39 protein-coding genes (1 of these 39 running past the window's edge) are annotated in these 57,671 nt (G+C 50.7%); 31 read left to right on the top strand and 8 right to left on the bottom strand.

The window, feature by feature from the left end:
• Together BLW29_RS25310 and BLW29_RS25305 are read left to right on the top strand one after the other, a co-directional pair.
• Positions 1-861, top strand: the 3' portion of a protein-coding gene (locus BLW29_RS25310; protein WP_256208894.1) for a FecCD family ABC transporter permease. 198 nt of this gene lie to the left of the window's left edge; only the last 861 of its 1,059 coding nucleotides appear in the window; its start codon lies beyond the left edge, outside the window; it ends in the stop codon at positions 859-861.
• A 2-nt stretch (positions 862-863) separates the two neighbouring features.
• Positions 864-1,898 (top strand): FecCD family ABC transporter permease, encoded by a 1,035-nt coding sequence (locus BLW29_RS25305; protein WP_090984874.1) that lies wholly within the window; start codon positions 864-866, stop codon positions 1,896-1,898.
• 15 nt (positions 1,899-1,913) lie between these two features.
• On the opposite strand, the gene BLW29_RS25300 is transcribed toward BLW29_RS25305, so the two are convergent.
• Genes BLW29_RS25300 through BLW29_RS25290 form a run of 3 tightly spaced genes read right to left on the bottom strand, consistent with a single transcriptional unit; the run spans position 1,914 to position 5,609 of the window.
• Positions 1,914-3,023: a GerAB/ArcD/ProY family transporter gene (locus BLW29_RS25300; RefSeq protein WP_090984872.1), complete on the bottom strand. Its 1,110-nt coding sequence runs from the start codon at positions 3,021-3,023 to the stop codon at positions 1,914-1,916.
• Positions 3,024-3,043: 20 nt separating this feature from the next.
• Positions 3,044-4,132: a Ger(x)C family spore germination protein gene (locus BLW29_RS25295; RefSeq protein WP_090984870.1), complete on the bottom strand. Its 1,089-nt coding sequence runs from the start codon at positions 4,130-4,132 to the stop codon at positions 3,044-3,046.
• Positions 4,125-5,609 (bottom strand): spore germination protein, encoded by a 1,485-nt coding sequence (locus BLW29_RS25290; protein ID WP_090984868.1) that lies wholly within the window; start codon positions 5,607-5,609, stop codon positions 4,125-4,127. The genes BLW29_RS25295 and BLW29_RS25290 overlap by 8 nt, the downstream gene beginning before the upstream one ends.
• Before the next feature lie 189 nt (positions 5,610-5,798).
• Here BLW29_RS25290 and BLW29_RS25285 point away from each other — a divergent pair, with 189 nt between their 5' ends.
• The 3 genes from BLW29_RS25285 (at position 5,799) to BLW29_RS25275 (ending at position 8,751) form a co-directional block, all read left to right on the top strand.
• Positions 5,799-6,233: a MarR family winged helix-turn-helix transcriptional regulator gene (locus tag BLW29_RS25285; RefSeq protein ID WP_177186820.1), complete on the top strand. Its 435-nt coding sequence runs from the start codon at positions 5,799-5,801 to the stop codon at positions 6,231-6,233.
• A gap of 175 nt (positions 6,234-6,408) precedes the next feature.
• The gene (locus tag BLW29_RS25280; RefSeq protein ID WP_090984865.1) at positions 6,409-7,587 is read left to right on the top strand and encodes an MFS transporter; all 1,179 of its coding nucleotides are present in this window, start codon (positions 6,409-6,411) and stop codon (positions 7,585-7,587) included.
• 111 nt (positions 7,588-7,698) lie between these two features.
• Positions 7,699-8,751, top strand: a complete 1,053-nt coding sequence (locus tag BLW29_RS25275) for an alpha/beta fold hydrolase (RefSeq protein ID WP_218147137.1) — start codon at positions 7,699-7,701, stop codon at positions 8,749-8,751.
• Positions 8,752-8,829: 78 nt separating this feature from the next.
• On the opposite strand, the gene BLW29_RS25270 is transcribed toward BLW29_RS25275, so the two are convergent.
• A complete protein-coding gene (locus tag BLW29_RS25270) occupies positions 8,830-9,444 on the bottom strand; it encodes a YjgB family protein (RefSeq protein WP_090984862.1) in 615 nt (204 codons plus the stop codon).
• Positions 9,445-9,631: 187 nt separating this feature from the next.
• Between BLW29_RS25270 and BLW29_RS25265 the strand changes: the two genes are divergently transcribed.
• The 3 genes from BLW29_RS25265 to BLW29_RS25255 all read left to right on the top strand — a co-directional run bounded on the left by BLW29_RS25265 (position 9,632) and on the right by BLW29_RS25255 (position 13,001).
• The gene (locus BLW29_RS25265; protein WP_218147136.1) at positions 9,632-10,258 is read left to right on the top strand and encodes a cysteine hydrolase family protein; all 627 of its coding nucleotides are present in this window, start codon (positions 9,632-9,634) and stop codon (positions 10,256-10,258) included.
• Positions 10,259-10,298: 40 nt separating this feature from the next.
• Positions 10,299-11,630 (top strand): MFS transporter, encoded by a 1,332-nt coding sequence (locus tag BLW29_RS25260; RefSeq protein ID WP_090984860.1) that lies wholly within the window; start codon positions 10,299-10,301, stop codon positions 11,628-11,630.
• An 84-nt stretch (positions 11,631-11,714) separates the two neighbouring features.
• The gene (locus BLW29_RS25255) at positions 11,715-13,001 is read left to right on the top strand and encodes a beta-propeller fold lactonase family protein (RefSeq protein ID WP_090984859.1); all 1,287 of its coding nucleotides are present in this window, start codon (positions 11,715-11,717) and stop codon (positions 12,999-13,001) included.
• 82 nt (positions 13,002-13,083) lie between these two features.
• On the opposite strand, the gene BLW29_RS25250 is transcribed toward BLW29_RS25255, so the two are convergent.
• Complete coding sequence (locus BLW29_RS25250; protein ID WP_090984857.1) at positions 13,084-13,683, bottom strand: TetR/AcrR family transcriptional regulator; 600 nt, start codon at positions 13,681-13,683, stop codon at positions 13,084-13,086.
• 226 nt (positions 13,684-13,909) lie between these two features.
• Between BLW29_RS25250 and BLW29_RS25245 the strand changes: the two genes are divergently transcribed.
• From BLW29_RS25245 to BLW29_RS25205, 9 genes are all read left to right on the top strand, one after another.
• Positions 13,910-15,406: a DHA2 family efflux MFS transporter permease subunit gene (locus tag BLW29_RS25245; protein WP_090984855.1), complete on the top strand. Its 1,497-nt coding sequence runs from the start codon at positions 13,910-13,912 to the stop codon at positions 15,404-15,406.
• Between the two features lie 18 nt (positions 15,407-15,424).
• The gene (locus BLW29_RS25240; protein ID WP_090984853.1) at positions 15,425-16,186 is read left to right on the top strand and encodes an SDR family oxidoreductase; all 762 of its coding nucleotides are present in this window, start codon (positions 15,425-15,427) and stop codon (positions 16,184-16,186) included.
• Between the two features lie 131 nt (positions 16,187-16,317).
• Positions 16,318-17,310: a 3'-5' exonuclease gene (locus BLW29_RS25235; RefSeq protein ID WP_090984851.1), complete on the top strand. Its 993-nt coding sequence runs from the start codon at positions 16,318-16,320 to the stop codon at positions 17,308-17,310.
• 261 nt (positions 17,311-17,571) lie between these two features.
• The gene (locus BLW29_RS25230) at positions 17,572-19,791 is read left to right on the top strand and encodes a hypothetical protein (protein ID WP_143044463.1); all 2,220 of its coding nucleotides are present in this window, start codon (positions 17,572-17,574) and stop codon (positions 19,789-19,791) included.
• Positions 19,792-20,491: 700 nt separating this feature from the next.
• Positions 20,492-21,619 (top strand): GntR family transcriptional regulator, encoded by a 1,128-nt coding sequence (locus tag BLW29_RS25225; RefSeq protein WP_256208891.1) that lies wholly within the window; start codon positions 20,492-20,494, stop codon positions 21,617-21,619.
• A 347-nt stretch (positions 21,620-21,966) separates the two neighbouring features.
• Positions 21,967-23,151, top strand: a complete 1,185-nt coding sequence (locus tag BLW29_RS25220; RefSeq protein ID WP_090984845.1) for an enolase C-terminal domain-like protein — start codon at positions 21,967-21,969, stop codon at positions 23,149-23,151.
• A 12-nt stretch (positions 23,152-23,163) separates the two neighbouring features.
• The gene (locus tag BLW29_RS25215; protein WP_090984843.1) at positions 23,164-23,958 is read left to right on the top strand and encodes an N-acyl homoserine lactonase family protein; all 795 of its coding nucleotides are present in this window, start codon (positions 23,164-23,166) and stop codon (positions 23,956-23,958) included.
• Positions 23,955-24,716 carry an SDR family NAD(P)-dependent oxidoreductase gene (locus tag BLW29_RS25210; protein ID WP_177186819.1) on the top strand — a complete coding sequence of 254 codons (762 nt, stop codon included), beginning with the start codon at positions 23,955-23,957 and terminating at the stop codon, positions 24,714-24,716. Before BLW29_RS25215 ends, BLW29_RS25210 begins: the two co-directional genes overlap by 4 nt.
• A 22-nt stretch (positions 24,717-24,738) precedes the next feature.
• A complete protein-coding gene (locus tag BLW29_RS25205) occupies positions 24,739-25,749 on the top strand; it encodes a zinc-dependent alcohol dehydrogenase (RefSeq protein WP_090984838.1) in 1,011 nt (336 codons plus the stop codon).
• Between the two features lie 32 nt (positions 25,750-25,781).
• Here the strand turns inward: BLW29_RS25205 and BLW29_RS25200 are convergent, their stop codons facing one another.
• Both BLW29_RS25200 and BLW29_RS25195 read right to left on the bottom strand, forming a co-directional pair.
• Positions 25,782-26,945, bottom strand: a complete 1,164-nt coding sequence (locus BLW29_RS25200; protein WP_090984836.1) for an ROK family transcriptional regulator — start codon at positions 26,943-26,945, stop codon at positions 25,782-25,784.
• A gap of 73 nt (positions 26,946-27,018) precedes the next feature.
• A complete protein-coding gene (locus tag BLW29_RS25195) occupies positions 27,019-32,535 on the bottom strand; it encodes a DUF7507 domain-containing protein (RefSeq protein WP_090984834.1) in 5,517 nt (1,838 codons plus the stop codon).
• A gap of 194 nt (positions 32,536-32,729) precedes the next feature.
• On the opposite strand from BLW29_RS25195, the gene xylA reads away from it, so the two are divergent.
• The 3 genes from xylA (at position 32,730) to BLW29_RS25180 (ending at position 37,494) form a co-directional block, all read left to right on the top strand.
• The gene (xylA, locus tag BLW29_RS25190; protein ID WP_090984832.1) at positions 32,730-34,043 is read left to right on the top strand and encodes a xylose isomerase; all 1,314 of its coding nucleotides are present in this window, start codon (positions 32,730-32,732) and stop codon (positions 34,041-34,043) included.
• 20 nt (positions 34,044-34,063) lie between these two features.
• Positions 34,064-35,563 (top strand): xylulokinase, encoded by a 1,500-nt coding sequence (gene xylB / locus BLW29_RS25185; RefSeq protein WP_090984830.1) that lies wholly within the window; start codon positions 34,064-34,066, stop codon positions 35,561-35,563.
• 200 nt (positions 35,564-35,763) lie between these two features.
• On the top strand, positions 35,764-37,494 hold the full coding sequence (locus BLW29_RS25180) for a methyl-accepting chemotaxis protein (protein WP_177186818.1): 1,731 nt from the start codon (positions 35,764-35,766) through the stop codon (positions 37,492-37,494).
• A gap of 105 nt (positions 37,495-37,599) precedes the next feature.
• Here BLW29_RS25180 and BLW29_RS25175 read toward each other — a convergent pair whose 3' ends face one another.
• Positions 37,600-38,562, bottom strand: coding sequence for a helix-turn-helix domain-containing protein (locus BLW29_RS25175; RefSeq protein ID WP_090984826.1), 963 nt, complete (start codon positions 38,560-38,562; stop codon positions 37,600-37,602).
• Between the two features lie 234 nt (positions 38,563-38,796).
• On the opposite strand from BLW29_RS25175, the gene BLW29_RS25170 reads away from it, so the two are divergent.
• From BLW29_RS25170 to BLW29_RS25120, 11 genes are all read left to right on the top strand, one after another.
• Positions 38,797-39,198: a hypothetical protein gene (locus tag BLW29_RS25170; protein WP_090984824.1), complete on the top strand. Its 402-nt coding sequence runs from the start codon at positions 38,797-38,799 to the stop codon at positions 39,196-39,198.
• A gap of 371 nt (positions 39,199-39,569) precedes the next feature.
• Positions 39,570-44,078 carry a beta-galactosidase gene (locus tag BLW29_RS25165; RefSeq protein WP_177186817.1) on the top strand — a complete coding sequence of 1,503 codons (4,509 nt, stop codon included), beginning with the start codon at positions 39,570-39,572 and terminating at the stop codon, positions 44,076-44,078.
• A 265-nt stretch (positions 44,079-44,343) separates the two neighbouring features.
• A complete protein-coding gene (locus BLW29_RS25160; RefSeq protein ID WP_090984820.1) occupies positions 44,344-45,588 on the top strand; it encodes an ROK family protein in 1,245 nt (414 codons plus the stop codon).
• A 155-nt stretch (positions 45,589-45,743) separates the two neighbouring features.
• Positions 45,744-46,376 (top strand): D-sedoheptulose-7-phosphate isomerase, encoded by a 633-nt coding sequence (locus BLW29_RS25155; RefSeq protein ID WP_090984818.1) that lies wholly within the window; start codon positions 45,744-45,746, stop codon positions 46,374-46,376.
• Positions 46,373-47,365 (top strand): ROK family protein, encoded by a 993-nt coding sequence (locus BLW29_RS25150; protein ID WP_090984816.1) that lies wholly within the window; start codon positions 46,373-46,375, stop codon positions 47,363-47,365. The genes BLW29_RS25155 and BLW29_RS25150 overlap by 4 nt, the downstream gene beginning before the upstream one ends.
• A gap of 4 nt (positions 47,366-47,369) precedes the next feature.
• Positions 47,370-49,871, top strand: a complete 2,502-nt coding sequence (locus BLW29_RS25145; protein WP_177186816.1) for an alpha-mannosidase — start codon at positions 47,370-47,372, stop codon at positions 49,869-49,871.
• A gap of 165 nt (positions 49,872-50,036) precedes the next feature.
• Entirely contained in the window at positions 50,037-51,893 is a 1,857-nt protein-coding gene (locus BLW29_RS25140; RefSeq protein WP_177186815.1) for a sensor histidine kinase, read from the top strand.
• The gene (locus BLW29_RS25135) at positions 51,871-53,499 is read left to right on the top strand and encodes a response regulator (protein ID WP_090984810.1); all 1,629 of its coding nucleotides are present in this window, start codon (positions 51,871-51,873) and stop codon (positions 53,497-53,499) included. The genes BLW29_RS25140 and BLW29_RS25135 overlap by 23 nt, the downstream gene beginning before the upstream one ends.
• Positions 53,500-53,613: 114 nt before the next feature.
• Positions 53,614-55,053 (top strand): extracellular solute-binding protein, encoded by a 1,440-nt coding sequence (locus tag BLW29_RS25130; RefSeq protein WP_090984807.1) that lies wholly within the window; start codon positions 53,614-53,616, stop codon positions 55,051-55,053.
• A 19-nt stretch (positions 55,054-55,072) separates the two neighbouring features.
• On the top strand, positions 55,073-55,939 hold the full coding sequence (locus BLW29_RS25125; protein ID WP_256208888.1) for a carbohydrate ABC transporter permease: 867 nt from the start codon (positions 55,073-55,075) through the stop codon (positions 55,937-55,939).
• 6 nt (positions 55,940-55,945) lie between these two features.
• Positions 55,946-57,265, top strand: coding sequence for a carbohydrate ABC transporter permease (locus tag BLW29_RS25120; RefSeq protein WP_090984803.1), 1,320 nt, complete (start codon positions 55,946-55,948; stop codon positions 57,263-57,265).
• The last annotated feature ends 406 nt before the right edge of the window (positions 57,266-57,671 follow it).

Below are 57,671 nucleotides of genomic sequence, written 5' to 3'. Positions count from 1 at the left end.
TCGGATCTTGTTTCGCATCAGATCATCCAAGAGCTTCGATTGCCGCGAGTACTCGGAGCCGCGCTTGTCGGCGCCAGCTTCGCCATCTCGGGGGCGATCATGCAAGGGATGACTCGCAATCCGCTTGCTGATTCAGGCCTTCTCGGGCTCAACTCCGGGTCGGGGTTCGCGCTGGCGGTATGCTTTGCGTTCTTCCCAGGCTTGCCGTATACCTACTTGATGCTGTACTCGTTCGCCGGTGCCGGACTCGGCGCGTTGATCGTATTTGGGCTTGGCGCCGCATCAAGGGGAGGACTGACGCCGGTTCGACTGGTGCTCGTCGGCGCTACATTGTCAGCGATGCTGACAGCGCTCAGCGAAGGGATCGCCATTCAATACCGGATTGGACAGGACCTAGCTTTCTTCTACGCGGGCGGCGTGGCCGGTGTGAGATGGTCGCAGCTTGAAATTATGTCTCCTTGGTTCGCGATTGCAGTGGCTGCTGCAATCGCATTATCCCCAGCCATTACGATGCTTAGCCTCGGGGATGACGTTGCCAAAGGATTAGGCCTTAGAACGGGGCTGATCAAGTTTCTGGCGATGATCGTCGTGCTCGTACTTGCCGGTGCGGCCGTATCTGTCGCCGGTGCGGTCGCGTTCATCGGACTGTTAGTACCGCATGTGACTCGCAAGCTGGTCGGCGTCGATTACCGCTGGATTATTCCTTGCTCGGCAATTCTGGGGGCATTGCTCGTTGTCCTGGCCGATCTTGCGGCCAGGACGGTTAATGCGCCGGAAGAGACGCCGATCGGCGCACTGATTGCCATCATTGGCGTACCTTTCTTTCTTTATTTGGCACGTAAAGAAAGGAGGGAGCTGTAAGGATGAGAGAAATCGTGTTATCTTCCGCAGAGAAACGCATGCATAAGCGTAATCTTATCGTAGCAGGTTCATTCGGCCTTGGGATCATCATCGTGTTTATCCTCAGCATGAACACGGGCTTTATCCGGCTTACCCCGATGGAATTGATTCACACCATCCTGGGGAATGGGACGGCACAGCAAGAATTGATATTATTTGATTTTCGATTACCTCGTATCGTCCTATCGATTCTCGTGGGCACTGGTTTGGCGATATCCGGTTCGATTATGCAAGCCATATCGCGCAACGGGCTGGCAGACCCCGGTATACTCGGCGTAAATTCAGGAGCAGGACTAGCGGTTCTCTTGTTTGTCGTGTACTTCCCGGTAGCCGCCAACGCTCCCGTCTATCTATTGCCGGTGCTGGCTTGGGTCGGGTCGGCATTAACCGCTGCGATAGTCTTCCTGCTAGCCTACCGCCGCAATACAGGGATATCGTCGACGCGGCTGCTTCTGTCGGGCATCGCGGTGACGGCGGGTATATCCTCGGTGACGATTGTGCTGTCGCTGCGGATTTCCAAAGAAAAGTTTATGTTTATCCAAACATGGCTGGCGGGAAGCATCTGGGGGAAAGACTGGCAGTTCGTGCTCGCTTTGCTGCCGTTCATTGCGATTCTCTTGCCGTACGTGTTCTATAAAGCCAGAACGTTAAACATACTCAACCTAGGTGATTCCATGGCAACCGGTCTGGGGGCATTCGTCTCCCGGGAGCAGATCCTCTTGCTGGCAGCGGCTGTCGGACTCGCAGGCTCATGTGTTGCGGTAAGCGGAAGCATCGGTTTCGTTGGGTTAATCGCTCCGCATCTTGCTCGCAGACTGGTCGGTTCCAGGCATCAAGCCATGCTTCCGGTGACCGCGCTTGTAGGCGGGCTGCTCATTATTACGGCAGATACGATCGCCAGGTGGGCATTCATGCCGTCGGAAATTCCCACGGGTATCGTCGTCGCTGTAATTGGTTCACCTTATTTTCTATTCCTGTTAGTACGATCGAAAGCCTAGCGAGTAAGGGCAGCCTCAAGATGAGGCTGCCCTTTTGATGTTTGAAAACCGATTTCTTAGACCAAGCCATATACATAGCAGCGGAATATAGCCATACATTAGAATCCACCCGGACAGGCATAATGCAGAATCCAGTTTATTGATCATTAAGGGACTTTTCATGGGAAGCATGATGACGAACACAATGCCGATGGTGATCCATAAGGCGGGTCTTGATTTCAAGGGAGTTGTTTTCTTCAGAATTCGAGTACATCCCCATAAGCCGACGCAGCACGGAGAAATAATCACGAAAAACCAAAAGAAAATATAGACGTAATCAAATCGTTCCAGAACCGGAAAACGAATGATTTTGGACAAAATCAGCGTAGGCCAGATGAGATGCTTCAGCTCTTGAAGATTTAAGAATGCGAAAGTAACCACGGCGATCAATAATGAAATAAGCGTAGAATGGGCAACCGCCAGATGAGCCCATTTCTTGGACTTTTCCTGATTCTTAATGAAAGGGTACAAGAGCAGCAGAAATTCGGCGCCCATAAATGTGCTTAACGAATGGTAGGCCGACTCCGCGTACTGATACGCGGTATGGTCGAACAGCGGGAGAAAGTTCGTCCACTGCGCATGCTTCAGCGGGAAATAAAGAGACGGAATCAGCAGAGACGGAATGAGGACACAGAGAAGGGTAATGCCTGTTATGACCCTCAGGCCCCCGGAGACGATGTAAGCGGAAATCAAGAGCAGCAAGATCGACAAGCTCCACTGCGGTGAATTTGGAAAAACCCACACATGGATGACTTCGATGTAGGATCTTAGCTCATTTACGATAAACAGAAGGATGTAACCATAGAACACGAAAGTTAGCAGTTTCCCAATCCACATACCGAATAACTGATTGTGCAGGGAGATGATATCGCCCTCTGCTGCATGCTTAAGCAAATAAAACATCATGACAAGAAGGAGATGAAAGCTTACGCCCACGATGGCAAAAGATAGCCAGGCATCCATTTCAGCCCCTTGAATGATACGGTGCTGGAAAAGCAACAAGGTGCTGCGCATTTGGGTACCGTGTATGAGAATCCACAGGAAATAAGGGGATAGGGTTAAGCTTTCCTTTACATGTGTTCCCACCCAGATACCCCCTCACGAATTTATTCTGCGATTCCTGCTTTGGTCAATCGGATATGAATGTGGACATCGAATTGAATGTGATCGTATTCGGCAGCATAGAATTTCGCTTCGGTCCAGCCTCTTTGACGAGACCTTGTCAAATCGCCGATTCCAAGCGGATCTACGCCTTCCTTCACAAACTTGTGCAGCAAGTCAAGAAGATGGGTTTGAAGCTGCTTCTCCAGCTGATCAGCCAGAGACTTCGTATTGTCTTCCTCGCCTAACGAAAACCAATCCGGATATTCAGTGACCATTCCTTCTAACACGAAGGAATAAGTGAATGTCGTCTTATTGTCACTAGTGGATATCTTCCTCTTCATCTTGCCGGAAGTCGTATTAAATACAGCCGGCGATTGCTTCGAGTCCTTCCTAATGACAAACGGGATTTCTCCACGAAGTGCTCGACCCTGCAGCAATTTATAATGCACCATTTCTTCATGGTTCAAGACCAACTTCAAACGATCGTCTTTAAAGATCCCATATCCGGCTATTTCTATTTCCTTATTGGCGTTTAATTTAAGATAAGGCACGGAGATGTCCCGCCCTAGTCCGTAATAATCGAATAACACGGTGGCTACCGTGGAGTGCGGGATCATTTCTTGTTTCATATTCTGCTCGAGTAAGTGATAAGGAAACTCCTGGCTATCTTTGCCTAACAAACTTTCGGATAAGGATGCCACGGAGTCGTCCACGACAGCCAAGATGGCATAGAAGCTGATGATCGGATCTCTGCAAAATGTTTTAATAAAGGTTTTGACTCCCTCAGCAGCTACTTCCTTGCTAAAGGCTAGCATTTTCAGTTTCTCTATTCGAATGGGCTGCGCGGATTGGAAAGCCATCTCTTTGATCATCGTCCGCGTTCGATTGGAATCTCCCCGAAGTACCTTTATTCTTCCTTTATCCGCATAATCAGCATACAGCGCCGAAGCCTTATATCCGGAATTGTGTTTATCGAAACCCAGTACGGTCAAGCTGCGGATATGGTCGACTACGACTGCATTGGCGCATCCGGCAAGAACAAGAACCAAGACGATAACGGGAATCCATAGCAGAACGATGAACCTACTCATTGCTGATATCCTCTTTGTCTTCCTTAGGATGATAACGTTGTATCGATTTCGGCTTTAGATGCTTGCTTCTGTCAGTCATATAGGAAAGCGGAGCGCGGATGAAGCTGTCTGAGAAGTTACCCGTACGAAACGGGAATATCGGCGCCAGATAAGGCACGCCTAATGATTTCAGCCGTAGTAAATGTCCTGCAAGCAGCAGGAAACCGACAGCAATTCCTAACCCTCCCCATAAACCTGCAAGCAGGATAAAGGGAAATCGTAATAGACGGATCGTATTCGCCATTCTGAAAATAGGCGTTGTAAACGAGGCAAGCGCCGTTAGCGCAACGATAATCAACAGAATATTGCTGGTCAGCGCCGCATGAACCGTTGCTTGCCCAATTACGATACCACCCACGATACCTAACGTTTGACCGATTTTTGCAGGCAGCCTCGCCCCCGCCTCACGCAGCAGCTCGATGGTGATCTCCAGAAAGATCGCTTCTACCACAGGTGGAAACGGTACATGGCTGCGGGAGATGATTAAGGGCTCAAGCAGCGTTTCCGGGAGCAGGGCAAAGTGATAGGTTAATACGGCAACATATAAAGGAGTGGCGAATATAGAGAAGACAACGCTCATGATGCGAATAATTCGAAAGAAAGATCCGACGATCCAGGGCACATAATAATCCTCAGGCGACATGAAAAAATCCAAGAAAGCAGATGGTCCCGTGATGACATAAGGCGATCCGTCCGCGAGAATGGCTACTTGACCGGAAACAAGCGCATAGGTCACACGATCCACTCTTTCTGTAGATAGAAACAATGGAAAAGGTGTATTCGTGTGATCCGAGATGACTTGGTCCAGTATGGAGCTATCGAATATAACATCTGCATCTGCTTCACTAAGCCGCTGCCGAGCCGTTTGGATATGTTGATCGTTCGTTACTCCTTCGATATAAACGATCATGACCTTCGTGTTGGACATGGACCCGACCGTGATTTCTTCAAACACGAGTTCCGGCACGGAAATTTGCTGCCGAAGAAGGTGAATATTCAGTTCGATATTTTCCACAAAACCGACTTTAGGCCCGACGACGCTGAATTCATTCTCGCTTTCATTGCTCATGCGATGGCCAACGACCGCTTGATTCACGTTGACTAAGATAAATGCATGCTGCGCATCGTTCAGCTGGATGACTACATAACCTTTTATCAGCTTGTTCTCGACATCGGCTGGATCATGGGTCACTTTCACATCTACGAAAGGGATGATATTCTTAAGATCTTCTAGGTTATGAATATGTTCGATGTTTTTCTGGATTTCGGATACGACGAATCGATTAATTTTCGTGCAATCCACGAGCGTTTCATAATAACTGATTTGAATGCGTACAGGAAAGTCGCCCTCAACCGGAGAGAATTGATGAAAATCACCGGATTTCAGTGCCAGCTCAAAAACCTCGGAGATCGTTTTCGGTGTATGCTGCGGCTTCATCGGAATGCTCCTTGCCTATGCCTGTAGGTTTGTAGGTTGAATTAACACCATTATGTTTCGTGATACCCATTTCTATACAAAATGACTAGTTTGGAACTGACCAAGTTCAACCACTTGCAATTAGGGGAATATGAGACTAAAATCAGTTTATGCGATTTGGCAATAACGGATTGGAGGTGTATGACTAGGATGACCAACATGGATCTCTGCAACTGCACGAAGTTGAGACGTGCAGCAAGGCATATTACACGGTTCTATGACACCTGCTTAGCAGAGTCAGGATCGGGGCTGCGAGCTACGCAATACGCGATCTTAGGTTACTTGAAGAACCGCGGGGCACAGACGATGAATGAGCTCGCCGAGCTTATGACGATGGATCGAGCTACAATCGGACATAATCTAAGGCCGCTGGAGCGAGACGGTTTGGTTCGAATTGAAGTAAGCGAGCGCGATCGGCGTGCAAGAATCGTGTCGATTACTGATGAAGGTTTGAATCGAATGGAGATCGGTAGAGTGGGCTGGGAACGAGCTCAGGCTGAATTCGAAGAGAAATATGGCGCTGAGCATGCTAGCTCCATGAGAAACATGATGGATGAAGTTGTTGGTATCAACCTTCATGCATGACAGATGGACTGCGGATATCGACGGTAATGGTAGCATTCGTTATTATCGTCGATTCGATGTATGGTTGTTTTTTAAATAGGGGCATATAAGACCAATTAGTTTGGGATGCTTGTAATAATCAAGTCAACCTGTAGCACACTAAAATGACTGAACCTGTGAGGAGAAGAGAAATTACATGAAGAAGATGCTTTGGGTTATTTTAATCATGTCCTGCGGGGCCACTTATATTTCTTCGTTATTCCCTTTGTATGGGGAGCACTATCAGCTCAGCAGTCTGGAAATCACGATTTTGTTTGCCGTATATGCGGCTGTCCTGCTGCCAACGTTACTTGTCGTAGGAGCGAGAGCGAATGCTTGGGGATTGAAACGAGTGCTTCGTTACAGTATTTGGATATCAATCGCGTCAACCGTGCTGTTCGGCATTAGTACGGACACTTGGATGCTGTATGCTGCAAGGATTTTGGAAGGCGTCGCGTATGGTGCTTTTACAGGTGCGGCCAGTGCGTTTCTAATCAAGCAAAGCGCCAAAGACAAAGTGGGCATAGCGCTCAAGTTATCGGGGGCAGTGGTGAACATCGGTTTTGGCTTAGGCCCGGCGACTTCGGGTTTAATCGTGCAATACTTGCATGTTCAGCCGCTTCGTTTGCCTTTCTGGATCTTGATCGTCATGTTGTTCAGTTCTCTGCTTGTGCTGGAGATGCTGCCTAAACACGAGGATTTGGAAGCGAAGAAGCAAGCCAAAGCTAAGATTTCGCTTGGTGTACCTGACAATATTAGTGCGCACTTCTGGTCATTTATCGGACTACCGATCTTTACCGTCTTTACGTTAGGCGGCGTTGTGCTCTCGCTAATCCCATCCTTCGTTAAGCATGTGATTCACACGAACAACCTGTCCATTTCGGGCTTGTTAATCTTCGCGCTTCTAGGCCTCGGAGCGCTGATGCAGTTCTTCCCTTGGCCGCGTAATCCCGTTACACGGATGCGGATTGCAATCCTGTCTCTGGCCATTGGGTCGTGGAGCATCGTTTTTTCGGGTCAAGCAGAGAGCTTATTCTTATTATGGGCAGGCATTTTAATTCAAGGAATAGGCGCCGGATGGACGTTTCAGGTTGCTTTGCGGTTTGCCGGGCAGCTTCCGAAGCCGGAAGAACGTCCTCGCGTCATATCCGCATTTTATCTATGTGCGTATTTCGGGTTTATCGTCCCTCCGGTTGCTGTCGGCGTACTGACACAATTCTTCAATCTGAACTTGTCGTTGGTTATTTTCAATCTGTTTGCTGCACTAATCGTCATCTATGTACTGATTTATTCCTTCACGTTTAATCGATATTTCACTAAATTAACATCGCAATAATAGGGAGCGTTGGAAAGCGAGCCCATGTAATAACCGCAGCGCATCTGTCCATAATAATGGCGTGAATATAATAATAGCCATCTACAGATGCGCGTATGCGGAGGAATTGTTATGGGCAGTAGAAAGGCAAAACTGTTCGGCTTGTTGGCGATATCGTTGGTAATGGGGCTGTTTCTATCTGCTTTCACGGGTTACGATAATCGGAGTGAAGCGGCTCTTGCGGTCATTCACCATCCTGCTGATCCCGATATGGACAGGAAGAAGTTCTCCGATCAGGAGCTCATTAAGAAGGTTCCCGGATTCAAGAACGGATACAAGAAAGTAAACGGAGTCACGCTTCACTATGTGGAAGGCGGCAAGGGGAAACCGCTGTTCCTGCTTCCCGGGTGGCCGCAGAACTGGTATGCGTATCACAAAATCATGCCGGAACTTGCGAAGAACTATCATGTGTACGTCGTTGAATATCGGGGAATGGGGAGCTCTGACAAACCACCGACCGGTTACGATAAGAAGACCCTGTCTTCTGATATTCATGCGTTGGTCAAAGAGCTTGGTTATGACAAGGTTCATATGGTAGGACACGATATCGGGGCACAGGTTGCTTATGCGTATGCAGCTCAATACCCGGAGGCTACGACAAAACTTGTGATGATGGATGTACCGCATCCGTTCGAAGGATTTCTGAACATTCCGCTCGTGGCTCCGCCAGGCGTGTACGACATGAGCCCTGGTGAACGGCCCATTTATCCATGGTGGTTTGCGCTCAATTCCGTACCGGAACTGCCCGAACAGCTGCTGCAAGGCAAACAAATGAGCATCTTTCAAGATTGGCTCTTTCATTACTTGGCTTATGGCAAACCGCCGATGACGCAAGAGACCAAAGATATCTACTATGCGGCATATGCCAGTGCGGATGCGATTCGCGCTAGTAATGGTTGGTACAGCACGTTTAGACAAGATATCGATGATCTGAAAAGCTATAAGAAGCTGTCCGTGCCTGCACTTGGTATTGCCGGCTGGGACTCCACGGGTCATACGCTGGAAGAGTTTCTGAAGCAAAATGCTGCTGACATGAAAATGGTCAAAATCAATAAAGCGGGACACTGGATCGCAGAGCAGAGTCCGCAGGAAACTGTGAAACTGCTAAAGGAATTTTTCGGCTGAACGAAACAATCGCCCCTGCTTGGCCGAGAAGGCCAGGTAGGGGCGATTGCTATTTCGTATTATTCGCGCTGCCGGTTATTACAGATTCGCTTTACCCGCGTAAACGTTGATGTGATCGATATGAGCAACTTTACCTTTAACGACCTTGCTCGGGCCGACGAATTTCAGTTCGTATTTCGTTGATGGATGATAGACGTAGATTTTGTCCGTACCATTGTAGCGAACTTCTTTGGGCATACCCAGCGTTTTGATAACGGATGCGAACGTCAATGACTTAACGCCAACCGTCCGATCCACGGACTGTCCGAAATTGCGTAGATCGTAGATGACGCCGGATTTGTTGATACCGAAACCGTAGGCGCCTTGACCCATGCCGAAATTGTACATTTCATAATGGTTGCCCTTTAAGTCGCCCCCAACTTCTGGTGCGCCCCATTTGTAATGGACGGCAGAGATTGGCGTTTTGCCTGCGATTGCGTTTAGTCCGGGAATTTTACCTTCTTTTGCAAGACTATAGATGTTCTTGATATATGTGCTGCCCTGCTGTGCGCTAAGGGTGTTAGCTGCTTTTACCGATGCTGCATTTACATTCGAATGCGTAATAACTGCCATCGAGCCTACTGCAATCAATCCGGCCAGGGCCAGTTTGGTTCCTAATTTCACCGATGATCTTGCTTCTGTATTCTTCAACATGCTATATACACCTCTTCTTATTATTGTGGACTAGGACGGTTGACGTTGACAACTTGTCTTGCCTTACAACTACATATTAACCAGTCTGGCCATCGAAGGAATGACAGAAAGGTAACGAAAAAGTAACAATAAAGTTACGATTCATATCGCCTTTTATGGGGAAACTGAACCAATGGAAGGGTGTGTGATGACAATGACCAAGACTTACGACAGTACGACGACAGGACTTCTTCTGGTGGATCCGTATAATGATTTCTTAGCACCGGAAGGCAAGATTTATCCGCGAACGAAGGAAATAAGCGATTCCGTAAACTTGCTCGACCATCTCAGAGCAATTGTCGCAGCGGCTCGGAAGGCCGGCATTCGTGTTTTTTTCGTGCCTCATCATAGAGCGGAACCCGATGATTACGAAACATGGAATCACCCGACTCCCTATCAGCTTGGGGCCAAAGAAAGACAATCGTTTGCCAAGGGCACATGGGGCGGGGAATTTCATGCGGATTTTCAACCGCAGCATGGCGATGTGATTATCAAGGAGCACTGGGGAAGCAGCGGGTTCGCGAACACGGATCTGGATCATCAACTGAAAATGCACGGTTTACAAAAGATCATTCTAATCGGTATGATAGCCAACACGTGCATTGAATCGACCGGACGTTTCGGCATGGAGCTAGGTTACCATGTGACTCTTGTGAAAGATGCCACAGCGGCTTTCACACAAGAGGCGATGCATGCGGCGCATGTCATTAACGGGCCGACTTTCGCGCATGCCATTGTAACAACGGAAGAACTGCTTGCTACACTCGAGTTGTAAGAAGCATGCACGGAAAGCTTAAGATTAGGAAGGTACCCCCATGAATGACAAAATCGTAATGCCGGTCTGGACGTTCGGCTTGTTTATCGTTGTGATGAATACGACGATGTTTAACGTATCCATTCCGAGTATCATTCAAGACATTGGCGTTTCGGCGGTGCTTGGATCGTGGATCGTTTCCAGCTACTCCATCGGATATGCCCTATCGACCGTTATTTACAGCAGACTCTCCGACGTGCTGCCGATCCGAAGGTTGGTGGCAGTCGGACTCCTGATACTGGGGCTTTCCTCTGTTATCGGGATTCTGGCGACCAATTTCCAAACGCTGCTGCTCGCGCGCATCGCACAGTCTGCGGGCTCCGGCGCGATGGCCGGACTTGGTCTGGTTCTCGCCAGCCGTTATATCCCTTATGAACGGCGCGGCAGAACGATATCGATGATATCGGCGGGCTCAGCTATGGCATTCGGACTTGGGCCGATTGTCGGCGGGCTGATCAGCGAGTACATCGGCTGGAACGGGTTGTTCGCCGTTACTTGCATTGTGCTTGTCCTGCTTCCGATTCTGCTGCGACTGCTGCCCAAGGAAGAACCAAAGCCGTTTCGGTTTGATCTAGTAGGTGCCGTCCTTACCGTGGTGAATGCCGCGGCACTTCTGATTGCCGTTACGCATCGGTCGGTCATCTGGCTCATTGCCGGGTTACTATCCATCATCCTTCATGCCTGGCATCTCAAACAGGCCAAAGAAACGTTTATTAACCCGCAGCTCTTGTCCAAACCAACGTACTTAAAGCTGCTTCTTGTCGGTTTCAGCATCTTGGTTATGAATCTCGGCAACCTGTTCCTGATGCCGCTCGCCCTTGCGAATCTATTCGACAAAACACCATTGGTCATTGGCTTCATGATTGCACCCGGAGCGGTGTTATCTGCCTTTCTGACACGATTCTTCGGACGCTGGATTGATCAGTACGGCAACTTGCGATTCCTCATTCTCGGTCACGGTCTTCTAGCATCCGTATTGATCCTCTTTAGGTTTGAGCTCGGCGCATCACCGCTTGTCATCTTGATCGGTTACTTGTTCTTCTCACCGGCTGCCTCCGCGACACTGGCATCGTTAAACAATGAAACGTCACGGATTCTACCAGCCGAGCTCATCGGTTCAGGTATGGGATTTATGCAGCTCATCCAGTTTTTCGGCGGTTCATTATCCGTTGCGGTGTGCGGCTTGCTGCTTGAATTCCATAAGAAATATTCGCTGATGCATGCGTACGAATATGTATACGGTGTATTGATTGCCGTGAGCATATGCTCATTGTGCATGCTGTTCTGGTACTCGTTATCCGGTAAACGGCAAGCGCAGGCTTCCCGCGGTTAGTGAGTCAGATATCCATAACCAAACTTGTCTCTCTACCATATAGTAGCTAGTAGAGTATTCATCCTATATGGAGGAGGACGAGTTATGCCAATCTATGATACAGGCCCGATTCAAAATACCCAGGCACCACGCATGGTCAGCATGTCTATCCACGTTGCGAATACAGGGCGGCTGCCGGTGAAAGTGGGCATAGAAGCGTATACCCTTAACCCGCCCGGAGGCGGGATCGGCAGTAGAACGATTTACGCGGTGCAGCTGGTTTCGCTTAACTCGATGAGCGAGTCCGGTTCGTCGTTCACGCTTAACGATGTGTTCGCCAATCTAGAAGTCTTTGGGGTTCGGGTCATTACAAGCGGATTAGGAGGAAGCACGGTGGCCGTTGCCATCTCGGTCACGAGAGAGAACGATGCCGTGGATCCCTATTTTCTGGTAGGTGAGCTCAGTCAGGTGAATGATCTATTGTTCGCCTATGTCGCGAATCTAGGTCCTTCCATATCGGTATTCGATACCGGTACCAATAACCTGGTGACGACCATTGATACACCGTTCGATGCCCTCTATCTTGCCGTTTCGCCGGATGGGACGAACGTATATGCCTCGGATGAAGTCAGGTCGGTCATGGTTATCGACACGAGAACGAACACGGTAACCAATGTCATCACACTGCCGATCACGAGTGTACCTGCCGGTATGGCCGTAACGCCTGACGGCACCCGTCTCTATGTGGCTTGCCGGAACGATTCATCCATCCGAATCATAGACACCGCAACAAGCGCGATTATTGGGTTTATCCCTTATTTAACTGCCGTCGATCCGCGCCGCATCGTCATGAATACGGACGGCTCTCGGGCTTACGTATGCAATCCGGGGGATGACACGCTTACGGTCATCGATACCTTGTCCAATACGATCATCACCAACATTATGCTGCCCGATTCCGATCAGCCGGCCAACCTTGCCATTAATCCGGCCGGAACCGTCGTATATACGGCGGATTTTACATCAGGAACCGTATCCGTCATCGACGTAATCACCTTCACGCCGATCAGCGCCATATTCTTGCCTCCCGGCAACTTCACCACCAGCGTCGCGATTACGCCTGATGGCACGAGACTTTATGTGGCCAGCGAACAGGATCAAATCTTTCTGTATAATCCCGTTTCATTAGCTCTGATTACTACGATTTTTCTTAACAGCGGGACCACCCCGACTACGATGGCGATCACGCCGGATGGTTCACGCTTATTCGTTACCTGTTTAAACGGTGCTTGCATCAAAGTGATTGCTACGGCAACGAACGAGATCATCGCCACATTGCCTGCCGGTGCATTCTCTGATGGAGTCGTGATTACGCCAATTCTATTATTCTAATTCGATAACTCCAGCGATGCCGCAAAGAAGCGTCGGACAAGGTTGCTAGAACCTTGTCCGACGCTTTTTCTATGGGAAGACATTATGTAGGGGAAGGAGTTTGATGTAGACGGAACAACAGAGAGAGCTGCTTAGCGAGATAAAGCGGCGTGTACGGCATGTCATTACGAAGCCAGCAGACGATCGTACCGATGAATGCGGAGGAGCCATACCAGATGGCAATGTCGTTTGGAACGTTCACAGCCGGAGTAGTTGAGGAAGCGATTCGGCTCTCTGCTCGCTTGGTAATAAGTTCAACCATTAGATTCATAAGGCGTTCGGTGAACACAGATACTCGTTTGGAAGCCAGAAGCACCGTGTAAAACTTCGAATTGTCCGCGATATGTTCGAGAATTCGTAGCAGGATGGTCCAATCTACCTCTGCTTGGGGCTGGTCCGGCACTTCTTTCAAGATCGAGTGAATTTCATTGATCATGTCATCCGCCATCCGCTCCATGAGATCCGGAATATCCCGGTAATGAAGATAGAAAGTGACGCGACTGATCGTGGAGCGTTCGGCAATGCGATTAACCGTAATTTTCTCGAGCTCATGTTCCTGAAGAAGATCGATGAAAGCATCTCGAATCAATTGACGGGTTCGAAGGACACGCGGATCCGTCCGTGGTGGTGATTTTACCGACATTAGAGCTAAGCCCCTTTCTTTACCGCTTTTGTCAGGACGACACTTCTAAAAGACTTCGTAAAAGATGTTTCGTTTAGACGACACAATGGGGCGGATACGTTAATTAATTTACATATCGCGAAAAGCTGTTGCTTGTGATCGGGTAGTGCGGTGGCTATAATCTTACATTAGGTACATTATACAACATAGTGTAAATTAGTTCATCGAAGAGGGGTTGAGCAATAATATGAGTACTTCAGGCCTTGAAATCAGCAGTATTAAGAAAGGTCCTCTGATGTTTGTTATGATTCTGGGGGCGTTCATCGCGGTTTTGAATCAGACGATTATGAGCGTTGCGCTTCCGGAGCTTATGATTGACTTTGACATTGCGGCATCTACGGCCCAATGGCTGACTACAGGCTATATGCTGGTCAACGGTGTATTAATTCCGATCACAGCTTATCTCATGCAGCGGTTTACGACACGTGAGCTGTTCCAGACCGCCATGGTTATTTTTCTCGGGGGTACGATCGTTTCGGCAATCGCACCTAACTTTGATGTTCTATTGGTCGGTCGACTGATCCAAGCCGCCGGAGCCGGTATCATCATGCCGCTGCTAATGACGGTCATTCTAACGGTATTCCCTCCTGACAAACGAGGAGCAGCAATGGGCATGGTCGGATTCGCGATTATTTTCGCACCTGCAATTGGACCAGCTCTAGCCGGATATGTTATGGAGCACTACTCTTGGCGGACGATGTTCTATGGCATGATTCCGATTGCCGTCATCGTAATTGGAGTCGCTATGGTCTTCCTCCGAAATGTAGCGGAACGACAATTCCCGAAAATTGACCTGTGGAGCGTACTCCTCTCAACGATCGGATTCGGTGCCGTGCTTTACGGTTTCAGCAGCGCCGGTAGTAAAGGCTGGTCAAGCGCGGAAGTCATCGTTTCCATCGTTGTTGGCGTGATCGCCTTGATCCTCTTCACATGGAAGCAATTGGTGTCCAAAGAGCCGCTTCTGGAGCTTAGAACGTTCAAATATAGTATGTTCTCGCTGACGACCATTATTAATATTGCGGTTACGATGGTGATGTATGCGGATATGATGCTGCTGCCTCTATACTTGCAAAATGCACGTGGCTACACGGCGCTGGAGTCCGGGTTGCTGATGTTGCCCGGGGCGCTTCTGATGGGCGTTATGATGCCGATCACGGGTAAACTGTTCGATAAGTTTGGCGCGAAGTGGTTGTCCATTATCGGGATGGCCATTACGATTGCAACTACAATCGGCTTCGTGAATCTGACCGATTCCACCAGTTATACCTATCTGGTCTTAATGTCCACAGGAAGACGTTTCGGGATGGCGATGTTCCTGATGCCAATTACGACAGCGGGTTTGAACCAATTGCCTGCGAAACTCAATGCGCATGGTACAGCCATCTCCAACACGATTAAGCAAGTGGCCGGTGCTATTGGCACCTCCTTGCTGGTAACGGTTATGACGACCCGCACGAAGAGTCATCTTCAGGATATGATGGTATCCGGCGGTAATGCTTCACAGGAGCATATGATCATGGAGTCGACGATTCAAGGGATTAATGATGCCTATCTAGTCATTATTGGCATTGGCGTTGTCGGTCTGTTGCTTTCTTTCTTCATTAAACGCACGGGGCAGGTCGAGGAGAAAGCAGCAGCGGGAATCAAATTAGAACCCCAACCGGTTAGTCTGACAAACAGATAACGAAGGAGACGATCATCAATGAAACTACACAATCAAGTTGCAGTTGTTACCGGGGCAGCATCGGGTATGGGGAAAGCAATCGCCGAATTGTACGCAAAGGAAGGCGCTAAAGTGATTGTCGCCGACCTTAATTTCGAAGGTGCGGATCAAGTTGCACAAGAGATCGTCAATAATGGCGGCACAGCCAAAGCGATTCAAGTTAACGTCGCGTTATTGGAAGACATTGAAGGTATGATCGATACAGCCGTTAGCGAGTTTGGCACCTTGGATATTCTGGTTAACAATGCGGGCATTATGGATGGATTTGAGCCTGTAGCGGATATACTAGATGAGAAATGGGATCGCGTATTCGATATCAACACGAAGAGCGTCATGAGAGCCATGCGCAGAGCGATTCCGATCTTCCTTGAGAAAGGCAAAGGCGTCATCGTCAATACTGCTTCTACGGGCGGCTATAATGGCGGACATGCCGGCGCAATCTATACCGCTTCTAAGCATGCGGTTGTTGGCTTGACCAAGAATACGGGCTTTATGTATGCCAAACAAGGGATTCGCTGTAACGCGATCGCTCCCGGAGCAGTGATTACGAACATCGCGTCTTCGATGAAGAACATCAATGAGTTCGGCCTCAGCCGTTCGCAGGTGGTACAAGGCCTGATTCCGCGTGCAGGATCGGCAGAAGAGATCGCAAAGGTTGCCTTGTTCTTGGCTTCCGATGATTCCAGCTTCTTGAACGGAACGGTTGTTACAGCCGATGCCGGATGGACTTCCGCATTCTAAGAGAATCGTTGCGAGCGATAGAGTTAGTCTACTGATAAGAAGCAGTTTCCTCAAAAAAAGGAGGAGGCTGCTTCTTTTTTGCCTTATAATAAGGGCAGCGGAACCAATATAGGAATCGGCAGGTGATTGTGATGAACAGGACCATTATTCTGGCTGCGAAGCTCTATGAACATCATTCCGAAACAAGATTGATGTTTTATTGCTGCATTCCTGAGGTAAAAGAGGGCTATATGGCGCTCAACGTAGGGCAAGGCAGGGCCGATTATGGATTCTGGAGCGGGCTGCGCAAGGTCGTCGGTTTGCTGCATCGCACCTACCGAAGCTACGGGATTCAGCTTGCCGTTTCCAAGTCTGCTCTATCGCTGCATGGCTTAGCGGATAAAGATCAGGTCTCTGGTCTGCTGAACGAGTTTGTTTCGTATGCGCAAACAACTTGCGATCCCTATACGGAGCGGCTTGATCTGCTCAATGATATCAGCATAGTCGATCAAATACAGCCAGGCGTGCTCAAGGGTTATTCACTTGAAGCGGTCACTGCGGCACAGTTGAATCCTCCTGTCGTTGTGAAGGAGAAAGCCAAGAAGTATGACTACTACAGTGAGCTTACGATGCCGGATGAAGGTGTTGTACTGGACTTTGAGACCACATCCCCGATCGTGGAGTACGCTAAGATTATTGAAATCAGCGCATTGAAATTTAGAAACGGCCAAATCATTGATCAATTCCAAACGCTGGTTAATCCAAAACTGAAGATTTCCAAACAAATCAGAGAGCTAACGGGCATTACGGATGAAGATGTAGCTGGTATGCCGACATCGTTTCAAGCCGTGAAACAATTAAACAAATTTCTTGCGGGCACGCCGGTGCTCGTCGGTCATAACGTGCAATATGACTATCGCGTGTTGAAGGCGATCTGTGACAGAGCGAATATTCGAGTCTGGACAGGCAAGCTGCTCTGTACGATCAAGCAGGCAAGGGAATTAAAGCTGCCCATTTCGAGTTATGATTTATCCACGCTTTGCGAACAATTTGACATCATAAATGAACGGCCGCATCGCGCATGGGCCGATACGAAAGCGACATTCGAGCTCATGAAGTGCATTTATCAATCTCACCTCGTTTAGTGAGGAGTATAGTTCTTGAAAACCTCGATGCCGAGATGAAGGCACTGAGGTTTTTTTGCGTTTGATAATTAAAGTATATTTATTGTTAGAAATCAACGTGTTAAAGTATTGATAGTCGGTTTATAAAGAATAATTAGTATACTTAAATAACCGACTGAAGAAAGGAGGTTATTCATACACGCTTGTTGTGATTCTGATTCTGTTTTGGAAAGGTTTACTCCACGGATGTGAGGCGACTATTCGAAAAGGGAAGAGGGAGAAATGATGGATCTGTCGATAAGGATGACTTTCGGATCGAAATGGCTGAAGGCGATGCTGTTTGCACTGGTTGTGGGCTGCTGCTTCTTTGTATGGAATGCGAAGGCCAGTGCAGCGGACTATTACGTGGATTGCTCTGCCGGAAGCAATGGATCAGGCACGCAGGTATCGCCATATAACAGCTTTAACTCGATTAACAGCATCGGTACGATGAGCGCAGGGGATCGTATTCTGCTCAAGAGCGGCGTCACTTGCAATCAGCAAATGACGGTGACCGGGCAAGGGACCTCGACAAACTATATTACGATTGATTCGTACGGTGGCACCGCCAAGGCGAAAATCATCCGTAACGGCAATCAAGCAGATCGCGGGATTAAGCTGACGAACCCGAGCTATTGGAAAATCAACAATTTGGAGGTAGGCAGCGCAGGAACGGGCATTCTGGTCACGTTCTCGACAGCAGGGCATAATGATTTGTCCTTCACGAATTTATATTTCCATGATATCTACGGCATTCATCAAGGCTCAGGCAGCGGCAATGATTCAACCGGGGATGCCATCTGGAACTCGGCAGGGATTGAGTTCACCTCCAAAACCTTCAACGCTTCTAACCCCGCCAGCACCTACATTGTGGATAACGTCACCTTCGATACGATAGAAGGCACACGAAACCTCGATACGATTTCGATTGATTGGTATAATTCCGGCTACATGAATGCAACGGGCCATAAGGCGGCGGAGCATGTATTGATGAACAATCTCAACATGCACGGCGATAATGCGGGCGGCGGCACCGGCTGCGATGACGGGATGCGGCTGACATCGGTTCGGTACTTGACCATGATTAACTCGAAGCTCGACGGTGAAGGAGGCTGTCACTCGGATACGGGGACGGCGGCAATCTATATTGCTTTTGTAAGCGACTCGTATATTCTGAACAGCATGTTCACGAACGTGCCGAACACATCCTCGCCGGATATGGTCGCGTTCGACTATGAGTGCTGCACGGATAACCTGCAAATCAACAATAACTACATTGCTGGTAACGCAGGCGCCGGTATTTCGTATTTGGCAATCCATCCGGGACTCGGTTTGGAGACCAACAGCGTGGCAGGCGGCAATGTCTTCATTAACAACGGAAGCGGCTCGTTCCGCCGTGCAGGCAATTCGGATACGCCGAGCGGAACGATCCGCGACAATCTGTATTCGGAGCCGAACAATTTCTTGTACCAGGACGGCGCCAATTACAGCGGATTTACGCTCACCAACAATCTTCAAATTACGAACAGCAGCAATATCTATCACGCGGCGAAGCAGTTTAGTTCCACGCAAGGAAGCAGTAACTGGACGTATAAGGCTTATAACGGCTCCTCGTGGAGTAACCTCGGCTACTATGATACAGCAGGTAATATTTGGCAGGCATCTTCGGTGTCGAATGTGCCGCAGGTTTCGCAATTTGAAATGCACCCCGACACCGGAGTTGGCAAAATCGTTGCCCGCGCATGGACGGCGCCGACAAGCGGAACGGTTAGTATTCGCGGCCGCGTGCTGAAATCCGTCATTGCCGGCGGGGACGGCGTAGTTGCTCGCATCACGAAGAACGGGACGCGGATTTGGCCGGCTGGTGGCGATCAAGCGGTAGCCTACAATGACCGGTTTGGTTATGAAAGCAACCTTGATGGCGTAACGGTCGCTGCGGGAGATGAGATTCGCTTCGAAATTACGAGCGGCGCAGCGGGCAGTAACCAGTACGATAACGTAAGCTGGTCGCCGGCAGTCGCTTACACGGCTTCGAGTATTGCAGCGCAGTGGGATTTTGCAACGGCAGGCAGCACGGAAGGCTGGAACAATACGAATCAAATCAGCAGCAGCGTGTCCGGCGGGATTTGGACGATTACTTCAAGCGGCGGAGACCCGTATTCCGTTGGTCCGACTAACCTCGGCATCGCGTCATCCTATCGGTACCTCAAGATCCGATTGAAGAACAACACGAGCGATACCGGCGCGAAGTTCTTCTTCATCACGAATGCGGATTCGACCTGGAACGAAGCCAAGTCCAAGACGTTCACAACAGCAGCGAATATGGGCAGCTACACCGAATACACCATCGATATGGGAACCGTCGCCGGCTGGAGCGGGACGATTAAGTCCTTGCGCTTCGACCCCTTCTCGACCACAGGCACGATGAACGTCGATTATATATGGCTGACGAACACACCGTAGAGGGCGTGAGGCGGGTAGCTTGTCGGCGAAGCGAAGTGGCGGAGAGAGAGGCAAGACGATAGTTGGTTAGAAGTGGCAGGGTTAGCAATGGCAGTAGTAGAAGTGGTACGGCTGGAAGCAGCTAAGCTAGCCAAGGTGGCCGGGCAGGAGAAGTTGATCCTGCTCGGTCACTTTTTTGTGGCTTTGGTGGACAAGTAGCGGGTCCAGGAGTCTACATTAGCCGAAATTCGGTGGAATGGCGGAATGTAGCGGATCCAGGAGTCTACATTAGCCGAAATTCGGTGGGATGGCGGAATGTAGCGGATCCAGGAGTCTACATTAGCTGAAATTCGGTGGAATGGCGGAATGTAGCGGATCCAGGAGTCTACATTAGCCGAAATTCAAAGTAACGATTTTCCGACGCTGCGGCTCGATATACAAGTAGCTTGTCTGGAGATCTACATTAGTGGTATGCCGGAGCAAGAGAGGTACAGGTTACCGCACATTCGCTGACATAAGCGGATTTGAGAGCAAGAGAGATACAGGTTACCGCACATGAGCCGGTCATAAGTGGAGACGTGGCAAAGAAGAGAAAAACTGTCGACTACTAACTTTTGGTTGGTTTTTTGATAAAGTATACTATATAATCAAGTTATAGATTTATAAGTATAATGTAACTGTCCGCGCATCGGGTAGGAACCGGCAGAAGGGGTGTATGGTGATGAGAGAGACAATGCCGCTTTACAAGTTTATTGTGGAAGACATTAAAGCGAAGATCGGCAGCGGTCAACTGAAGGACGGAGATTCGATACCGACGCAGATCGAGCTGGCCAAGTTGTACGAGACGAGCGAGATTACGTCGCGCCGCGCGCTCAGCGAGCTAGTGAATGAAGGGCTCGTTGTCCGCATCCGCGGCAAAGGGACATTCATTCAGCTGCGCGACCTGCAACATGCCGAGTCACCGGAAAGCGGCAAAATCGCGCTCGAACAGATTGTGCTGATCCATCCATCCGCCTCGCCGCATCTGTTCAACCATCCGTTTTATGCCAATTTTATAAGCGGCATTCATGCGGCGTGCGAGGAGCATGGCATTCGTTTCCAGCTGCTCGACGTCAGCGAAAGCGATGGAATCGAGTCGAATCCGCTGGTCGGAGCGATCGTGCTGCCGGGTGCGCCGGGCGCGCAAAATATACTCATTCCCCAACTGAAGGCGTGGAAAGAAGCTAATCTGCGCATGGTGCTGGCCCACTTTTATTTTCCGCAGCTTCAAATTCCGTATGTCATCGTCGATAATCTGACGGGCGGATATCTAGCCACGGAGCATCTGATCTCTCTTGGTCATAAGAGGATCGGCATCATTGTCACGGGACACTCGTTAATGGACATTAACCAAGAATTTTCCCTTCGTCTGCAAGGCTACAAGTTGGCGCTCTCCCAGCACGGAATCGCATTCGATGAATCTCTTGTATCGGTGATGGAGGCCAACGAAGAGCTGGAAGAGATGGGTTACGAAGGGGCCAAGCAGCTGCTGGCACTGGAAAATAAGCCTTCGGCTATCTTCGCAACAAGCGATTACAAAGCCTTCGGCGCAATTCGAGCCGGCAAGGAGCTTGGGCTGCGCATTCCGGATGAGCTCAGCATCGTCGGCTATGATGATGTCATTCAAAGTCGCTACACGTCGCCGGCACTCACAACGGTCAATCAGAATACGGAGCGCATGGGCAAGCGTGCAGTGGAACTGCTGCTGAAGCCATGGAGCGAGAAGGCGATTGAAGAGTCTTTCGTCAAAGAAGAGATCGTACCGAAGCTGCTGGTTCGCAGCAGTACCACGCATTACTCCGCACACTAGTATAAGTATACCTATACACAGTAAAAAACAATTATTGAAACGAAATTACTTACATTGTATACTTAATTCGAAAGCGGCGCTGGGCTGCCACCTACATAGGAGACCAGCGCTGCCCCTACTCTCCTACCTCAAGTCACCTCACAGATCACCGACATCATCAACCAACCGACAGCAAATCAGACTCTTGCCTTTTCTTCAAACAAACACCGTACCTAAAGGAATCACTCAAGCAGAGAACCATAGGCTGCTTGATGTTTTTGGCATGCCATGCTTTTGTAAGCGCTTATATGTACGCAACTGCCAGGTGCTAGAATCCCCAATTAACAGATCAAGAGGAGGCTGCTTGTATGAAAATCGAGCATGTACGCGTCTTTATTGTGAATGGTGAGAAAGCTCATGCCCAGCAAGTGAGGCAGGGGAGCGTCAATACGGAAGGTTCTTGGTTGTCGGAAACGGTAATCGCGAATCCGATGTCCAATTACCCGGAATATTTCGACCGCAGGTCCAGCTGGCTTGGCATGGGAGGCCGCGTGATCGTGCAGATCATCGCCGATAATGGACTCGAGGGGTATGGCGAGAGCACGGGGGGGATGGCGACGGCATCGATCATTAACGAGCATATCAGCCGCATCTTGCTCGGGAAGGATCCTTTTCAAATCGAGAAGCTGTGGGACATGATGTTCAAAATCACGCTTCCTTACGGTCGCAAAGGCATTCCGATCATGGCCGTTTCCGCGGTGGATTTGGCGCTGTGGGATCTCATTGCGAAGGCCAGACAGGAGCCGCTTTATGTCAGCTTAGGCGGCGCGACGAAGGATAAAGTGCAAGCTTATGTCACTGGCAATGAATCGACGAAGATCAAAGACCGCGGCTTCATGGGACAGAAGCTCGCGATGCCATACGGTCCGTCCTCGGGCTGGGAAGGCATGAAGCGCAATGTGGCGCTGGTTGCGGAAACAAGGGATATTTTGGGACCTGATATGGAGATCATGCTCGATTGTTATATGGCTTGGAACGTGGAGTATACGATTCGGATGGCGGAGCTGGTCGCGCCATACCGCGTCAAGTGGATTGAAGAGACGCTGCCGCCGGACGATATCGACGGATACGCGGAGCTCAACCGCAAAGTCATCACTTCCGCGATCGCGACAGGCGAGCATGAATATACGCGATACGGCTACCAACAGCTCATCCAAGCGCGCGGGGCTCAAATTCTGCAGCCGGACATTTGCTGGGTCGGCGGGGTATCGGAAGCGCGCAAAATATGCACGATGGCATCCGCATGCAATCTCGAGGTCATTCCGCATGCAGGCGGGCTGCAGCCATGGGCGCTGCACCTGATTTTCGCGCAGGTGAACATTCCGTATGCGGAGTTTGCCTACTATCACGGAGCTGATAAAACCAACTATGATGTCGTGTTTGAAGGCGTACAGCTGCCGCAAGACGGTTGGTTTACGCTGCCGGAATGCATTGGAACCGGACTTTCACTGCGCGAAGGGGCACTAGAAGTGTTGGATGAGCTAACTAGATAGGAGGCAACTCAGATGAGCGTCTTTACGATTAAATGCTTGCGAACCGCGACGCACAGCGCGCCGAAGCCGGTATTTCTATTCATGGAAGGGTTCGGGGAGCTCGTACATGTGAATTGCTATTTTTGGCTGATTCAAGGGGCCGGGCATAACATCCTGGTGGATACGGGGATGGGCGGAACGCATCAACGCAGCTACGGTGACGAGTATGGCGAAGAATTTCATCGACTTGATCAGAACAGTCATGTCGGGTTCCCGGTCGCCGAGGGCGAAGATACGGTGTCATTACTCGCTGCGAATGGATTACAGCCGCTAGATATCGATACGGTCATACTGACGCATCTGCACTATGATCATATCGCCAACATTCCGCTCTTCGCAGGCGCCAAGATTTACGTGAATCGCAGAGGCTGGGATTTTGCGGTCGAACGCGGCGTACCGATCTTCGATACGTTCCCGCATGCACTCCTTCGATACATGGACAAGGAAATGAAAGAGCAGCTTACACTCGTACCGGACGAGGCCGAGATCGTCCCGGGTATTCGGGTTATTCACGTAGGCGGACATACTCGCTGCTCGCAAGCGGTATTGATTCAGATGGAAGACGGCATAGCTGCTATCACCGGCGATGTCGCATTCTTGTACGAAAATTTGGAGCGCGAGCATCCGATCGGATTCGGCTTCAGCGCGGAGGACAGTGTGTATGCGATTCGTCGATTGAAACGGGAAGCGGATATTCTGCTGCCCGGTCATGACGCGGCGATCTTGGATCGTTATCCGGATGGATGGGTAAGGGGGAAACGAGCTTGAGCGGTAAGTTGCAGGGGCAAGTTGCCATTGTAACCGGCGGAAGCCGTGGAATAGGCAGGGGAATCTGTGGCGAGCTAGCCAGCGCGGGAGCCACTGTAATCGTAAACTACACCAGTCACGAAGAAGCTGCACTTGAGGTAGTTGCCGAGATCAAACAGCGCGGCGGGCAAGCAGAAGCAATTGGCGCGGACATTGGGGTAAAGGCCGAAATCGATCGTATGGTTAGCGATGTGAAATCGCGGTATGGCCGCATTGATATTCTTGTGAACAACGCAGGCATTTGTCCATTTCGTGATTTCTTCGCTATCGAGGAAGAGACGTGGAACCGGACGATCGCCGTCAATTTGGCAGGCGCTTTCTTCTGTTCGCAGGCAGCTGGAGCCGTCATGCGCGAGCAAGGAAGCGGGGCAATCGTTCATATCAGCACCGTAACGACGATGAGGGGCGGACCCGAGCAAGTTCACTATGCGGCGAGCAAGGGCGGCATGAACGCGCTGACCTCGTCGATGGCAAATGCACTTGGCAAATATGGCATCCGAGTCAATGCAATTCTATGCGGCGGCGTGGCGACTGACATCAATCTCGAGCAGCGCAAGCAAGCGGGAGCTGTGGTCGATGAATGGGCGTCGAATTTGCCGGCCAGACGCGGGGGAAGACCAAGCGATCTAGGCAAGGCGATTGTCTACCTGACATCGCCGGATGCGGAATGGGTAACCGGTGCTTTGCTCGCTGTCGATGGCGGCGCACTGATCATGTAATCGGGGAAAGAGGAGATCGCGGATGAAAGCAGTGATGTGGACAGGACCGGAGCAAATGTCATTCATAGATTTGGCATTACCGGAGCCGAAGGAACAGGAAGTGGTCATCAAAGTCAGCCATGCCGGTATCTGCGGCTCTGACCTGGAAGGGTATCTCGGCCATAACAGCCTGCGGCATCCGCCGCTGCTGATGGGCCATGAGTTCGCCGGTGAAATTATCGGCGCTGCCGCAAGCTTCGCGGTTGGCGAGCGAGTCGTCGTGAATCCGCTGATCCACTGCGGAACATGTCCGCGCTGCGTTCGCGCGCAATATAACCTCTGCGATCGCAGGCAGATTATCGGCATTCACCGGCCGGGCGCTTATGCCGAGCAAATTACGGTGCCTGCTGCTCAAGTGGTGCGCATTCAAGATGCGCTCTCTTATCGCCGAGCAGCGCTCACCGAGCCGTTAGCATGTTCCTTGCGCGCAACGAGGCGTGCGATGGCGACCGTTCCTTTCGGCAATGTAGCCATTATCGGAGGCGGCGCCATCGGATTGCTGTGCGCATTTACGGCACGTTTGCTCGGTGCGGGCAAAGTGTTCGTGCTTGATAATAATCCGCTGCGATTGGAGCTTGTCTCCCGGATGGGATTTGATGGCGCGGTAGACAGCACTAGCGATGCATCACTTGCTGCGATGAAGCAGGCGACGAATGGCAAAGGCATCGACATCGTCATTGATGCGGCAGGGTTCAGCGTGACGCGAAGTCTCGCCAAAGCAATCGTCAACGCCGGCGGTACGATCATGAACATCGGGCTTGGCAGCTCAGAATCGCCGCTTCCGATCAACGATATGATTCGCTGCGAGACGAATGTGCTTGGCTCGTTCTGCTATACGCCGCAAGATTTCGCCGATGCACTGGAGCTGCTGACCGACGGGAAAGTGACCGAGGAAGGCTGGACGACAGAAAAACCGCTGGAGGAAGGCCCGAGAAGCTTCCAGCGGCTTGTGAAAGGTGAAATTGGGTACGGCAAAATCATTCTCGCAGTCTAGGCGAATCGCATTTAGCGACGTTTAGCAGCGTGCTAGCTGTCCTTCATCTTGGTCAGGAACGCGGAAATCGCGTAATGAGCGGCCCCGCGCACAGCGGACTTGTCACCTTGCTCCGCATAGAGCAGGCGGAATTGTTCCCGGTGATAAGCGAGTGCGCGACTGCCGACCGTAGCGGCGACCGCTTCGCGAATCCACGGTTCCGCGCGGCGCATCCGGTTGCCGATAATCACAACATTCGGATTGAATACATTCACGATGTTTGCAATCCCCGTTCCGATCCATTCCCCAATCCGGTGAAATAAGGCGATGACTTGCTCATCGCCTTGTTCGGCTGCGCCGATTAAGGCGTCCAAATCCGTATACCCCAAGGGCTCTGCCTGTTCGAGCAATGCGTTCTCGGAAGCATACAACTCCCAACAGCCGCGATTGCCGCAACGGCAAGGCGTACCATCCGCCATCACGGACAGATGGCCAAGCTCTCCGGAGAACCCGGCCGCCCCTTTGTACAGCTCCTTGTTCAGGATAATCCCCGTTCCGATTCCGATCCCGATGCTGACATAAATTTGATTGGCAATGCCGCGTCCGGCGCCGTATTTCTGCTCGCCCTGCGCCCCGGCATTGGCTTCGTTGTCGATGGTAGCCGGCACGCCGAAGCGTTCCTCAACCATGGCCCGAAGCGAAACTTTCGGCCAAGATAAATTTGGCGCGAACAGAATCGAACCGTCGCCATTGACGATACCCGGCACGCCAATCCCAATGCCAACCAGGCCATAAGGGCTCGCAGGCATGGAGGTCCTCAGCTCTTCGATGCAATCCATCAGCTTGGGAAGCACGATATCAGCCTCATGATTATCGATCGGCAGTTCACGTTCCAATACGACGGCGCCTTCCAGATCCGTTAAGATGCCGCGTATATAATTCACCCCAAGATCGATGCCGATCGCATAACCTGCACGGGCATGGAACAGGAGGAGAAACGGCTTGCGTCCGCCGCTCGATTCACCCGGGCCGATGTCGAGCACAAGATGACGGTCGATTAAATCCTGCACAAGGCTTGACACCGTCGCCTTGTTAAGTCCGGTCCGCTCTGATATTTGAGCACGTGAAAGAGGCGCGTGACGAAGCACCGCCTCCAGCACGATTGCCGTATTCATTTTTTTGACTAAGGTCAAATCTCCGGTCTTCTTAATGGCCATAACGTCCCCCGAATCCGCCTCGCGGATGATTTGGGTACGATTTTACCACGCGGAAGGTGAAGTTGCACTTTATTTATTCCTCGTCGTCGTATACCTCAACGATCCATACGTTCGACTCCGCAGTGCCGCTGACCGTATATCCGCCTTCTGTAAACGTAAAGCTGGCGTGCGCCTGATTCTCTAATCTGTGACCCGGCGGCTCTAGTTTTACTCTAGCCTTGAACGACACCGTCGCGAATGTGCCGGCAGGGATGGTGCCAATCGGTATACCCGGGAAGCCCGGAGTCGCATCAGGCAGCCGCTCGCCGTTGACCGATACACTGCCCGGAATAAAGGCGGCCTCCATAGGAAGCGGATCCCTCAGTACAACATTGTGTGCAGCATAGGAAGTCGGATTCCGAACAACCAGGGAATACGTGATGCGATCGCCGACAACGACGGAAATGGCGCTTGATGTTTTCTCAATAATCAAGCCAACGATATTCACGATCGCACGTGCTTCTACAGGAGCAGTTTCATTCGAACTGATGACAGCCGTGTTCACGACCTGTGATCCGATCTGCGCATCTTGTGGCAGGATGAACCACAATGAACCTCGTTGGTTAGCTCCTGGCGTCAGCTCCTCCAGGAAGAAGTCATACCTCGCAGCCGCATCGACCAAATGAATATTATGCAGCGTGACGTTACCGCTGTTGATGAAGAACAGTGCCATTCTTTGCTTGCCGCCTGGAACCCCGATGACCGGCAGCTTCTTCGTCAATTCAAGCCGCGGATCCGGAAGAACGAGCACCGAGCTGTCCGCAACGGCTGGCGGTGTCTCGCTTGTCGTTACCGTTACAACGTTGGTGATAATGGTGTTAGCCAGAGTACCGAGTGGTACGACGTAGTCGGAGTGAAGCGTGAACGAATCGCCGATATCCAGAGAGTTGATCGTTTCGTCAACTGCAACAAGCGGGTCATGCAGCACGAGATTCGTCAGGATCGCGTTGGACGTATTCGTTACGGTCGTTTCGAACGCAATCGTTCCTCCCGGGAGTACCTCGGTCTGTGCGGACGTCTTCCGAACATCAATCGAGTAGACCGGCAGAATATCCAGATTCGTCATGGCTTCCTGCGGGGTGGTCTGATCTGAGACGGCCACAACGGTATTGAAAATCTTCGTCCCAGCCTGGAGGCCGAGAGGGACTTGATACGGAACATTAAGCTGAATCGAGTGCTGCGGTTCGATCAATGAAATGACTTCGTTCAGATTCAGCAAGATATCCGTTAACCGAATGCCTGTTAAGGCTACATTGCCAGTATTGGTGACCGTGATCATATAAGTGACGATATCTCCCGGATTGGCCGATCTCGCGCTTTCACGCTTCTCTAGACTGAGGGATGGCGCAGCAGCCACGGTAACGGCAGCGGCGGCGGAAGTGGGCAGCGTCTGATCTGAGGAGACGGTTACGACATTGTTAATGATTGTCCCGGCAGGCGTTTGCGGCGGAATCGAATATTCGACGATAATGGTTCGAGTAACACCTGCAGAAATAAACGGCGCAACAATAGATAGGCCAAGCAGCTCATCAATAATCATTGCATTCGTTATAGCTGACCCAGAGGTATTAATGATCTGAATTGTAAACGTCACGGTCTCACCAGGCGCCGCAGAAGTAGGGCTCACCGTCTTCGTAACTGAAATGCTGGCCGGCGTATCTACACTGATCGATGCGGATGCAGTTACAGGCGTCGGAATCTGATCGGAGGTGACGGATGCCGTATTCGTAATAATCGTGCCGGCAGGAACCGCCGGAACCACGAATGGTACAATGAATGGCACACTTTGACCGATGGCGAGTAATGGGATCACATCCGCGAAGCCAAGTGTCGGATCGGTAACCGCCACATTCGTGAGCGGCACGTTCCCGGTATTCGTGACCGTTATGGTGTAGTTCACAATGTCGCCTGGCAGGGCAGTCGGCTGACTTGCCGTCTTCGTTAACGTTACCGCAGGAACTCCATTCACAGTGACGGTTGCCGTGGCTGTTTGAGTTTCACCGAGCGCATCGACGAAGACGGTATTGACGATTACCGTACCTCCTGGTGTGCCAAGCGGAACTGTATAAGGCACACTAATCGTATAGGTGCTCTGCGCCGGCAGTTCGGCCACGGTCTCGCTAATGCCAAGGAGAGGATCCGTAATTTGTACATTGGTGACGAGTCCGGTGGAGTCGTTAAACACAATAATCGTGTAAAAGATCGTTTCGCCCGGATCCGCAGTTAAGGTGCTCACGAGCTTCTGCACCTTAATATCCCCGGAAGGAATCGGCAATACTTCGACGCTGGCGCTTGCCGTGCGATCGCCGGTTTGTAGGCTGGTCGCTGTAGCTGTGTTCACAATAATGGTGCCAGGAGCGGCATCCTCCGGAATGGTGAACGGAATCATATACGTCTGAACAGCGTTAGGATCCAGCTCCGTAATCACCGTTTGCAGACCCGGAATCGGATCCGATACCGCCACATTGAAGAGGGATACATTGCCTGTATTTTCGACCGCAATCGTATACGTTATCGTTTGGCCCGGCAGCGCCGTGGCGAAGTTGACCGTCTTCGTTATGGCCATATCCGGCGCATTCTCGGTAGTGACGGAAGCAGATGCAGAGATAGGCGGCGTCTGGTCGGAAGAGACCGTTACGGTATTCACGTAAACAGTTCCTCCCAGTGAATCGAGCGGTATCATGAAATCGGCGTTAATAATTCGGGACTCGCCCGGTGCGAGGCTGTTGAACGTATAGTTCAGATTGAAAAATTCATCGACGAGCAGCACGTTCGTTAACACAACCAAAGACGTATTTGTAAGAGTAATCGTGAAGGTCACCGTTTCACCCGGAAGAGCGGAAGGTTCGCTTACCGTCTTAGTCAGCGTAATGGTAGGTGGAGTTCCCACGGTTACAAAAGCATCCGCGAAGACCGGAGTCGGCGTCTCGATTGAGGTTGCGTTCGCGATATTATGAATAATCGTTCCCGGCGGCAAGGCAGGTATTACCGATGGGACGTTAAATACGGACTGCCCGCCTTGCGCGATAAGCGGAATGGTGGTGTCCACGCCAAGCAGCGGATCTTGAACGCGTACCTGCGTCAAGTCGGTGTTGCCGGTATTGGTCACCGTAAACGTATAGGTGAGAGGAGTTCCTGCCGGACCGCTGGTTGGCACAACGGTTTTAGTCAAACTAAGCGACGGCACGGCAGAGATAACGACCACCGTCGTAGCCGTTACGGGCTCTGTCTGATCAGAATCCGCTGTCGCGATGTTCGTCAGGTTCGTCCCTGCAGGTGTACCGGCAGGAACCGTGTATTGAACGTCAAACATAATCGTGGCGCCGGCAGGAAGCGTGGCGATCGTCTCTGTAAAGGACAGCAGATTATCCGTAATGACGACGTTTGTGAGATTGGCATTGGAAGTATTCGTGACGGTGATCGTGTAGGTAACGATTTGTCCCGGTACGGCCGTACTCACATTCGCTTTCTTATCCAGCGACAAGCTGTACACGGCTGCGACGACGACTTCGGCCGATGCCGAAACAGCCGGTGTTTGATCGGTTATTACCGTTGCAGTATTGATGATCTTCGTCCCAGCCGGCGTTCCCAGTGGTACCAAGTAAGAGGCATTTGCGACATATTGCCCGCCTATCGGGAGAATAGGCACCGTAACGGAGAAGGACAATACCGGGTCGGTAATAAAAACATCGGTAAGCGGGATATTGCCCGTATTGGTGACTGTAATGTCGTAGAAGATCGTTTCGCCCGGCACGACAAGCGTCACACTTGGTGTTTTGGCTATCGTGATGCTTGGGGCTGCGAGGATGGTAACGTCTGTACTCGCTGTTTGCGTGCCAAGTGAGGATACGAGAGTAGCGGTATTATGAATAATTGTGCCTGCGGGCGTTCCAGCGGGAACGGTATACATGCCATGAAAGACGACCGACGTTTGCGGATCGAGCTTCGCGATCGTTTGATTGACATGCAGCAGCGGATCGGTCAGCAGAAGGTTAAACAGCGTCGTGGCTTTGGATTCATTGCTGACGGTAAGGGTGTAGATAATGGTTTGGCCAGGGATCGCGGTGGCGGTATCTGCTGACTTGGTTAAGATGACAGACGGTGTTTCCGTAATCAGGACGGTTGCCGAATCGGTTAAGGGCTGAGGCAAATTGCTCGCGGTTAACGTTGCGGTATTGACGAAATCGCTGCCAATCGGCGTGTTCGCAGGAATGACGAAGGGAACAGAAGCCAGCTCACCGCTGGTTGCTGATGGGAACGACAAGTTCAGACCAAGCACGGGATCGACCAGATTCACATTTAAGAGCGTGGCACCATTCTGAACCACAAGTGTAAATGTGTAAGTAACGGTATCGCCGGGTTCTGCAGTGGTAGGTTGAACGGTTTTGATCAGCTCCGCTACGATCGGGCCGACGATATTGATGGTGACGGCAGCGGATTGCAAAGGTGTCTGATTGCTCTTCGCCGTGACGATATTCTGATAGCTGCTATTAGGCGGGCCGGATTTGATGGAGGAATTGATCGTGAATTGGATGGACTGTCCGGCTGGCAGCGACGGGACCGTTTGGTTAAAGTTCAGTTCCGGGTCATCGACGACAATATTCGTTAATGTCCCCGCTCCGGTATTCTTGACCGTGATGACATAGGTCAGCGGTGTTCCAGGAGGGCCGCTTACGGAGCTTCCGCCATTGACGGTCTTCGTCAGCTGCAGCCTCGGCGTACAGAATACTTCCGGCAAACAGCCCGTAAAAGGAACGTGATGCTCTTCGATGGAACCGGTCGTATTGGTAAGCGATCCGACCGCAATCGTGCCGTCAATGTTCCCGAAGCCGGATGCGCTCCATGCTGCGAATGGGGCAAGCACGGAGCCTTTGATCGACAAATTGAGGTTGAAGGCAGTTGTCGCTTGATAGAAATTCCATAGAATGACGGCCCCGTTCGCCGGGGTGGATTGACCGCCGTTGATGAAGATCGCATAGCTGCCGAATCCGACATTGGTCCCGGAAATATTCACAAGCACAGTGGAACCGGGCGGTGTGATAATGTTAATGCCGTTTGCGGTGGCAAGCGAAACACCGGAACCCGCGACGTTATTGCCATTGATGTTGAAAATATTAAGGGTAGGGCTGTTGCCGCTCAAAACGATTTGGCCGAAGTTAACAAAGGCGGTTCCGGTTGGACCAAGTGAGCCCCACGAGCTGGAGGCACAGGTCAAATATTGCTCTGCTGCCGGAAAATCGATCGGTGTGGCTCGGAAAGGCTGACCGGCAACGCCGTTATTGTTCGTCATCGTGTAATTAATAATGGTTCCGGTAGGGCTGATGACGCTGTTCCCGCTGAAATTGGTGCCGCCGATAATGTTCATATTGCCGCCGACGATTAAGTCCGCACGCGTTGTTGATGAAGGGAGTGCATTGCCAATCCCATAGCTGTTGTAGGTTGCGTTACCACCAACGGCAACACGTCCGCCGGAATCTACGAAGGACTGGGTGTGGTTCCCAAGCACGAACACGTTGAAATCATTTGCTACGCCTAAATTGCCGCAGGCCATCCACGTTCGCCTCCTGTACGTTGAAAGAAAATAAACTATGTACAATGTATGCGAGCAGGCGGGGATGAATACCTGTATTTGGATCGGTGATTTTATAAAAAAAACATACTTTGTTTAGTAGACAAACTAAGTTTGATGATGCTAGAATAGCTGTAAGAGCGTTTTCAATACATCCATTCTAGGAGGAATCATTCATGGCTTATTTTCAAAATATCGGTAAAATCGCTTACGAAGGCAAAGGCTCGGACAATCCGCTAGCATTCAAACATTACAACCCTAAAGAAGTCGTACTCGGCAAAACAATGGAAGAGCATCTGCGCTTTGCAGTAGCTTACTGGCATACATTCACGGGTGCCGGCTCCGATCCGTTCGGCGTAGGCACAGCGGTTCGCGGCTGGGATTCCGCTAATGAAATGGATCAGGCGAAAGCTCGCGTTGAAGCGAACTTTGAATTCCTGAACAAAATCGGCATTCCTTACTTCTGTTTCCATGACCGCGACATTGCTCCGGAAGGCGCAACACTGGCTGAAACGAACAAGAACCTCGATATTATCGTGGACTTGATGGAAGAGAACATGAAAGCTTCCGGCGCGAAATTGCTCTGGAACACGGCGAATATGTTCACGAACCCGCGTTTCGTTCATGGTGCAGCTACTACGTCCAATGCGGATGTATTCGCTTATGCCGGTGCACAATTGAAGAAGAGCCTTGAAGTGGGCAAACGTCTCGGCGCAGAGAACTATGTATTCTGGGGCGGCCGCGAAGGCTACGAAACGCTTCTTAACACGGATATGGCGCTTGAGCTCGACAACCTGGCACGTTTGCTTCACATGGCGGTTGCCTACTCCAAAGAAATCGGATTCGGCGCTCAGTTCTTGATCGAGCCTAAGCCGAAAGAGCCGACTAAACATCAATACGACTTCGATGCGGCAACGACAATTGCGTTCCTGCAGAAATATGATCTCAAAGAATACTTCAAGCTCAACCTTGAAGCGAACCATGCTACACTTGCCGGCCACACGTTCGAGCACGAAATCCGCGTTGCTGCCATCAACGGCATGCTTGGATCGCTCGATGCGAACCAAGGCGACTTGCTGCTTGGCTGGGATACAGATGAGTTCCCTACGGATCTGTACTCCACGACACTTACTTTGTATGAAGTGCTTAAAGCCGGCGGTATCGGCAAAGGCGGCGTAAACTTCGATGCGAAAGTACGCCGTGGCTCTTTCGAGGACGAGGATTTGTTCCTTGCTCACATCGCAGGTATGGATACGTATGCTTGGGGTCTGAAGGCAGCTGCGAAGCTGATCGACGAGAAAATCATCGACAACATCGTAGACAACCGTTACCGCAGCTTCAAAGACGGCATCGGTGCCGAAATCGTTGCCGGCCGCGCTACGCTGCAATCGCTTGAGCAATACGCGCTGCAAAACAACACGATCAAGAACGAGTCCGGCCGTCTTGAGCGGATCAAATTGGTACTGAACGAAGTTATCTACAGCGTTTAAGTCGAGGAGGCCAGTCAAGCATGTCCTATGTTATCGGAATTGACCTGGGTACAAGCGCCGTCAAAGCGCTTCTCCTTGATCGGAGCGGAACTGTAGCTGCTGAAGCTTCCCGTGACTATCCGCTGTATCATGAACACTCCGGCTGGAGCGAGCAAACGCCGGATGACTGGGTGGAAGGTACAATTGGCGCGCTTCGCGAGCTGGTGGAGCAATCCGGCGTACCGGCTGATGCGATTGAAGGCATCAGCTTCTCCGGCCAAATGCATGGCTTGGTGCTGCTCAATGCGGCTGGAGATCCGGTCCGTAAAGCCATTCTATGGAACGATACGCGCACGACGGCGGAATGCCGTGAGATCGAAGCGTTAGTGGGCCAAGAGCTGCTGCTTACGGTAACCCGTAATCCAGCGCTTGAAGGATTCACGCTGCCGAAGATTCTATGGGTGCGCAAGCACGAACCGGAAGTCTTCGCGCAGGCGGTTTCGTTCCTGCTGCCGAAGGACTATGTGCGCTATCGCCTTACAGGCGCGCTGCACATGGACTATTCGGATGCTGCAGGCACGTTGCTGCTTGATGTAGCGAACAAATGCTGGAGCAGCGAAGTGCTCGAAGCCGTCGGTCTTCCGGCTTCCTTCGCGCCGCCGCTCGTGGAATCCCACGCGCTGACAGGCACTTTGCTGCCTGATCAAGCGGCAGCTTCCGGACTAACCGAGAGCACGAAAGTGTTCGCAGGTGGTGCGGATAATGCTTGCGGAGCTATTGGCTCCGGCATTCTGCAAGAGGGACTCACGATGTGCAGTATCGGCACCTCCGGCGTTATTCTTTCGTTCGAGCAGGGCAGCGGCAATGATTTCCGCGGTAAAGTGCATTTCTTCAACCATGGCAAAGAGAATGCGTTCTACGCAATGGGCGTTACGCTCGCGGCAGGCTACAGTCTCAGCTGGTTTAAGAATACGTTTGCTAAGGGTGAGTCGTTCGACGAGCTGCTTGCCGGTATAGGCGATGTGAAGCCGGGCGCTAATGGACTTCTGTTCACGCCTTATCTGGTTGGCGAGCGTACGCCGCATGCCGATTCGGTTATTCGCGGCAGTTTTATCGGGATTGATGGTTCGCATGAGCGGATTCATTTTGCCCGTGCGGTTATGGAAGGCATTACGTTCTCGCTGAATGAATCGGTGGACCTGTTCAGACAAGCCGGCAAAACAGTCGATACCATCATTTCGATCGGTGGCGGTGCTCAGAATCCGGTATGGCTTCAAATGCAGGCTGATATCTTCGGAGCAGATGTCGTATCCTTGGAGAATGAGCAAGGTCCGGGGCTTGGTGCGGCGATGCTTGCTGCATATGGCTGCGGATGGTTTGAAAGCTTGGAGGCGTGCGCGGAATTGTTCGTGAAACGCGCCGCGGTTTATCATCCAGACCCAGCTGCAGTCAGCGCTTATGCAGGACTGTTCCGCGTTTACCAGGACGTCTACGCGCAGACGAAAGCATTGAATGCAGGCTTGCAGCCGTATCGCAATTAGATGTAGTTATATAGAAGCCGCTTCTTTCGAACGTTGAGAGAAGTGGCTTTTTTGTGTCTGTACGATTAATTTTTGTTTAAATATTTAACTTTCAGCAAAAATATGGTAGATTAGCAAAATAGACATATGGCGCTAAAATGGAGGTTTTATTGCCTGTAATTAATGACATTAACTTATCTGGGGCAGAGGCGGAGATCCACATGGGGAAGAAGAATGGAAAGGTTAGATTTACGGTTGGAGCCAAGCTGATGATTTCCTTTATCAGCGTTCTGCTTTTGCTGCTTGTGAATGGGATTGTGAACTCCCTCATGATGACCAAAATTAATGACAACACGAAGATGATCGCGGACAAATGGCTTGTAGGCGTTGAGACGATCAACAACATCAACTACATGGCCGATCATGTGCTCACCTTGCAGTACAAGATTCTTCTTGAAACCAATGCAAGCTTGAAGAAACAATATGTATCCGATACCGATGCTACGGTTAAGAAAGTTGATGAAAGCCTCGCAGCGTATAAAGCCATTATGACAGCGGGAGATCAGACCGATCTGGATCTGTTCACGAAGCTGGAGGAAGCGTGGAAAGGTTATCAGGACGTTACGAAGAATGTGTCAGCGAATAATAAGCAAGCGCTGAGCACAGAGGAAATCGTTACGCTGATGAAGGATTCGGAGCACGCCTATGCGGCGATTCAAAGCAGCATTGATTATTTGGTCCGTAACAACCATTCCGGCGCGGAAGAGGCGAAGGCGCAAAACGCAACGATCAATTCGCAATCGCAGCGGACAAGCCAAATCGCACTGGTTGTCGGTACGATTCTGGTTATTTTCCTGACCTGGTATGTGCGCAGAACGATATCGAAGCCCATTAAGCAGGCGGCTGTCGTTGTGAATGAAGTCGCAAGCGGCAATTTGGTTACGGACGTGCCGAAGATTCGCAATAAGGACGAGATCGGCGCCTTGTATAACTCGCTCTCCGGCATGATCTTGCAGTTGCGCGCTGCTATGCAAGGCGTACAAGAAGCTTCGGCAGGTATTGCTTCTTCTTCTCAGCAAATGCTGGCGATCTCGGAGCAGAACGCAGGGTCGTCACAGCAAGCCGCTGAATCGGTTGCGGATATGGCTGCCGGAACTGAGATTGCGCTGCAGCGTTTCGAGGAAGTAAGCAAGACAACGCAGGACCTTGGCGAAGGGATCAACCGTATTGCGGAGTCGACCTCGCTTGTTGCCAGCTTATCGGCAGATGCGAGCCGTCAGGCAGCAATCGGGCATGAAGCCGTATCGCAGGCGATGGAACGGATGTCGGCCATTCACGAAACGGTGCAGCAAGCAACGGAGCAGGTAAATCGACTTGAAATGCATACCCGCAACATCGGCGGCATTTCGAAGCTGATCGGTGAAGTGTCGAAGCACACGAACTTGCTCGCGCTGAATGCGGCGATAGAAGCAGCGCGCGCCGGCGAGCACGGCCGCGGGTTTGCGGTAGTCGCGGACGAGGTTCGGAAGCTGGCGCTTCAAACTTCGGAAGCCATCGAAGAGATTGAACAAGTGATTGAGCATGTCACGAGTGACACGCTCACCGTCGTGGAAACGATGCGTTCGAGCTCCGTTGAAGTGGAAGCTGGTCTGCGCAGTGTACGTGAAGCAAGTGCATCCTTCGCTGGCATTGCAGCAGCGTCGGAGCGTGTATCCGGTCAAGTGCAAGAGGTGGCAGCAGCATCGGAGCAAATGGCAGCAGGCTCGGAGCAGGTCATCAGCTCGATGCAGCGTTTGCAGGAGATTGCAAGGAACAGCTCCGAAACGGCGATGACTGTGGCAGCTACAACAGAGGAACAGACCGCTTCCGCAGAGCAAATCGCCAATTCATCCCGTTCGCTGAGCGATATTGCGCTTGAGATGAACGAATTGACAGCGAAGTTTAAACTGTAACAAACAACAGAAGAACCGCCTCAGAAGTGTACGATACGACTTGTGAGAGCGGTTCTTTGCTATCTGTTAGGAATGTAGTTGTAGCTCACGGCGACGGCGACTCACTCAGTCGCCCCAAATTTCACATGGCTCTACGCCAAGCTCTGCCGCAATCAAATGGGCCGTTAGGCGCTGCGGCTTCTTGATTTTGCCGTTTCGGATATTGGAAATGGTCGTTAATGAGATTTGGGTGTTCTCGGCAAGCTGGGTGACAGAGAGCTTCTTCTCGACCATAAGCAAACGGAGCTTATAGGCCGGATCGATATCCGTATCACGCATGTCGCTCTTGAAAGATTGGGTTTGTTTACGGATGGCTTGTCCAAACTTGGATAGGTGAATGGCATTCATGGCAAGTGTAAGGATGGCATAACATTTAAAGCTGTCATCCGCATTGTAGAAGGGATGAATGAGAGAAGTTGTGAGGTATCTTTCTTCAAAAAGCCGTAGTGTGTACGTGATTTGACCGGACTGACGGCTTTCACGAAGGGAATGAAAGAAGCTGTGGACACGAGCTTGATCTTCTTCTACAACAAACTCTTTGTTTTGTTTCAGGGAAAGCTTGTACCTGTCGTAGGGAATCGAGCTGCGATAGCTGCGAAGCGACGTCATTAATCCACCGCTCGTATAGATGACCGAAGACACAACATTCTGTTTCATCACCATTTCTTCAATCCACTTGTGCTCAGAGCGGTCTACAAGCTTAACGGTGTAATAGACGGCATTGATAATTTCGAGCTGCTGAACGAACACTTCGGCGAAAATATGTTTATCTGACTGCATAGTAAGATTGCATTCCGCGTATGCGCTGCTCTTCTCATTCGAGAAGGTAGCGCAAAGCCGGTCAATAAGGCCCCATAGCGTGCTGGCAGTATCAGGCTGTATAGTTGCAATATCCTGCCCGACCAACTGCTCAGAGGAAAAGCCTGTGATAGTTAAGAAGGCATTATTAATCGTGTGTATTGTACGTACACCTTGATTCTCATGAATGATCATGATTGCATCTGTATAATACGTAAACAAATCATCCATTATTATGCCCCCCTGCTCATGTTGTTCGTTTATTATAACATATAATTAATGGAAGGGAATGGATAATGATGCTTCATCTCACAAATGGCGATCATGCTGCCGCCGATTGAGTGGGGCAAGCGGCAAGTTCGTCTTGCAGACAGCGGAATTGGATAAGGGCAGGAATGACTTCTTGCGAAGTGGGCATTCTAAACGGGAATGGACTATTTTGCCGGAAAAGGGTGTGCCTGAAAGATGCAGAATGATACTGCGTTATTTTTTCAATTCGGTGATAGCAATACCGCCGCGCTCGCGTGCAGCACGCTTCAAGAGCTAGGTTATGAACCTGTCATTCAGCAGGATGTGGGCGTGCATATTCATTTGCATGGCAGCGATCTTACGTCCGCACTTGAAATTGCACAAGCGCATGGCGGCCAGCTTGCGGTTCAGTCCTCCATACCGGATATTGAGCTCACGAACGATGCTTACAATATGGCCAATATTACGATACCGGCGCACGTGGTCAACGAAGACTTGATCGCTCAAGAAGAATCCCAAGCCGGCTTAACCAATTGGGACGACGACGCCCCCCAGCAGGATGAGTTCTTCCCGGACGACGGTTCGTACGGGTACTTCTCCGGCGATGTACATACGTAAGGAATAGCGCGCATTGGATGCGAGCTCATTAGATTAGCTGACCGGCTGCTGCTGGTTGGCTTTTTTGCTGTTTAGGACTTTGAAATTTGGCTCTGGCCATGAAATTCGGATCGTGCGGTTTGGTGCAGATGTCAAAATAACAACAGAGACAAGTAAAGATATTCTATTAATGCGTTCTGCGAATCGCAGTACAATAGCTGTGAAAACTTGAAAGCGCTTCAATCGAGCGAAATTACATACATGCTTTTCATTTAAGGAGCCGCAGAAATCAATAAAGGAGGCGTTGCAGAGAGGACAAGGGTGTCCCGAAACGCATAGTGTTTCAAGGATAAACAGATTAATGGAGCAAACAAACGGGAGGTTATATGAGCATGTTCAGACGAATAATTTCCATTATTCTTACAGGCGCATTGCTGCTTGGCTTAGTAGGTTTCGGTGCCGCACCTGCCAGCCGGGCTTACGCTGCTGATGATTTAATTAGCTCGGCAGGATCGGATCTACAAGAAGTAGTTATTAACGGTTTCGAGAACGTCGCGGACTGGAAGTCTAATGACGGTGCTATGTCAGTTGCAGCAGATACAGGGAATAAGACGGAAGGTGCACAATCAGTCAATGTCACCTATCCGGTACCGAATCCGCTAGGCGACAATGCTTGGCGCGAAATTCTATGGAACATTAAAGAAGATCCACTCGACTTATCCACTGCATCGCAGTTGAAGGTAGATATTCGTCCCGTAGGCAGTCAAACGGCAGGCGATTACGAGCCGCTCCGATTCAAGCTGTATAACGAAACGACGAATAAGGTTTTGTTTGAAGACGCATTGCCCAAGCAAACGGCGGATCAATGGAATACGTTTACGCTGGATTTAAGCAATATGACAGCGGCGGATAAGTCTTCGATCAGCCATATTGTCTTCTATATTTGGAATAAGGATTCTAGTATTGGCGGCAGGACAACGTTGCAATATGAGTTTGATAACTTAAGAGTGACAAAACCTGCGGATATGTTGATGGAGAGTGTCATTAACGGATATGAGAACATGAACGATTGGCAGGGTACAACGGCTACTGCAAATACAGCAGTTAGAACCGAGGGAACACAAGCAGCTGATGTTACGTTTTCTGTCCCGAGTCCGGATAACGGAAATGCATGGGTCGAGTATCACTGGGATATTAATGCAAATCCACTCGACTTATCCCCGGCTACGAAGCTGAAGTTCGACATTCGTCCCGTAGGTAGCCAAACAGCAGGTGACTACGAGCCAATCCGTTTCAAGCTGATGGATTCTGTAGGCAGTGTAATTTATGAAGAGCCGCTTCCGGTTCAGACAGCGGATCAGTGGAATACGTTTACATTAGATCTAAACACTATCCCGACAGCGAATCGATCTCATATTACGAACATCATTTTTTATATTTGGAATGGCGATTCCTCTATTGCGGGCAGAAGCACGCTGCACTATCTGCTCGACAATATGAGAATTCTTACGAGTCAGGTTCAACGTGTAACGGCAACTCCGAATTCTTCGTCCGTAACACCTGGTACAACGGTGACCCTTTCTACACCATCTGTTGGAGCAAATATTTTCTACACTCTCGATGGATCGGATCCAAAGTCATCTGCTACTGCAATTCTGTATACAGCTCCAATTACAATCTCGGATGTCACATCAGTTAAAGCCTATGCCGAGATTACGGGTAAGCCAAAGAGTGCGATTTCCGTCTTCGACTACACAATTGGAACCGGAGTGCCCGGAGAAGATATCTACGGGATTAAGAACAATGTAGCGGATATCGGAAGTGGGATGCTTGCAGGGATTCACCGTACGAGTAATTTCGGTGCAGATGGCTTTGTAAACGATTGGAGCGGTCATGCTTCCTTCGTTTTGCCTTCCAATGCTAGCAAACAAGTGAAAATCTCAGGCTGGGGCGGCGTTAACGATTCGTCTGCAAATGCGGCTATTGCCTACGATGACAACAATCTCTACATGCATGTCGATGTGAAGGATGCAGACCAGTTCGACTTTTCAGGCGGTGATATTTGGATGGGCGATAGTGTTCAGGTTGCTTTCTCCAAGGACGGCGCTGTTTACGGACCGGAATACGGCTTCTCTTACGGCGGCGGAACAGCAAGCAAGTTCAGCTGGAATAGTGGTAGTGCTAAGCTTGGCGTGGATTCGATAAAGCTGAAAGTCAGCCGTGACAATACGAATAAGGTAACCGCCTATGATCTGGTTGTTCCGTGGCTGGCGGCATTGCCTGCAGCACCAGGGGAAAAGGTTTCATTTACCCTGCTGATCAATGATAATGACGGTTCCGGCAGAAGAGGCTACATTGAATGGACGCCGGGGATCGGTAACGGAAAGGATGCAACTAGCCTAGGTTCCTTAATGCTGCTGGATCAAGACGAAACATGGAGTACATGGATGCATGGGCCACAGGATGTTCTTCAGAATACAACCTATGACTATTCAGTAGCTGTGGCTAACTTCGGCCAGGAAGCTGAGACTTACCAGATTTCTCTTCCGAATGTGAGCGGTTCAGAGCTCCAGGAAGTCACCGTACCAGCAGGTAAGGTGCTCAAGAAAGCTATTCCGGTATCATTCCCTGCAGTTGGGGATCAGCAATTCAAGGTAATCATCATGAAGAAAGAGACGGGCGAGTCCAAACAAGAAACAATAGCCGTATCCGTTAAACGGGATGCAGAAGCCTTGTTAAGCTTGTTGAATGAATTGAGTGAGAAGCTGCCGACGCTGGAGAATCTCCTTGCGACTGCCAAGGTGCGCCGCATCCCGGTAGACTACGAAACGGTGAATTACACCGTAATCAAGAACTTCATTCAATACGGCAAAGACGACATTACGAACAGTCTCTTAACGCGGGCAGATTATGTCGTAAACGAACTGGATCGCCTCTACAATGAAGCAATCACGAATGTGCAGGCTTACTTGAGTGGTAAGAAGACGGCGATGAGCGTTCCGAGATATATCTCTTCTCGTTCGAAGCTGAAAGGCTTCTCGTTTATAGGCCCGACAAAAACAGCCACATCGAATAAAGTCGACAACCGGCCGATTTTCTTCACGGGATACGGCCACTTCAATCAAGCTAAAGCCGATATCCCGCAGTTTAGCGACTATGGCACGAATATTATTCAGATGGAGCTGGGACCGGATGGAACGGTGCTGCCGCCCGCAGCAGGAAGCAAAGCCGAGTTCAGTATTTCCACAGAACTGATTCAGAACAGCGTAATTCCAACTCTTAAAAATGCAGAAGATCATAATATCGCGGTCAGTTTGCTCATCTCACCGCATTATTTCCCGCAGTGGGCAAAAGATAAGTGGCCGAATGTGGTGAATACCGATAACTCGGGCTTCCTTAAATTCAACGTTAATGCACCGGAAGCTCGCAAAATTATCGAAGCCTATATCAAAGCTTTGATCCCACTGGTGAAGAATTCACCAGCGCTGCACAGTATCATCATAAGCAACGAGCCGAAGTATGATACGAGAACGGATTCTTATGCAGTGGTACCATGGCATCAATTCCTAAAAAAGAAATACAAGAAAATCGCAAGTTTAAACACAACTTATGGTACCAATTTCAGTACATTTGACGATGTTGTAATGCCTGCATCAATTACTGCAACGCCGTATTACTATGACTGGACTGTCTTTAACAACGAGTACTTCTCATCATGGCACGAATGGATGGCTGAGCTGGTGAAGAAGCTTGCACCTAATGTGCCTGTCAGTGCCAAAATTATGGCTAACTTGACTGGTGCAACAACCTATGGTGTCGATCCGGAGGATTTCAGCGAATTCTCAGATATGAACGGCAATGACAACTGGAATTACCTTGGTAGTGGGATCGGCGGCTTTATCCGCGAGAACCGATTCTATGACTTGCAGGGTTCGTTTAGAAAAGCACCAATTTTTAATTCGGAAACACATGTCATTGCGGACAGAGATACCGTATATACACCAGATCAAGCTAAGCACGTCGAAACATCACTTTGGCAGTCCGCAGTACATGGCAAGAATGCATCCACGATATGGGTATGGGAGAGATCCTATGATCCTAACAGCGATTTCTATGGCAGTGTTCTGCAGCGTCCGGATGTGGTACAAACGATCGGTAAAGTGAATTTGGATTTGAACCGATTGGCTTATCAAGTGACTGCTCTGCAAAACAGTGCACCGAAGGCAGCTATTCTCTACTCACTTCCTTCCATGGTCTACTCGAACTCGTATCTGGATATGATGGATCGGGCTTATGAAGCACTGACATTTAGTGGTCAAAGAGTAGGCTTTGTTTCCGAAAAGCAATCACAAGATGGCGGATTAGATGACTACAAGCTGCTTATCGTTCCGCAAGCTACTAATGTATCGGAATCCACGCTGAAAGCTGTTAAAGCTTTCATTAAAGCAGGCGGTAAGGTCATTATGATCGGCAACAACTCAATGAGCGCTGATGAGAACAATAAGCCGCTGAATAACTCAATCAGAAGCGCGGTTCTTGCAGGTTCGAAGGTACTCGCAAGTGACATCGACAACGCCGCTTTAAAACAATCCATCAGAGCGAGTTTGACTGATTTACGGTTATTGAATGTTGTTCTGAAGGATAAGGTAACAGGTGAAGTGATTGACGGTGTGGAGTGGCTGAGCACAAGTTTTGAAGGTAAATTGCTTATCAACATAGCTAACTATGACCCGACTACAGCCTCCAAGACGATTAAAATTGAAGTGAATGGTAAAGCAGCAGGCAACGCGCGTGAGTTGATTAATGGCAGTATCGTGGATACAAGTAACTTTACTATCGCACTTGAGAAGCCGTACTTGCTTTCTGTAGATCTGGACAATCGCCCAAGCCACCATAATTGAGTGATTCATGATGTAGTGCTTAAACGAGAAAGCGATTTATCAGGCGCTGGAACATTCATAGGATTTCATAATGAGAACAAGTCCACGATGATGTCGTGGACTTGTTCTCGATCGTTGGGAAGTTTGTGTGCTGTGGAGTTAAGTTGCGGAATATCGGGTTGGTGGGAAGAGGAGCTTCCAGCAGCCGTACCTCCAATCAAGCATCTTTTATGCTATAATTCCCATAACTATGTTAGCTTAAGGAGCGTTGGTGGAAGTGAACCAAATGAGGGGGGCCAACAACAGGCGGGTCAAAAGCCTTAATCGCAGCACGGTGCTCCAATACATTCGCAAGCAGGGACAAGCGTCCAAAGCCGACATTGCGGCGCAAACGCATCTGAGCTTCACGGCGGTCAAGAACATTACCGACGAGCTGCTCTCTTATTCGTTTATCAGCGAAGTAGGCTACGATGAATCAACAGGCGGCAGGAAGCCGCTCTTATATAAGCTCAAGGAAGACCGATTCTACTCCGTGGGTCTTCATCTCAGCGTCGCTCGCATTCATGTTGTCGTGCTGAATCTATCAGGCGGCGTACATGCTCATTACGAGACGGAAACGAATCCGGATGCGCTTCAATCCAACGCCATCGTCGATCAGTTAATTGACTGCATCGAAGACGCAATTGTGAAATCGAACGTGGATCGCACTCGCATACTCGGAATTGGCATGGCGATTCCCGGACCGCTAGATCCCTTCGGAGGTGTCGTGCTATCGCCGCCAAATATGAAGGGTCTGGCGGGTCTGCCGCTGAAGCAGCTGATGACGGACCATTTTGGAATCGAGACCTTGATCGAGAAGGATGCGAACCTGATCGCACTCGGCGAATATTGGCATGGTGCTGCACGGGGGAAGCGTAATGTATTCTATCTCGATGCTGACGTTGGTATCGGAAGCGGCATTATCATAGACGGTAAGCTGCATTATGGATCGCCGTATGGCGCAGGTGAAGTCGGGCACGGAACGATCAACATTGATGGACCTCGATGCAATTGCGGAAATTACGGCTGTCTCGAAGCGGTGGCGTCGGGTCTTGCCATTGAGCGCCGTGCAGGTGAGGAGATTCGCAGAGGGGCTGAGACATCGTATCGAGAACGATATCTTGCGGATGAGAAGTCCGTCTCGATCGCTGCAATATTGGATGCGGCGCGTGACGGAGATTCATTGTCGCAACAGCTGCTAACGGAATCGGCACGCTATGTCGGGATTGCGGTTGGCAATGTCATTCATCTGCTTATGCCGGAGATCATTATTATCGGAGGAGCGCTTACGCATGCGTACCCTCGATATTTTGAGCATACGAAGGAAATTGCGATGAGCCGGATATTCGCTTCCTTTGCCGACCATATTCATATCTACAAAGCCGAACTAGGTGTGTTAGGCGGTGCAATCGGTGCGGGTACTCTGGTGTTGGAGCAGTTTTTTCAAAAAGATTTGAGCGAATGGATGGACATGAAGCCGCTGCTAAGTTGAGGGCGGCTTTTATTGTGCCAACTTCTTAATTTCATATTCATAAGGTGGAGAAAACCCATTGACGCATAAGTAGGTCAGTTGTAAAATCTATCCTATAATCACTACTTTTTAATATTATATTAATAAGTTTCTGCCGCGAAAGGAATCGATTGTTTATGAATCCGCATCTGAATGTGCTTCAAAGCAAATACCCCGAGCTTGCAGGATGCCTCGCGGATATCCAGCGCAGCTTCGAGCTGATTGAAGCCTGCTACCGGCAGGGCGGGCAAGTCTTGGTAGCGGGCAACGGAGGCAGCGCTGCCGACAGCGAGCATATCGTCGGGGAATTGATGAAAGGATTCATGCTGCCGCGTCCGGTTCCGCAGTCTTTTCGAGAATCGGTAACAAAGCTGTTCCCGGCAGAAGGGGACGCACTTTGCAACAGCTTGCAAGGCGCGCTTCCCGCCATCTCGCTAGTCAGCCACAGCGCACTGATGACGGCATTCGCTAACGATGTGGCGTCTGATATGGTTTTCGCCCAGCAGGTGTACGGATATGGCCGGGCAGGGGATGTATTCCTCGGGATCAGCACGTCGGGCAATTCCCGCAACATTATCCAAGCGATTCAAGTAGCCAAGGCGAAAGGGATGATCTGCGTCGGATTAACCGGAGGCTCAGGCGGATTAATGAAAGCGCTTAACGATTGTACGATCGTTGTCCCGCATGCCGTAACGCCGGACATCCAGGAGCGCCATCTGCCCATCTATCACACGCTGTGCATCATGCTGGAGGAGGCGTTCTTCGGATGAGGATAGTGACGACTTATGCCGGGTTCGATATCGGGGGCACGAAATGTGCGGTTACGCTTGGGCATGCCGCAGGGGCGGCTGGCGAGCAAATCGAATTGGTAGATAAGGCAGCTTTCTCGACCGAATCGACTCCCGAAGCTACACTAGATAAGCTAACAGCACAACTGGAGCTGCTCCTTAATCGGCATCCGGCGGAGAGAGAACGGCTCAAGGCAATCGGCATAAGCTGCGGCGGTCCACTGGACAGCCGCAATGGGCTGATTCTATCGCCGCCGAATCTACCAAATTGGGATCGCGTCGATGTCATCACGCCGATCAAGCAGCACTTCGGGGTCCCGGTCGGCTTGCAGAACGATGCCAATGCCTGCGCGCTGGCCGAATGGCAGTGGGGAGCGGGGCAAGGAACGCGGAACATGATCTTCCTCACGTTCGGCACCGGCATGGGAGCCGGACTCATTCTGGATGGCCGCCTGTATACCGGAACGAACGATAATGCAGGCGAGGTTGGCCATATACGACTTGCGGAAGTAGGGCCGGTTGGGTACAACAAGGCAGGGTCCTTCGAAGGATTTTGCAGTGGAGGCGGCATTGCCAGACTTGCGCAGTCGAAGGTAACGGAACGGCTTGCAGCGGGCCAGGACCTTCCGTCATTCTACCGGCCGCCCCATGAGATTACGACGAAAGCTGTCGCGGAAGCTGCAAGACAAGGGGACCCGCAGGCTCTGCAGATTTTCGGAGAAGTTGGACGTATGCTTGGGCGGGGCATCGCTGTACTAATCGATATTATCAATCCGCAGCGCATCGTCATTGGCAGTATTTATGCCAGGCAGCAAGAATTGCTTGATCCTTATCTGTTTGAAGAGCTGCGTCGTGAAGCGCTGAGCGGTTCCGCAGCCATTTGTGAAATCGTTCCTGCCGGACTTGGAGACCATGTCGGCGATTATGCCGCATTATCCGTTGCCCGGAATCTCATGGAGAAGAGGGATTGAATCGATGACTAACAGCATTCAGCTGCATATGATCGGCAATGCACATCTGGACCCGGTATGGCTGTGGCAGTGGCAGGAAGGTTATGCGGAGATAAAGGCGACTTTTCGTTCCGCGCTTGATCGGATGATTGAGTTCCCGGACTTTATATTTACTTGTGCTGGGGCTGCTTATTATGAGTGGATCGAGCAAAATGCGCCGGAGATGTTCGAAGAGATTCGCGCGAGAGTGAGCGAAGGGCGCTGGGTTATCGTAGGAGGTTGGTGGATACAGCCGGATTGCAATCTGCCTTCGGGGGAATCGTTCGTTCGGCATGGTTTGTACAGCCAGCGGTATTATCAAGAGAAGTTCGGCGTGATGGCAAAAGTCGGCTACAATGTCGATTCCTTCGGTCATCACAATATGCTGCCGCAAATCCTGAAGAAGAGCGGCATGGACAGCTATGTCTATATGCGCCCGCAAGAGCAGGAGAAGAGCATGGAGCGCAATGTGTTCTGGTGGAAGAGCCTAGATGGCAGCCAAGTGCTGGCCTTCCGCAATCCGATCAGCTATAACAATTCCTCTTCTATTAAACATGACGATCCCGTCTACGGCAAATCGCTGGAGGTCATGGGGCTGGCCGAGGAGCATGAGCACCATTTCATGGGCTTCTATGGCGTCGGCAATCATGGCGGAGGTCCGACGATCGCGAACATTCAGTCCATCCACCGGTTGCAGTCGGATCTGGGAAGCGAACGAATCCGGTTCAGCTCTCCGAATGCTTATTTTGAAGAAATGATGCACGGCGGCGTTCAGTTCCCGGTATTCAAGGACGATCTGCAGCATCATGCGAGCGGCTGCTACTCCACTCATTCCGAGTCCAAAGCATTGAACCGCAAAGCGGAGCACCGACTGATCACGGCTGAGAAGTTCGGTACGCTCGCACACTTGCTCGCAGGCTATGATTACGCAGCACAGGACATCCAGCGGGGCTGGAAGAATGTCATGTTCAATCAGTTCCACGACATTATGGGCGGCTGCTCCGTACAGGAAGCTTTTACAGATGCGAGGGAGTCCTATGGGGAATCGCTGAATATCGCGGCCGTGACGCTGAATGCGGCGCTGCAGCGAATCTCGTGGTCGATTGATACGATGAAGGACGAAATCCAGTCGCTCAGCAAAGATATGGACTGGGTGCTCTGGGAGCAGAAGGATGCTGGCGTTCCGGTCGTCGTGTTTAATCCGTTGTCTTGGGAAGTGGATGCGCTAATCCAGGTGAACAAGAAGGTGACGAGCGTTACGGATGAGAAAGGCGAAGTCATCCAGCATCAGATCGTCCGCGGCTCGCGGACCAATGGCAGCGATGACAAGTTCGATACGGCGTTCATGGCGCGTGTTCCGGCACTGGGCTACCGTGTGTATTGGATCTATAAGGAGAAAATGCTCGGAGCGGCTTCTTCGCCAGAACGTCAGTTGATCACGGAAACGGCAGCGCTCGAGAACGATTGGCATCGCGTAGAATTTGAACCACATACGGGCCATATTCGCAGGTTGTATGATAAGAAGAAGGCAGTAGAGGTGTTGAGCGGCAACGGCGCAGTACCCATCGTGATCGACGAGCATCATTGCGATACTTGGGCACATGGCGTTTTTGAGTTTCGGGACGAGGTTGCGAGATTCGGAGATGCGCAGGTGAAGCTGCTGGAATCAGGGCCGCTGCGGGCGGTGATAAGAGTGACGAATCGCAGCGGTCAATCGGAGCTGCGGCAGGACTTTATTCTCTACCGCGACAAGCCGGGGATTGAAGTAAGAGCGAAGCTGGATTGGCGGGAGAAGCATAAGATGCTCAAGCTTTCCTTCCCTGTGCGCGTCAGTGAGCCGAAGGCAACATACGAGATTCCGTACGGTTATATCGAGCGGCCGGTGAACGGGGAGGAAGAGCCCGGCCAGCAGTGGCTGGATGTGAGCGGCTTTACGGATGAAGCGGGCATACAGCATCGATACGGGTTAACGCTGCTGAACGATTCGAAGTACAGCTCGGATGTGAAAGACAACGACCTGCGGATGACGGTCGTTCGCAGCCCGATCTATGCGGATCATTACGGCGAACGAGACGAATACTGCGAATTTATGGATCAAGGGCTGCAGCAGTTCCGCTATATGCTCATTCCGCACGAGGGCGGTTGGCAGCAAGCGCAGGTGACCAAGCGGGCGCTCGAGCTGAACGTCCCGCCTATCCACATCGTGGAAACCTACCATAAAGGCTCGCTGCCTCAGACATCAGAGGGAATCCGAGTGTCCGCAGATAATCTGATCGTTACGGCGTTTAAACCCGCAGAGGATGGCGACGGTTATGTGCTGCGTTGTTATGAAGCGTGCGGGCATGGCGGCGAAGCCGTGATCGAGGTGCCGTCGCTGAAGCGGAAGTGGACGCTGCGGTATGGGCAATGCGAAATTAAGACATTCCGCATTCCTGCTGACCCGGATCAAGATGTGTACGAGGTAAATATGATCGAGTTTCCTATTTAGCTAGTTCTAGCAGAAACAGTCCGTTCCTGAGTGGCAGGGACGGACTGTTTGTGCTGTGCTTCACGATATCTATCACGATTTTAGTAGAAGGAAATCTAAAAACTAATGAAAGAAAGGCCCTTCTCCATCTATAATTTAAGTAATGAAGGTGAGAAGGTGTTTAGGATGCAGAAGATGCAGAAGATGCGGACAAAGGTGCTGCTATTTCCTTACCATTGGATAACAAAGTCGCTCTATCGGAAAATATGGTTCTGTTTCTTCATCACGATTTCCATTACCGTCTCTGCGCTGGGGCTCGATTATTATATCCAAACGTCCTCGGACATCAAGCAGCGTGCGGTCGGCAACATGGAGCAGATCAGCAATCAATCAGCCGCCACACTGGAATCTTATATGCTGAACGTGAAGAACTTCGCGTGGGATTATTTTGGCAATAAGGATTTCCAGCAGTTTGTCAGCAGGATGGGGGCAGATCCGGACGCGTACTCGCACTACTCTGCGAAATTCAGCCAGTTTCTGACCGATAACCCGGTGGTGGACTATATTATGGTCAGCCAATTGGACGGCTATATGCTCTCTAGCGGCAGAATGAATGAAACCAACGAGCTCGACTTTGATTTCGAGCCGATCGAGAAGGCCGCTGTCGCCAAGGACGGGAAAGGGATTTGGGTACCGACGCATACCATCGACGCGGCGACGAATCAACAAGTCAACACCTTGATGTTCGCGCAAGCGGTCAAAATCATTAATTTCAATATCGACACTCCGATCGTCGGTGTCATCTATATCCGGCTCTCGCCGGAATATCTCAAGAAGTGGCTCGGCGATATTGCCAGCGACGAACAGGGCAACTATATGCTGGTCGACTCGGCAAGCGGGCAAGTGATGCTCTTGGATCATGAACGGACGGACGCGCAGCTGCAAGGCCTAAACGGGCTGTTTCGGTTTAGCTATGGCATATCTTCCAGATACATGTTCGGTGATGACCACGGCGTAGAGACGTTGTTCGTTTCCAACGAGCTGAACAATACATCCTGGGCACTCATTGGGAAAGTCCCGCTGAAGGTACTGCTGGAACAGTTGAATACGTTTGCTCTCCGCACGCTTGTGATCGGGATGATCTGTCTGCTTGGCGCTATGGTGATTGCAAGCCTCCTCGCCAGTCGTATTATTACGCCGCTTAAGCTGTTGAAGAATGGGATCATTTCCATCGAACAAGGCAATTACGAGGTTTCCGTGCCCGTTACTTCCAAGGACGAAATCGGCTATTTTATCCGACATTTCAATCAGATGGCGAAGGAGATCAACTCGCTCATCGTGAAAGTATACGAGACGGAGCTGGTGAAGAAGGATGCGGAGATCAAATCGCTGCAATCCCAAATCAATCCGCATTTTCTGTACAACACGCTTGGGATGATCGACAGTCTGGCCTCGCTTCACGAGGATGACCGCATCAGTCTGATCAGTTCCTCCCTTGCCAAAATGTTCCGGTACAACATCAGCGGCGGTCATATGTCCACCTTGCAAACCGAAATTCGGCAGCTCGAGATCTACCTGTCGATTCAGCAAATTCGTTTCGGAGCGAGGCTACGTTATTCCATCGAGATCGAGGAAGGACTTCATGCCACGCTGACGCCGAAACTCCTGTTGCAGCCGCTGGTCGAGAACAGCTTCATTCACGGCATAGACCATCTGACGCAGGGCGGGGAAATTCGTATTCAAGCTTACAGTCTCTCCGAGACGGACGCGGCTATTACGATTTGGAATAACGGTCCTGCGATTGAAAAGCAGAAACTAGCGGTGCTGCAAGGGAAGCTGGAGCAATGCCAGCAGCTTAACTATTCCGATCATACGGCTTCATCTATCGGCCTGTTCAATGTGCTCTATCGCATCAAGCTAGTCTTCGGCAGCAGCTATGGGTTAACCGTTCAAAGCAGCCAAGATCAGGGGACGACGGTAACGGTTCTGATCAAAAAAACGCGAGTAGAGGAGCCTTCCTATGAAATTGCTAGTCGTAGATGACGAACAGCTGATGAGGCAGGGCATTATGAAGAAGATCCAGATGTCCGGCCTGCCGATCACATCGATCTTCGAAGCGGGAGACGGCGAGGAAGCTTTGCGCGTGCTGCACGAGGTGAAGCCTGATATCGTAATTACGGATATTCGCATGCCGCTTATGGATGGGCTCACGTTCTTGAAGGAAGCGGCGCAGGCCATGCCCGAGCTGCAATTCATCGTCATTAGCGGTTACGGAGAGTTCGATTACGCCCGCAAAGCGATTCAATTCGGGGTGACGGATTACCTGCTTAAGCCCGTCGACAAGGAAGAGCTGAAGGAGAGCTTGATGCGGGTCATGGACAAAATCCGGCAGCGCCTGGAGCAGTCCGAAGCAGGCCAGCAGATTAAGCATTTGCAGAACAGCGCGGAAGAGTCGATTCGTGAGCGGATGCTTAGCAAGCTCATCCAGTACGGACCCGGAGGCGTGCCTCAAGCGGAGAGAGACGAGCAGCTGCTCGCGCTGCGCCGGAACTGCAGCTATTTTGTCGCGGTTGTGTTCGTGCTGAAGGCAGTCAAGCTGCCGCATTTGTCCTTTCGACAGGGGGACGAGAAGCTGCTTTCGTTCGCTGTACAGAATATGATCTCTACCGTTCTCGAATCCACGGAACGCAAAGGCGTATTATTCCGACATGCGATGCTGGAAAATGAGCTTGTTTATGTGCTGGGGGGTCACTCGCCGGTTGAAACGGATACGCTCCACCTTGAGCTCAAAGAAATTCTCGGCGGCATTCAGCGCCATCTGAAGCTGGAAACAACCATCGGATGCGGCGGTGCCGTCAATCAGATGGAAATCATTCAGCAGTCCTACCAGCAAGCTAAGCAGGCGCTTCGCAATTGCATTCTTCACGGCAATGGCCGTATATATATGATCGACGCCGGCGAACAAGTGAAAGCGGGCTTGCATTCCGTGATCTCCAGAGAAGACGAGGCGCTGCTGCTGCGATTCCTGAGCGAGTGCAACGTCTCCGCGCTGACAGGCTGGATTGATGAACGTGTCGAGCTGATTGCTACAGGCAAGCAGGTGTACTTCGCCCATCTGGAAAGCTTCTGCGTTGAATTTCATCTCCTGCTGCGCAAATATTTGCTCACCCAAACGAGTATCCCCGAGTGGATTATCGGCGAGTTGGATGATCTGCTGACGTGGCTGCACGGCCTTACGCAGTGGCAGGATATTCAAGGACATTTAAGCGAAATGGTCCGCAATATCGTTGGCCACTTATATAAACTGCGTCATTCCTCGGAATACAGCGTCATCGACGAGGTGAAGCTCTTCATCGACAGCTCCCTGCATGAGCCGATAAACCTACAAACCATTGCAGACCGATTCTACTTCCATCCCAGTTATTTCTCCCGCCGCTTCAAAGAACGATTCGGTGAAAGCTTCGTCAACTATCTGACCGCAGCCAGACTGCGCAAATCCGAACAGTTTCTGAGAGATTCCAATTTGAAAATCCAAGAGATAGCCGAGCTGGTCGGTTTCAAGGATGCCGCTTATTTCAGCAGCGTCTTCCGCAAGTCTACCGGCATGACACCGGTGCAATTCCGGGCCGCGGTATCGTCAAAATTTTAATAGTGCATAAGTTCGTTATTTCCATTAACGTGCTCAGCCGATCCAGCTATGATTAACTTGTAAACGGCGGCGGTGGGGACTGTGACCGTACTGTTTATGCTCAGGAGGTAAGGAATGAGAGAGCCAGGGATTCCTAACAAGCCGGCAGCGCTTATGCTGGCAGCTGCCTTATGCTCAGTACTGCTTAGCGCCTGCAATTCCAATGATGATGATCTATCGGGTTCGGCTGCAGGAAAGGTTATCAACGGGGCTTTAGCGGCAGAGAATAACGAAGCTGCAGCAGATGCTTCGCTGGATGAGACGGAGCCCATCATCGAGATAACCGCTTGGGATCAGCCCGCACCTGACGATCCCGGCAAGCCATTCATTGAAAGCCGTTTTAAGAGGTTCGAGGAACTGCATCCTAACATTAAGGTTAAGCATGTTGAAGCGTTCCAGACGAATGTGCGCGAGAAATTTATGACAGCGGTTGCAGGCGGTGAAGGGCCTGACGTGATGGAGCAGCCGTTCCCGGATATGCAGCTCTACATGCAGAAGGGAATTGCCGCAGACATCACGGATTTGATGAATAGCTCGCCGGATAAGGAACGTTTCATTGACGGTGCATTTGATCTGGCAACGAAGGACAGCCGAATTTATGGCATTCCAAGCTTCATGTATTCGTCCGGCTTACTTTATAACAAGTCGATGTTCAAGAAAGCAGGGATCGACAGTCCGCCGAGGACGTGGGATGAATTTGCTGAGACGGCCAAGAAAGTGCAGCAGTATAATCCGGATACAATCGGCTTTGATATTCTGGGCATGGACTGGGCGGATTGGCATTTTGAATATTACGTGTGGCAAGCAGGCGGTGACTTGACGGAGCTTCAGCCGAATGGGACCGTTAAGCTGCATTTCAGCTCGGAAGCGGCTGTGAAGGCGCTCCAATATTATAAAGATTTGAAATGGACCCATAAAGTGACTCAGAAAAATGTCGTGCAAGATTACAACGAGAATTTGCGAGACTTCTATACCGGCCGATCAGCAATGATTCTGGGCAGCTCCGACAGCTTCGGCAACTTCTTGAAGCAGGGGATGAGAGCGGAGGATATTGGATTCACGCCGTTCCCGATCGGACCATCAGGCAGAGCGCCTTCGCAAGTGGGAGGGAACTTCTGGATGCTGAATCCCAAATCGACGCCGGAGCAGCAGAAAGCCGCATTCGACTATGCGATGTTCTTCCTGTCGAAGGAGCATATGGAGGCATGGGCACAATTCTGCTTAGATAACGGCTTTGCGATTAATCCGCTGTCGATCGTCAAGGACTTCGATGTTACCAAGTGGGTGAAGGATTTACCTCCGGATTACGTAGCGGCAGTCCAGGCAACGGCGAAGGATAAGCATCTGGAATACTATCTCAAAAGCAGCCTGAGCAGCTACCTCGTGAAGCCGATTCAGACGATTCTGCTTGATCCAAGCGCCGATCCGGCCACGGAGCTCAAGGCGGCTGAAGCACTTGCCCAGAAGGAAGTGATTGATAAGTATAACAGTGACATTTTGGCAGGCGTCAAATAGGTAGGTGGTGAGGAAAGTGGTGAATAAATGGAAGATCCCGTGGACACCGATTTTGTTCCTGCTTCCTTCTGTTGTTGTATTCTTTATATTCAAATATTATTTGCTGTTCAAAGCGGTCTATATCAGTCTCTTTAACTACGATATTATGACCCCTCCGGGCAAGTTTGTCGGCTTTGGCAATTATTTCGAATTTCTCAGCAGCCACACGTTCTGGGTGGCGATGAAGAACACGTTTATCTTCTTCGGATTGTCGGTACTGCTCGTATTCTGGGTTCCGATCGTGCAGGCGCTCTTCCTCAGTCATATGAAGCGGTTGAACGGACTCTACCTTGTGCTCTATCAAATTCCGAATGTACTGCCGCTTGTTGCAGGCGCATTGTTGTGGAAGTGGATGTACAATCCCGATCGCGGACTGTTCAACTATTTGCTGGGTAAGCTCGGACTTGGCCCGTACGGTTTTCTGAATGACCTCCGCATGACCAAGCTTGCGATTGTGCTGCCCGGCTTCTTCGCCAGCGGCGGGATCGGCGTGCTGCTCTACTATGCAGCCATCAAATCCATTTCATCCGAGCTCTTCGAAGCAGCGAAAATCGACGGCTGCGGACCGTGGCGGCGCATGCTGATGATGATTTTGCCGAACATTTCGTTTGTCATTATCATTCAGTTCGTCGGGTTCATGTCAGGGGTTCTGCTATCGTTTGATACGATATTTGTGATGACGCAAGGAGGTCCGGCAGATGCCTCGCTTGTCGTGGCGCTTATGATTCAGAAGACGGCTTTCGAGCAATCGAGATTCGGCGTTTCTGCAGCGCTCTCCTTCTTCATGTTCCTCTTGATCGCCGTACTGACCGTGATTCAATTCCGTTTGCAAAGAGAGGACGAATGACCGCAGATGAGACCTAACCGCATTGTGGAAAAAGGCGAACGCAAGCTGGACGTCGCTTCCTATCTGGTTACGATCGTGTTCGTCGTGCTGGGTCTTCTTCCGCTTGTTTGGCTGCTCGTAACGGCCATTATGGATAACGAATCGATTGAATCGACCACACCGAAATTTCTTCCAAGAATTCCGCATACAATCGAGCTTACACTCGATTACTCCGGCCTGGGTAACAAGGAGCAGACGTTCTACGAGAAGGATGCGATGAAAGCGATCTGGTACCCGTGGCGAGCCTTCATGCGGGATAATATCGGGGAAATTACCGTCACCGGCATTAAGGATGGGCTCAAGCTGTATAGGGCGAAGACAACCGCAGCGGAGTTCTATGTGGGTCAGCCTTTTATCGTGTCCACCGATCGTTACTCCGACAAAATCATGAATACGAAGCTGGGGCAAATCCGCGAGCGCCGCTTATCGGACTTCACGTGGTACGGAATTTCCGAAGGTGAAGTTTATGGAGGGAAGCCCTTTCTGTCAGATGAACCGCTGAGTACGCAGCTGCGAGCCTACTTCGACGAAAGCGGATTGCTGGATGGTAAAGTGGTGGAACTGGAGCAATCGCGTAACTGGCTGCGTTTGTTTGACAGCTTCCGAAGCTTGAATCTGCTGGCAGCGGAAACAGTGGGCAGCCTCGGATTCTATCATTTCTTCATGAACAGCCTCTTTATCTGTGTGGTGGTTATCGTGTGGCAGCTCTTCTTCGGGGCGTTGTCCAGCTATGCGCTGTCACAGCTCATTCCGAATCGAAGAATTCGATTCATCGTCCTGATGTATTTCCTCGCAACGATCATGATCCCTAGCGTATCCGTGCTCATTCCGCAATATTTGCTCATGCAGAAGCTCGGCCTCGTGGACAATATTTGGGCCATTATTCTACCGCATTTTGCATGGGGCTTCGTGATCTTTCTGTTCAAAGGGTTCTTCGATCAGCTGCCCAAAGAGCTGCTTCAAGCAGCACGCGTAGATGGCGCTTCGGAGCTTCGGACATTCCTGCGTATCGTCGTCCCGATGTCCGTTCCGGTCTTTACGATCGTGGCTGTGCTGACCTTCATTCCGGTATGGAATGATTTCCTCTGGCCTTATGTGGTATCGAGGTCGCCGCATAATTGGACATTCACGGTGGCGATGAACGATATGCAGAGCGGGCAGAACCCACGGCCCAACTGGATCAGCGCGAGCGGCGTCATCTCGATCCTTCCGCTGCTGCTCGTATTTATGATTACGCAAGGTGCGCTGGAGAAGGGGATGTTGTTTACCGGCGGCGTGAAGGGCTGAGAGTAGGAGCGGTATATGCGCTAGGTTGGGGGGATGATTGCAGAAGAGCATCGCGCATGTGGCGCTTGAGTGGCTAATCGCAGAAGAGCATCTCCAAAGTGGCGCTGGAGTGGCTAATCGCAGAAGAGCACCGCGTAGGCGCCATCTGCGCTGATAATGTTGCTGCAAATGCAGCATTTCACCTCTTTGAAGGGTAAATACTGCTAAATGTTGCATAAATGTCAGCATTCTATGCCAGCATGGCACCCAGAAGGCGCTACGGGCAGCAAATGTTGCATATTGCGCATCATTTTCTCTACAACGCCACAAACTGAGTTTAGGATAATAAGTGGACACAACATAACAGCGACCTGTTACTATAAATACAACAAAACAGGTCGAGGTGTATCATGAGAAAAACACGTCA

The organism is Paenibacillus sp. CF384 (assembly GCF_900106745.1).
Taxonomy (GTDB): Bacteria; Bacillota; Bacilli; order Paenibacillales; family Paenibacillaceae; genus Paenibacillus_Z.
This window is presented reverse-complemented; position numbering and strand designations above follow the sequence as displayed.

Coding starts and splice junctions, on each gene's coding strand:
- BLW29_RS25305 (WP_090984874.1), top strand. CDS start 864: ATGAGAGAAATCGTGTTATCTTCCGCAGAGAAACGCATGCATAAGCGT.
- BLW29_RS25295 (WP_090984870.1), bottom strand. CDS start 4,132: ATGAGTAGGTTCATCGTTCTGCTATGGATTCCCGTTATCGTCTTGGTT.
- BLW29_RS25290 (WP_090984868.1), bottom strand. CDS start 5,609: ATGAAGCCGCAGCATACACCGAAAACGATCTCCGAGGTTTTTGAGCTG.
- BLW29_RS25285 (WP_177186820.1), top strand. CDS start 5,799: ATGACCAACATGGATCTCTGCAACTGCACGAAGTTGAGACGTGCAGCA.
- BLW29_RS25280 (WP_090984865.1), top strand. CDS start 6,409: ATGAAGAAGATGCTTTGGGTTATTTTAATCATGTCCTGCGGGGCCACT.
- BLW29_RS25275 (WP_218147137.1), top strand. CDS start 7,699: ATGGGCAGTAGAAAGGCAAAACTGTTCGGCTTGTTGGCGATATCGTTG.
- BLW29_RS25270 (WP_090984862.1), bottom strand. CDS start 9,444: ATGTTGAAGAATACAGAAGCAAGATCATCGGTGAAATTAGGAACCAAA.
- BLW29_RS25265 (WP_218147136.1), top strand. CDS start 9,632: ATGACAATGACCAAGACTTACGACAGTACGACGACAGGACTTCTTCTG.
- BLW29_RS25260 (WP_090984860.1), top strand. CDS start 10,299: ATGAATGACAAAATCGTAATGCCGGTCTGGACGTTCGGCTTGTTTATC.
- BLW29_RS25255 (WP_090984859.1), top strand. CDS start 11,715: ATGCCAATCTATGATACAGGCCCGATTCAAAATACCCAGGCACCACGC.
- BLW29_RS25250 (WP_090984857.1), bottom strand. CDS start 13,683: ATGTCGGTAAAATCACCACCACGGACGGATCCGCGTGTCCTTCGAACC.
- BLW29_RS25245 (WP_090984855.1), top strand. CDS start 13,910: ATGAGTACTTCAGGCCTTGAAATCAGCAGTATTAAGAAAGGTCCTCTG.
- BLW29_RS25240 (WP_090984853.1), top strand. CDS start 15,425: ATGAAACTACACAATCAAGTTGCAGTTGTTACCGGGGCAGCATCGGGT.
- BLW29_RS25235 (WP_090984851.1), top strand. CDS start 16,318: ATGAACAGGACCATTATTCTGGCTGCGAAGCTCTATGAACATCATTCC.
- BLW29_RS25230 (WP_143044463.1), top strand. CDS start 17,572: ATGATGGATCTGTCGATAAGGATGACTTTCGGATCGAAATGGCTGAAG.
- BLW29_RS25225 (WP_256208891.1), top strand. CDS start 20,492: ATGAGAGAGACAATGCCGCTTTACAAGTTTATTGTGGAAGACATTAAA.
- BLW29_RS25220 (WP_090984845.1), top strand. CDS start 21,967: ATGAAAATCGAGCATGTACGCGTCTTTATTGTGAATGGTGAGAAAGCT.
- BLW29_RS25215 (WP_090984843.1), top strand. CDS start 23,164: ATGAGCGTCTTTACGATTAAATGCTTGCGAACCGCGACGCACAGCGCG.
- BLW29_RS25205 (WP_090984838.1), top strand. CDS start 24,739: ATGAAAGCAGTGATGTGGACAGGACCGGAGCAAATGTCATTCATAGAT.
- BLW29_RS25200 (WP_090984836.1), bottom strand. CDS start 26,945: ATGGCCATTAAGAAGACCGGAGATTTGACCTTAGTCAAAAAAATGAAT.
- BLW29_RS25195 (WP_090984834.1), bottom strand. CDS start 32,535: ATGGCCTGCGGCAATTTAGGCGTAGCAAATGATTTCAACGTGTTCGTG.
- xylA (WP_090984832.1), top strand. CDS start 32,730: ATGGCTTATTTTCAAAATATCGGTAAAATCGCTTACGAAGGCAAAGGC.
- xylB (WP_090984830.1), top strand. CDS start 34,064: ATGTCCTATGTTATCGGAATTGACCTGGGTACAAGCGCCGTCAAAGCG.
- BLW29_RS25180 (WP_177186818.1), top strand. CDS start 35,764: ATGGGGAAGAAGAATGGAAAGGTTAGATTTACGGTTGGAGCCAAGCTG.
- BLW29_RS25175 (WP_090984826.1), bottom strand. CDS start 38,562: ATGGATGATTTGTTTACGTATTATACAGATGCAATCATGATCATTCAT.
- BLW29_RS25170 (WP_090984824.1), top strand. CDS start 38,797: ATGCAGAATGATACTGCGTTATTTTTTCAATTCGGTGATAGCAATACC.
- BLW29_RS25165 (WP_177186817.1), top strand. CDS start 39,570: ATGTTCAGACGAATAATTTCCATTATTCTTACAGGCGCATTGCTGCTT.
- BLW29_RS25160 (WP_090984820.1), top strand. CDS start 44,344: ATGAGGGGGGCCAACAACAGGCGGGTCAAAAGCCTTAATCGCAGCACG.
- BLW29_RS25155 (WP_090984818.1), top strand. CDS start 45,744: ATGAATCCGCATCTGAATGTGCTTCAAAGCAAATACCCCGAGCTTGCA.
- BLW29_RS25150 (WP_090984816.1), top strand. CDS start 46,373: ATGAGGATAGTGACGACTTATGCCGGGTTCGATATCGGGGGCACGAAA.
- BLW29_RS25145 (WP_177186816.1), top strand. CDS start 47,370: ATGACTAACAGCATTCAGCTGCATATGATCGGCAATGCACATCTGGAC.
- BLW29_RS25140 (WP_177186815.1), top strand. CDS start 50,037: ATGCAGAAGATGCAGAAGATGCGGACAAAGGTGCTGCTATTTCCTTAC.
- BLW29_RS25135 (WP_090984810.1), top strand. CDS start 51,871: ATGAAATTGCTAGTCGTAGATGACGAACAGCTGATGAGGCAGGGCATT.
- BLW29_RS25130 (WP_090984807.1), top strand. CDS start 53,614: ATGAGAGAGCCAGGGATTCCTAACAAGCCGGCAGCGCTTATGCTGGCA.
- BLW29_RS25120 (WP_090984803.1), top strand. CDS start 55,946: ATGAGACCTAACCGCATTGTGGAAAAAGGCGAACGCAAGCTGGACGTC.